General features: G+C 64.0%; 41 protein-coding genes (1 of these 41 only partly in view). 32 read left to right on the forward strand and 9 right to left on the reverse strand.

What is annotated here, in order from left to right:
* From RM463_RS07100 to RM463_RS07125, 6 genes are all read left to right on the forward strand, one after another.
* Positions 1-523 carry the 3' portion of an ABC transporter permease gene (locus RM463_RS07100; RefSeq protein ID WP_311429543.1) on the forward strand. It extends 209 nt beyond the left edge of the window, so the window shows 523 of its 732 coding nt (coding positions 210-732); its start codon lies off the left edge, out of view; it ends in the stop codon at positions 521-523.
* Positions 524-690: 167 nt separating this feature from the next.
* On the forward strand, positions 691-1914 hold the full coding sequence (locus tag RM463_RS07105; protein ID WP_311429544.1) for a thiamine pyrophosphate-dependent dehydrogenase E1 component subunit alpha: 1224 nt from the start codon (positions 691-693) through the stop codon (positions 1912-1914).
* A 1-nt stretch (position 1915) separates the two neighbouring features.
* Positions 1916-2893, forward strand: a complete 978-nt coding sequence (locus RM463_RS07110) for a transketolase C-terminal domain-containing protein (RefSeq protein WP_311429545.1) — start codon at positions 1916-1918, stop codon at positions 2891-2893.
* A 38-nt stretch (positions 2894-2931) separates the two neighbouring features.
* Entirely contained in the window at positions 2932-4611 is a 1680-nt protein-coding gene (locus tag RM463_RS07115; protein ID WP_311429546.1) for a dihydrolipoyllysine-residue acetyltransferase, read from the forward strand.
* Positions 4612-4881: 270 nt separating this feature from the next.
* Positions 4882-6729, forward strand: coding sequence for a protein kinase domain-containing protein (locus RM463_RS07120; RefSeq protein ID WP_311429547.1), 1848 nt, complete (start codon positions 4882-4884; stop codon positions 6727-6729).
* A gap of 46 nt (positions 6730-6775) precedes the next feature.
* Complete coding sequence (locus RM463_RS07125) at positions 6776-7576, forward strand: hypothetical protein (protein ID WP_311429548.1); 801 nt, start codon at positions 6776-6778, stop codon at positions 7574-7576.
* Positions 7577-7934: 358 nt separating this feature from the next.
* On the opposite strand, the gene RM463_RS07130 is transcribed toward RM463_RS07125, so the two are convergent.
* The 4 genes from RM463_RS07130 to RM463_RS07145 form a co-directional block, all read right to left on the reverse strand.
* On the reverse strand, positions 7935-8471 hold the full coding sequence (locus RM463_RS07130; RefSeq protein ID WP_311429549.1) for a winged helix DNA-binding protein: 537 nt from the start codon (positions 8469-8471) through the stop codon (positions 7935-7937).
* Between the two features lie 7 nt (positions 8472-8478).
* Positions 8479-9774 (reverse strand): TRAP transporter large permease subunit, encoded by a 1296-nt coding sequence (locus RM463_RS07135; RefSeq protein ID WP_311429550.1) that lies wholly within the window; start codon positions 9772-9774, stop codon positions 8479-8481.
* A 14-nt stretch (positions 9775-9788) separates the two neighbouring features.
* Positions 9789-10340: a TRAP transporter small permease gene (locus RM463_RS07140; protein ID WP_311429551.1), complete on the reverse strand. Its 552-nt coding sequence runs from the start codon at positions 10338-10340 to the stop codon at positions 9789-9791.
* Positions 10341-10405: 65 nt separating this feature from the next.
* On the reverse strand, positions 10406-11410 hold the full coding sequence (locus RM463_RS07145) for a TRAP transporter substrate-binding protein (protein WP_311429552.1): 1005 nt from the start codon (positions 11408-11410) through the stop codon (positions 10406-10408).
* 221 nt (positions 11411-11631) lie between these two features.
* Here RM463_RS07145 and RM463_RS07150 point away from each other — a divergent pair, with 221 nt between their 5' ends.
* Genes RM463_RS07150 through RM463_RS07160 form a run of 3 tightly spaced genes read left to right on the forward strand, consistent with a single transcriptional unit; the run spans position 11632 to position 14092 of the window.
* Positions 11632-12393 (forward strand): 5-oxoprolinase subunit PxpA, encoded by a 762-nt coding sequence (locus tag RM463_RS07150; protein WP_311429553.1) that lies wholly within the window; start codon positions 11632-11634, stop codon positions 12391-12393.
* On the forward strand, positions 12390-13151 hold the full coding sequence (locus RM463_RS07155; protein ID WP_311429554.1) for an allophanate hydrolase subunit 1: 762 nt from the start codon (positions 12390-12392) through the stop codon (positions 13149-13151). The genes RM463_RS07150 and RM463_RS07155 overlap by 4 nt, the downstream gene beginning before the upstream one ends.
* The gene (locus tag RM463_RS07160; protein WP_311429555.1) at positions 13148-14092 is read left to right on the forward strand and encodes a biotin-dependent carboxyltransferase family protein; all 945 of its coding nucleotides are present in this window, start codon (positions 13148-13150) and stop codon (positions 14090-14092) included. The genes RM463_RS07155 and RM463_RS07160 overlap by 4 nt, the downstream gene beginning before the upstream one ends.
* A 7-nt stretch (positions 14093-14099) precedes the next feature.
* On the opposite strand, the gene RM463_RS07165 is transcribed toward RM463_RS07160, so the two are convergent.
* From RM463_RS07165 to RM463_RS07175, 3 genes are all read right to left on the reverse strand, one after another.
* Positions 14100-14315, reverse strand: a complete 216-nt coding sequence (locus RM463_RS07165) for a ribbon-helix-helix protein, CopG family (RefSeq protein WP_195686926.1) — start codon at positions 14313-14315, stop codon at positions 14100-14102.
* Positions 14316-14641: 326 nt separating this feature from the next.
* Positions 14642-15328: a DNA-binding transcriptional regulator CsiR gene (gene csiR, locus RM463_RS07170; protein WP_311429556.1), complete on the reverse strand. Its 687-nt coding sequence runs from the start codon at positions 15326-15328 to the stop codon at positions 14642-14644.
* A gap of 69 nt (positions 15329-15397) precedes the next feature.
* Positions 15398-17137, reverse strand: coding sequence for a sulfate permease (locus RM463_RS07175; RefSeq protein WP_311429557.1), 1740 nt, complete (start codon positions 17135-17137; stop codon positions 15398-15400).
* A gap of 134 nt (positions 17138-17271) precedes the next feature.
* On the opposite strand from RM463_RS07175, the gene RM463_RS07180 reads away from it, so the two are divergent.
* Positions 17272-18546, forward strand: coding sequence for an aminotransferase class I/II-fold pyridoxal phosphate-dependent enzyme (locus RM463_RS07180; RefSeq protein ID WP_311429558.1), 1275 nt, complete (start codon positions 17272-17274; stop codon positions 18544-18546).
* A gap of 158 nt (positions 18547-18704) precedes the next feature.
* Here RM463_RS07180 and rarD read toward each other — a convergent pair whose 3' ends face one another.
* Positions 18705-19628: an EamA family transporter RarD gene (rarD, locus tag RM463_RS07185; protein ID WP_311429559.1), complete on the reverse strand. Its 924-nt coding sequence runs from the start codon at positions 19626-19628 to the stop codon at positions 18705-18707.
* A 218-nt stretch (positions 19629-19846) separates the two neighbouring features.
* Entirely contained in the window at positions 19847-20446 is a 600-nt protein-coding gene (locus RM463_RS07190; RefSeq protein WP_311429560.1) for an OmpW family outer membrane protein, read from the reverse strand.
* A 380-nt stretch (positions 20447-20826) separates the two neighbouring features.
* Here RM463_RS07190 and RM463_RS07195 point away from each other — a divergent pair, with 380 nt between their 5' ends.
* From RM463_RS07195 to RM463_RS07300, 22 genes are all read left to right on the forward strand, one after another.
* Positions 20827-21228 carry a DVU3141 family protein gene (locus RM463_RS07195; protein ID WP_311429561.1) on the forward strand — a complete coding sequence of 134 codons (402 nt, stop codon included), beginning with the start codon at positions 20827-20829 and terminating at the stop codon, positions 21226-21228.
* On the forward strand, positions 21228-22949 hold the full coding sequence (locus tag RM463_RS07200; RefSeq protein ID WP_311429562.1) for a polysaccharide biosynthesis/export family protein: 1722 nt from the start codon (positions 21228-21230) through the stop codon (positions 22947-22949). Before RM463_RS07195 ends, RM463_RS07200 begins: the two co-directional genes overlap by 1 nt.
* A gap of 260 nt (positions 22950-23209) precedes the next feature.
* A complete protein-coding gene (locus RM463_RS07205; protein WP_311429563.1) occupies positions 23210-24013 on the forward strand; it encodes an ABC transporter permease in 804 nt (267 codons plus the stop codon).
* A gap of 13 nt (positions 24014-24026) precedes the next feature.
* Positions 24027-24689: an ABC transporter ATP-binding protein gene (locus RM463_RS07210; protein ID WP_311429564.1), complete on the forward strand. Its 663-nt coding sequence runs from the start codon at positions 24027-24029 to the stop codon at positions 24687-24689.
* A 79-nt stretch (positions 24690-24768) separates the two neighbouring features.
* Positions 24769-25851, forward strand: a complete 1083-nt coding sequence (locus RM463_RS07215; RefSeq protein ID WP_311429565.1) for a chain-length determining protein — start codon at positions 24769-24771, stop codon at positions 25849-25851.
* Position 25852: 1 nt separating this feature from the next.
* On the forward strand, positions 25853-27043 hold the full coding sequence (rfbB, locus tag RM463_RS07220; protein ID WP_311429566.1) for a dTDP-glucose 4,6-dehydratase: 1191 nt from the start codon (positions 25853-25855) through the stop codon (positions 27041-27043).
* Positions 27040-27924: a dTDP-4-dehydrorhamnose reductase gene (gene rfbD, locus RM463_RS07225; RefSeq protein ID WP_311429567.1), complete on the forward strand. Its 885-nt coding sequence runs from the start codon at positions 27040-27042 to the stop codon at positions 27922-27924. The genes rfbB and rfbD overlap by 4 nt, the downstream gene beginning before the upstream one ends.
* Before the next feature lie 89 nt (positions 27925-28013).
* Positions 28014-28904, forward strand: a complete 891-nt coding sequence (gene rfbA / locus RM463_RS07230) for a glucose-1-phosphate thymidylyltransferase RfbA (RefSeq protein ID WP_311429568.1) — start codon at positions 28014-28016, stop codon at positions 28902-28904.
* A complete protein-coding gene (gene rfbC / locus RM463_RS07235) occupies positions 28901-29461 on the forward strand; it encodes a dTDP-4-dehydrorhamnose 3,5-epimerase (protein ID WP_311429569.1) in 561 nt (186 codons plus the stop codon). The genes rfbA and rfbC overlap by 4 nt, the downstream gene beginning before the upstream one ends.
* A 17-nt stretch (positions 29462-29478) precedes the next feature.
* Complete coding sequence (locus tag RM463_RS07240; protein WP_311429570.1) at positions 29479-31095, forward strand: class I SAM-dependent methyltransferase; 1617 nt, start codon at positions 29479-29481, stop codon at positions 31093-31095.
* The gene (locus RM463_RS07245; protein WP_311429571.1) at positions 31085-31561 is read left to right on the forward strand and encodes a hypothetical protein; all 477 of its coding nucleotides are present in this window, start codon (positions 31085-31087) and stop codon (positions 31559-31561) included. Before RM463_RS07240 ends, RM463_RS07245 begins: the two co-directional genes overlap by 11 nt.
* Positions 31562-31648: 87 nt before the next feature.
* Positions 31649-32779 carry a non-hydrolyzing UDP-N-acetylglucosamine 2-epimerase gene (wecB, locus tag RM463_RS07250; RefSeq protein ID WP_311429572.1) on the forward strand — a complete coding sequence of 377 codons (1131 nt, stop codon included), beginning with the start codon at positions 31649-31651 and terminating at the stop codon, positions 32777-32779.
* A gap of 111 nt (positions 32780-32890) precedes the next feature.
* Entirely contained in the window at positions 32891-34171 is a 1281-nt protein-coding gene (wecC, locus tag RM463_RS07255; protein WP_311429573.1) for a UDP-N-acetyl-D-mannosamine dehydrogenase, read from the forward strand.
* Between the two features lie 157 nt (positions 34172-34328).
* Positions 34329-37676, forward strand: coding sequence for a glycosyltransferase (locus tag RM463_RS07260; protein WP_311429574.1), 3348 nt, complete (start codon positions 34329-34331; stop codon positions 37674-37676).
* A 3-nt stretch (positions 37677-37679) separates the two neighbouring features.
* The gene (locus tag RM463_RS07265; protein ID WP_311429575.1) at positions 37680-39821 is read left to right on the forward strand and encodes a glycosyltransferase; all 2142 of its coding nucleotides are present in this window, start codon (positions 37680-37682) and stop codon (positions 39819-39821) included.
* Positions 39822-39912: 91 nt separating this feature from the next.
* Positions 39913-41148, forward strand: a complete 1236-nt coding sequence (locus RM463_RS07270) for a glycosyltransferase (protein ID WP_311429576.1) — start codon at positions 39913-39915, stop codon at positions 41146-41148.
* The gene (locus tag RM463_RS07275) at positions 41145-42371 is read left to right on the forward strand and encodes a polysaccharide pyruvyl transferase family protein (RefSeq protein ID WP_311429577.1); all 1227 of its coding nucleotides are present in this window, start codon (positions 41145-41147) and stop codon (positions 42369-42371) included. Before RM463_RS07270 ends, RM463_RS07275 begins: the two co-directional genes overlap by 4 nt.
* A 399-nt stretch (positions 42372-42770) precedes the next feature.
* On the forward strand, positions 42771-44672 hold the full coding sequence (gene glmS / locus RM463_RS07280; protein ID WP_311429578.1) for a glutamine--fructose-6-phosphate transaminase (isomerizing): 1902 nt from the start codon (positions 42771-42773) through the stop codon (positions 44670-44672).
* 13 nt (positions 44673-44685) lie between these two features.
* Positions 44686-47841, forward strand: a complete 3156-nt coding sequence (locus RM463_RS07285; RefSeq protein WP_311429579.1) for a glycosyltransferase — start codon at positions 44686-44688, stop codon at positions 47839-47841.
* Complete coding sequence (locus tag RM463_RS07290) at positions 47838-50147, forward strand: glycosyltransferase family 2 protein (protein ID WP_311429580.1); 2310 nt, start codon at positions 47838-47840, stop codon at positions 50145-50147. Before RM463_RS07285 ends, RM463_RS07290 begins: the two co-directional genes overlap by 4 nt.
* 176 nt (positions 50148-50323) lie before the next feature.
* Entirely contained in the window at positions 50324-52582 is a 2259-nt protein-coding gene (locus RM463_RS07295; protein ID WP_311429581.1) for a glycosyltransferase, read from the forward strand.
* A 67-nt stretch (positions 52583-52649) separates the two neighbouring features.
* Complete coding sequence (locus RM463_RS07300) at positions 52650-53681, forward strand: glycosyltransferase (RefSeq protein ID WP_311429582.1); 1032 nt, start codon at positions 52650-52652, stop codon at positions 53679-53681.
* The last annotated feature ends 379 nt before the right edge of the window (positions 53682-54060 follow it).

Raw genomic sequence — 54060 nt, forward strand, 5'->3', positions numbered from 1 at the left:
GATCGGCGTCGGGGCGGCGATCCTGGTGACCCGTCCCGCCGGGCGCGACTTCCTGCCCCTGGTGGCCCAGGTCGCCTCCATGGGCCAGACCTTTCCGCCGGTGGCGGTACTGGCCCTGGCCGTGCCGGTGCTTGGCTTCGGCACCTGGCCGATCATCGTGGCGCTGCTGCTCTACGGGCTGCTGCCGATCGTGCGCAACACCCTGGCGGGCCTGGAGGGGCTCGACCCGGGGGTCGAGGAGGCCGCACGGGGCATGGGCATGGGCGCCGCCCAGCGGCTATGGCAGGTGGAGTTGCCGCTGGCGGCGCCGGTCATCCTGGCCGGTATCCGTACCTCGGTGACCGTGAACATCGCCACCGCGGCGCTGGGGGCGACCGTCGGGGCGAGCAATCTCGGCGCACCGATCATCGCCGGCATCGTCAATGGCAATACCGCCTATATCCTTCAGGGGGCCTTGTTGATCGGTCTGTTGGCGCTGACAGTAGATAGCTTTTTTGCCCGTCTTTTGTCAGGTCGCCAGTGAAATCGTCTGGCTGTATGCGACCAAAGGTGAATCCTTTACGGCTGTCGGTTCTTGTCAGGTTACGTTAACGTCAACCTTGGGTTGCGTTGATCCCACGGGAGTGATCCTCCTGGCGAGGGTCGAGACAAGCGACAACACTACCCCCACAAGGGGTAGAGGATGCCAAGATGACAACGACACAAGAGATCCATTCGCCGACGTTTCTCACCGGCGACGAGCTTTCGATTCCCACCTTCCGTCTGCTCAAGCAGGACGGCACCCTGTATGACGGGGGCGAGGCCCCCGAGCTCTCTCGCGAGCAGGCCCTCAAGATCTACCACAGCATGGTGGCCACCCGGGTACTCGATGAGCGCATGATGGCGGCTCAACGCCAGGGACGCCTCTCATTCTATATGCAGTGCACCGGCGAGGAAGCGGCGGTGATCGGCGCCACGGCGGCCCTGGATGATGCCGACATGATCATGGCCCAGTACCGTGAGCAGGGGGCGCTGGTCTATCGCGGCTTCAGCTATGACGAGTTCATGAACCAGCTGTTCGGCAACGAGCTCGATTATGGCAAGGGTCGGCAGATGCCGATCCATTACGGCTCACGCAAGCTCCACTACATGACCATCTCCTCGCCGCTGGCCACCCAGATCCCCCAGGCGGCCGGCTACGCCTATGGCCAGAAGTTGGCCGGGGATGAGCTCTGTACGCTCTGTTTCTTCGGGGAGGGCGCCGCCTCGGAAGGGGACTTCCACGCCGCGCTCAATATGGCGGCGGTGCATGAGGCGCCGGTCATCTTCTTTTGTCGCAACAATGGCTATGCGATCTCGACGCCCTCCATCGAGCAGTTCGCCGCCGATGGCGTGGCGCCGCGGGCCTATGGCTACCGCATGCATGTGATTCGCGTCGACGGCAACGACATCCTGGCGGTGCTCGCCGCGACCCGCAAGGCGCGGCGCATCGCCGTGGAGCAGAACAAGCCGGTGCTGATCGAGGCGATGAGCTACCGCCTGGCGGCCCACTCCTCCTCGGATGACCCCTCCGGCTATCGCTCCAGGAAGGAGGAGGAGGCCTGGCGCGAGAAGGATCCGATCCTGCGCATGCAGCACTGGCTGGTCGGGCAGGGCTGGTGGAACGACGACGAGGAGAAGGCGCTCCAGGAGTCGCTGCGTCGCGAGGTGCTCGAGACGATGAAGCGTGCCGAGAAGCGGCCGCCGCCTCCGCTGGACAGCCTGGTCAGCGATGTCTACGCCGACGTCACGCCGACGCTGCAGCGTCAGCTCGACCAGCTCAAGCGCCATATCCGTCAGTATCCCGAGGCCTATCCGAAGGGGGCGCGCTCCCTGGATCCGGATGTAAAGGCGCGTGATGACGCCAGCGACGCACACGCCCAGGAGGGGGAGTGAGATGCCGACAATCAACATGCTGCAGGCGATCAACAACGCCCTCGATATCGCCATGGCGGAGGATGACAGGGTCCTCTGCTTCGGTGAGGACGTCGGCATCTTCGGTGGCGTCTTCCGTGCCACCAGCCATCTGCAGGAGAAGTACGGCCGTTCGCGCTGCTTCAATACCCCGCTGGTGGAGCAGGGCATCATCGGCTTCGCCAACGGCCTGGCGGCCCAGGGCTCGGTGCCGGTGGCGGAGATCCAGTTCGCCGATTACATCTTTCCGGCCTTCGACCAGATCGTCAACGAGACGGCCAAGTTCCGCTACCGCTCCGGTGATCTCTTCAATGTGGGCGGCCTGACCATACGTGCGCCCTACGGTGGCGGCATCTCCGGCGGGCTCTATCACTCCCAGTCCCCGGAGGCCTACTTCGCGCATACGCCAGGGCTCAAGATCGTGGTGCCGCGCAACCCCTACCAGGCCAAGGGCCTGTTGCTGGCGGCGATCCGTGACCCCGACCCGGTCCTCTTCTTCGAGCCCAAGCGCCTCTATCGCGCCTCCACCGGCGAGGTGCCCGAGGAGGACTACCAGCTGCCGATCGGCGAGGCGGAGGTGACCCGGGAGGGTAGCGACGTCACCGTGCTCGGCTGGGGGGCGCAGATGGAGGTGATCGAGCGTGCCGTGGAGCTTGCCGAGAAGGAGGGGATCTCCTGCGAGGTGATCGACCTGCGCTCCATTCTGCCCTGGGACCAGGACAGCGTGGTGGAGTCGGTGCTCAAGACCGGTCGCCTGGTGATCACCCATGAGGCCCCGCTGACCGGTGGCTTCGCCGGCGAAGTCGCCGCGACCGTGCAGGAGCGCTGTTTCCTCTACCTGGAAGCGCCCATCGCCCGGGTGACCGGCATGGATACCCCCTTCCCGCTGACCCTGGAGAAGGAGTATCTGGCGGATCACCTGAAGGTGTTCGAGGCGATCAAGGCCAGCGTGGCCTTTTGACGCCGATATCGGAAGCGACCAGTCGAGGAGACGACGAGATGAGCGATTTCATGTTGCCCGATATCGGTGAAGGTATCGTGGAGTGCGAGGTGGTGGAGTGGCGCGTGGCCGAGGGCGACGTGATCGAGGAGGACCAGCCGGTGGTCGAGGTGATGACCGACAAGGCGCTGGTCGAGATCACCGCCCCCGAGGCCGGACGCATCACCCGCCTGCATGTGCCCCAGGGGGAGATTGCCAAGGTGCATGCCCCGCTGTTCGCCTATGAGGCGGAGGGTGCCGATGCGACGGAGACGGCAGCGGCAGGTGGCGCGCCAGCAGAAGAGGCGTCGGCGCCAGCGGCGTCCACCGCGGCAGCGTCCACTGCGGCATCATCCACTCCTGACTCGGCCTCCGCGTCCCGGGGGCGGGCGACGAAGGACTTTATCCTGCCCGATATCGGCGAGGGGATCGTCGAGTGCGAGGTGGTGGAGTGGCGCATCCAGGAGGGGGAGACCATCGCCGAGGACCAGCCGGTGGTCGATGTGATGACCGACAAGGCGCTGGTCGAGATCACCGCGCCCGAGGCGGGGGTGATGAGCAGGCTGCATGTGGCCCAGGGCGAGATCGCCAGGGTCCATGCACCGCTCTACGCCTACACGCCGGAGGCGGGCGTCGGCGAGGAGGAGGAGAGCGGTGCTGCGGCCGAGCAGCCGTCAACCCCGGCGGCCACCGCCGAGCGGGCCCCGGAGCGCGAGGCGTCGTCCGGCGGCCCCGAGGGCGTGCGGGGCCAGGGCCCCTATGGACGCATTCCCGCCGCGCCGGCGGTGCGTCGCCTGCTGCGCGAGCATGACCTCTCCCTGGAGGCGGTGCCCGGCAGCGGCAAGCAGGGACGAGTGCTCAAGGAGGATGTGCTCAACTATCTTGAGCAGGGCGGGCTTGAGCAGGGCGCGGCGAGCGCCTCCGGCGAGAAGGGGACCGCGGCTTCCCGGGCGACGGCGCCCGCCTCGGCGGCGCCTTCGACACCCTCCCAGGGGGAGGTGCGGGTGGAGCCGTTGCGTGGCGTGCGTGCGGTGATGGCCCGGCGCATGGTGGAGTCGGCCAGCACCATTCCGCACTTTCAGTATGGCGAGGAGATCGACGTCACCGCGCTGCTGGCCCTGCGTGAACGCCTCAAGCCGCTGGCCCAGGCCGAGGGCGCGCGCCTGACCCTGATGCCCTTCTTCATGAAGGCGATGGCACTGGCGGTGCGCGAGGCACCGATCCTCAACGCCCGGCTCAATGACGATGTCAGCGAGATCCACTACCTGCCGTCGGTCAACGTCGGCATGGCGGTGGATAGCCGCACCGGCCTGCTGGTGCCCAACGTCAAGGGCGTGGAGCGGCGCAGCCTGCTCGAGGTGGCGGCCGAGGTGCAGCGCCTCACCGAGGCGGCCAGGTCGGGCAAGGTGGCCCAGGAGGATCTGCGTAACGGCACCATCAGCATCTCCAATATCGGCGCCCTGGGCGGGACCTATGCCGCGCCCATCATCAACGCCCCGGAGCTGGCCATCGTCGCCATCGGCAAGACCCAGTGGCTGCCACGCTTCGATGCCGAGGATCGCGTGGTCAAGCGGGCGATCATGACGGTGACCTGGGCGGGGGATCATCGGGTCATCGATGGCGGCACCATCGCGCGCTTCTGTAATGCCTGGAAGGGCTATCTGGAAGAGCCCGAGAGCATGCTGCTCCACTTGAGTTGATGCATGACCTGAAGTCGGGGCTGATCTGGCGGCAAACCTTCGAGGAGGCGCTGTGAACCCTTCCCTGGGCGCTACCGACGCCCTGCGGCGCTTTCGCGTCCCGCTCCGCTTGCAGGTCCGGTGCTGGCCATCCATGGCCAGCCCGTTCGAAGCAGTGCTTCTCACCCCTGGCGTAGGACCTCCTCTTCGGCTTGCCCCCAGCGCCCCTCGCTTCCTCAGGAGTCAGCCCCCAAGGGGCTGGCTCCATAGCCGTGATTCATAGGTACCCCCATGACCCAGGCGCCGCTGCAGCAGTTCTATATTCCCGAGGAGCAGTCGGTCTATCTGCTCAGTCAGGATGATGCCCGCAAGCTCAAGGCGTGGGTGGCGCTCTGCCAGGAGCAGCTCGAGCAGCTGGGCTACCGGGAGATCGAACTGATCGGCAAGGGGGCCTATGGCTTCGTCTTCGCCGGCATCACCGCCCTGGGTGACCAGTACGTCTTCAAGTTCACCCGGATCACACTGCCCCAGCATCTGCAGGACCGCCTCGAGGAGGAGGCCTTTATGCTCGAGCAGGTGGCCCATCCACGGGTGCCGGGGTTGATCGCCTACCAGCGAGTGCGCAACCAGTCGATCCTGGTGATGCAGCGGGCGCCGGGGTGGAACCTCGAGGAGGTCTCCCTGCGCGAGGGGCGCCTCTCACCCAGGCGGGTCGTGCGCATCGCCGACCAGCTCGCCGATATCCTGCGCAACCTGCGCCAGGAGAAGGGGCCGGCGGGCAAACCGATCGTCCACGGCGATATCAAGCCTTCCAACCTGGTGTTCGATGCCCGGGACGAGACCATCGCCCTGATCGACTGGGGCTCCTCGGTATTCGCCCAGCTCGATGCCAATCAGCAGTTCGTGGCCGCCAGTGTCATGGAGCTGATGTCGGACAACCTTCAGCAGACCAATGCCCGGCTGGGCGACGTCTACTTTATCGGCGACGAGCAGCTCAATGGTGCGCTCTCCTCGCCGCGCTTCGATGAGCAGGGGGCCGCGGGCACCCTCTATGCCCTGGCCTCGGCCCAGTCCTGCCGCTTCGGTCATCACGCCATTCCGGCCACCTCCCTGGGACTGCCGGTGGAGTTCGCGCGCATGCTCGACGGCATGCTCGACCCCGACCCTCGCCTGCGCATGAGGGCCGGCGATCACTTTATCCGCGAGATGCCTCGCATGGCACGCACGGTGATGATCGATCTGCCCGAGCCGGCGGAGCTGCCGCTGGTGCCGGTCTGGACCCGCCCCTCCGGCCGCGAGATCGACACCGTGGTCTACAGCTCGCGCAAGGCCTTCCTGCGCGAGGAGGGGGTCGCCGAGACCCTCAACGACGTCAATGATGTGCAGCTCGACCGCTACTACAAGAACTTCATGCAGGGCATGGGGGAGACCGAGAAGGCATTTCTCGCCGCGGTGAGTCGCCTCGGCCGCTATCCGGTGGTGGGCGGGCTGGCGGTACGCTGGGAGCGCGAGGGGGTCTATATCGACACCACCCTGAACCTGCATGACCCGGCGCTCAAGCCCGCCTTTATCGCCGCGGTGAACAATATGGTCAACCTGGCCCGGGCCATCTATCGCCAGGGGATCTTCAAGAGCTGCCTGTTCAACGCCCGGGACACCCTGCACCTGGAGCGGGAAGCGGCGGACCGGCCCTTCGTGCTCGAACCCACCATGCAGCTGCGCTATGAGGTCAGTGCGGTACCGGAGCTGGAGGATCGCAGCCGGCTGCATAGCTACTTCGAGGATGGCCCCGACCCGGAGGAGTTTCTGGTCCTGCCCGAGACCATCATCGTCTCGCTGGAGGCGCTCAACGATATCCACCATACCGGCATGATCATCTTCGAGGCGCTGCCTCACCACCTCAAGATCCACAGCTACTACCGGCTGCTGGACCCCTCCCGCGAGGCGGAGTTTCGTCAGCGCCTGGAGGATATTCTGGCCGCGGTGGGGTTGATCGAAGGCCTCGGAATCTCCGGCTTCATGAAGATGCCCTACAAGGACACGCGATTCTTCCCGCATGTGGAGTCCCAGCCGGAGCGCTTCTATCCGCGCAATCCGCGCCAGGTGGCCGAGCTGTCGCCTCTGCGGGAAAGCGGATAGCATCAGGCCTCATTTCTGCACCTGTCACAGGGAGGTGATGCGGCCCATGCTGCAGCCGATGTTGTTCAAGTTGCTGGCCACCGCCGGCATCGTGATCCTGGTGGCCCTGGCGGTGGCGCGGGTAGGGCCGCGTCTCGGCGGGATTCTCGCCGGCACCCCGGTGATCCTGGGGCCGGGCTACTTCTTCATCCTGCGTGAGCAGGCACCGGCCTTCGTGCAGGAGGCGGTGCTCTCGACCCTGCATGCCCTGGTGGCGACCCTGCTGTTCACCATCTGCTTCGTGATCACCGCCGAGCGGCTCTCGGCCCTCAGGAGCCTGGGGCTGTCCTGCCTGGTGTGGTTGCCGGCGGCGCTACTCGCGCTGCACCTCCCCGGGGGCCTGGCGTGGGCGCTCGGCACCTATCTGGCGGTGCTGGTGGTGGCCGAGGGGATCAATCGCTGGCTCAGGTTGGGGCAGCCGGTGGTGGTGGCGAGCTCTGGCTGGCTCGACCTGCTGCTGCGCGGCCTGTTGGCCGGCGGGGTGGTGAGTCTGGCGACCACCCTGGGGGCCCGGGCGGGGCCCGAGTTTTCCGGGGTGATCATGGGGTTCCCCGCCGGCATCCTGACGATTGCCTGGGCGCTGCATGAGCGCTACGGGGCCTCGGTCGCGCGCATGACGGTGAGCATGACCCAGCGGGGAATGCTCAGCCTGCTCGCCTTCTGCACCGTCAGCTATCTCGGGGTGGGGCAGTTACCGGGCATGCTGGTCTTCCTGTTCTCCCTGGCGGCCTCGATGCTCATCAGCGCGCTGCTCTTCATGTTCAGCCTGTGGCGAGCGCGGCGGCTCTACGCCCGCGAGGCGGCCTGAGTCATCCCTGGGCTACTCCAGAATCAATCGCAGTCGGCTCTGCCTTTGAGGTTGCTCAGGTACCGAACCAAGGGGCGCTGGGGATAAGCCGAAGAGGGGGGCCTACGTCAGGGGTGAGAAGCACTGCTTCGAACGGGCTGGCCATGGATGGCCAGCACCGGACCTGCAAGCGGAGCGGGACGCGAAAGCGCCGCAGGGCGTCGGTAGCGCCCATGGAGGGGTTCACAGCGCCCCCTCGTCGGTCCGGCGCTCCGGGGCTTGTCACCAGGTTAGCCCCGAGCTAGAGCCAGCGACCAAGCCATCTGTGATATCTCGGCGAGGTTTCTGTTAGCGATAGTCCTGGAGCACTACCAGAGGGCTACAGGGAGGCCGCCGCCCGGGCGGCCTGGTCATAGATCCCCGACATCGCCCGCAGCATGCTGGCCAGGCGACTCGTCTCCTCGGGCTCGATACCAAGCGAGGAGAGCGACTCGATCAGGCAGTCCTCGCGAATCTCGGCATAGCGCTGGCAGGTGCCGCGCCCGAGTTCGGTGGTCCGGAAGAAGGTCTCCTTGCCGTGCTTCTCGCCCTGCACCAGCTCATGCTTGGCCAGCTTCTTGAGGGCATAGGTCACGGTGTGGCTGTCCTCCACATTGAGCACCAGGCAGATGTCCGCCAGGCGCTTGGCTCGCTCGCGGTGGTTGACGCTATGCAGCACCAGTACGTCCAGCGAGCCCAGTTCCGGATAGCCGGCGGCGGTCATGCAGCGCACCATCCAGCGGGTGAAGGCGTGGGAGGCCATGATCAGGCCGAACTCGAACTCCGACTGCTCCTGAGCCCGATGAGAGAGGTGCTCCGAGGAGACGATGGGGCCGCTGACGCGGCTCCTGTGGCGGGTGGCGGTAGAGTCTGTCATGGAATGCCTACTTGTTCATGGCGGTGGGCAGATAGGTGACGATCTCGGGGAAGAGCGAGATCAGTACCACCCCCAGCAGCATCAGGAAGAAGAAGGGCAGGGCGGCCCAGGCGATGGAGAGGATGTTGCGGCCGGTCATGCCCTGGAGCACGAACAGGTTGAAGCCCACGGGCGGTGTGATCTGGGACATCTCCACCACGATCACCAGGAAGATGCCGAACCAGATCAGATCGATTCCCGCCGCCTCCACCATGGGCAGCATGATGGAGGTGGTCAATACCACCACCGAGATGCCATCGAGGAAGCAGCCCAGCAGGATAAACAGCAGCGTCAGGGCCGCCAGCAGCATCCAGGGCGACAGCTCCAGGGTACCGATCCAGGCGGCGAGATCCCGGGGCAGCCCGGTGAAGCCCATGGCGGCGGTCAGGAAGGAGGCGCCGGCCAGAATGAAGGCGATCATGGTCGAGGTGCGAACGGCACCCAGCAGGGCGTCGCTGAAGACGCGGCGAGTCATGGTGCCTTGAAAGCGCGCCAGCAGCAGCGAGAGGACCACGCCCACCGCCGCGGCCTCGGTGGGAGAGGCGAGGCCGGCGTAGATCGAGCCGATCACGCCGACGATCAGCCCCAGCAGCGGAATCAGCCGCCGTGCACGGCGCAGCTTCTCGACCAGCGGCAGGCGCTCCTCCCCGGGGGGCACCCGGTCCGGATAGCGCCACGCCCAGAGCATCAGATAGAGGGCGAACAGCGAGATCAGCATCAGGCCCGGCAGGATTCCCGCCATGAAAAGGCGTGAGATGGACTGGTCGGTGGCCACGCCGTAGACGATCAGGATGATCGAGGGGGGAATCAGCAGCCCCAGGGTGGCGGAACCCGCCAGGGTGCCGATCACGACACTCTCGTCGTAGCCGCGCTTCGTCAGCTCCGGGATGGTCATCTTGCCCATGGTGGCACAGGTGGCCGCCGAGGAGCCGGAGACGGCCGCGAAGAGCCCCGATCCCACCACATTGGTATGCAGCAGGCGGCCGGGGATGCGCTGCATCCAGGGCGAGAGCCCGCTGAACATGTCATCGGCCAGGCGCGAGCGAAACAGGATCTCGCCCATCCAGATAAACATCGGCAGGGCGGTCAGCTCCCAGCTGTAGCTGGAGCCCCAGATATCCGAGGCCATCACATCGCCGGTGGGAATCGAGGTGAACTGGGAGAGCCCCAGCCAGCCGAGGGCCATCAGCGAAAAGGCGACCCAGACGCCGCTGCCGAGCAGCAGCAGCAGGGCCCCGAAGAGGACAAGCATCATCAATAGCATGGGAATCTCCGGACCTATTCCTGGCCGCTGTCATCGATGGTGAAGGTATGGGGGCGGCGAATGGCGATGCACAGGGTCTGCAGCAGCGTCTCGACCAACACCAGGCAGAACAGGATCACCCCCGTGATCATGGCGGACTGGGGAATCCACAGGGGGATGGGCACCAGCCCATAGGAGGTCTCGTTGAAGGCGATGCTGTCGGCGAGCAGCCAGTAGAGGTTCCAGGCCAGATAGAGGCATAGCGTCAAGGCCACCCCCAGACAGAACACCTCCACCCAGGCACGCAGCGCCGGCGCCAGGCGGCCGATCAGCAGGGTGACGCGAATATGGCCGCCATGCACGAAGGTGTAGGCCAGCCCCAGGAAGCTGGCGCCGACCAGCAGGAAGCCGGAGATATCGGAGAGAGCGGGGATCGCCAGGCCGATGCGCTCGCCACCGATGGCGGTGGCGAGTCGGTCGATCAGGCGGCCGACGATCTGGGCGCTGATCAACAGGCAGATCAGCGTCAGGCAGGCGGCCGCGAGATAGCCGCCGAGGTTGTAGAGGGGTCGCAGTCGATAGGTCATGGGCGCGGTTCCGCGAAGGGTCCAGGCGCGCCCCGGCCCTTGTGGCCGGGGCGGTCGATTCGGGATTACTCCCGGGCACTCCGGTAGGCATCGAGGATCATCTGACCCTGCTCACCGGCACGCTCGACCCACTCCTCGGTCATGGTGTCGCCGACCTCCTTGAGCGTTTCGGCCAGTGCCTCGCTGGGCTCGGTGACGGTGATGCCGTTCTCCTCGAGCACGGCGATGGCGTCATCGGTCTCCTTGCGGCTCATCTCCCAGCCACGGGTCTCGGCCTCGGCGGCGGCCTCGAGCAGGGCCTGCTGGTTCGCCTCGGGAAGGCGCGAGAAGGCCTTCTCGCTGACGATGATCATGTTCTTCGGCAACCACAGCTGGGCGTGGTTGAAGTGGTTGAGGTAGTCCCAGGCCTTGGTGTCGGCGCCGGTGGCGGGCGAGGTGATCATCGCCTCGACGCGGCCGGTGCTGAAGGCGGTGGGGATATCCGGCACTTCCACCTGGGTGGGCACGGCACCGACCAGCTGGGCGATACGCTCACTGGCGGTGTTGTAGGCGCGCATGCTGAGGTTCCTGAGATCGTCGCCGCTCTCGATGGCCTGGTTGGTGTAGATGCCCTGAGGCGGCCACGGCACGGTGAAGAGCAGGCGCAGGCCCTGCTTCTGCAGCTCCTCGGCGATGATCTCGCGAGAGGCCTCCCACAGCGTCCAGGCCTCCTCGTAGCTGGCGGCCAGATAGGGTACGGAGTCCACCTCGAAGATGGGATTCTCGTTGGCCAGGCGCGACATGATCACCTCGCCCATGGGCACGATGCCTCGACGCACCGAGTTCTTGATCTCGGCATGGCCGATCAGCGAGCCGTTGGAGTGGACGGTGATATCCAGCTCGCCATCGGTCGCCTCGCGCACGTCCTCGGTGAACTCACGAATATTGACGGTATGGAAGGTGCGATCACCGTAGGGCGTGGGCATGTCCCACTCGGTGGCGGCCTGGGAGGTGCCGGGCATCGCGGTCAGGCTGACCCCGAGAGCAGCGGCGGTCGCCAGGTAGGGAAGTCGGGAGTGGCTAACAGTCATCGAGAGTTCCTCGTGATGTGTTTTTTTGGAGTGTTTTTTCTGCCGCGTTTTTTTCCGGACAGGGAATCCATGTCAGCGGCTACGCTGTGAGTGTAGTCGCTGAAAGGGTGCGAGGTTAGGCGTGAGGAGTTGGCTACGTCAACGATACCTAGACTAATAGACGATGTTTTGACAACAAAACGTTGGTAAATTCTTATCAAATTTCAGATCGGGAGACTCGCATGACGTCACGCCTCTTGCTGCTCAATGCCGATATGGGGGAGAGCTTCGGCCCCTGGGTCATGGGAATGGACCAGGAGGTGATGCCCCATGTGGACCTTGCCAACGTGGCCTGCGGCTTTCACGCCTCGGATCCCGATGTGATTCGCCAGACCGTGCGCCTGGCGGCGCGGCATGGCGTGCGGGTCGGGGCGCACCCGGCCTATCCCGACCTGGTGGGCTTCGGTCGCCGTTCACTGGCCTGTTCGGCCCAGGAGATCGAGAACCTGGTGCTCTATCAACTGGGGGCCCTGGCGGGGGTGTGTCGCGCGGAGGGCCTCGAGGTCAGCTATGTGAAACCCCACGGCGCCCTCTACAACGATATGGCCCGAGACCAGGAGATCATGAGCGCTGTGATGCGGGCGATCCTGGCCTTCGACTCCTCGCTGCCCCTGCTGACCATGGCGACCCGCGACACCTCGACGGCCGCCGACCTGGCCCGCCAGCACGGGGTCAACCTGTGGTTCGAGGCCTTCGCCGACCGCGCCTACGACGGCGCGGGGCGGCTGGTATCGCGCCGGGAGCCAGGTGCCGTCCATCACGACCCCGAGGTGATCGTCGACCAGGCCGTGCGCATCGCCAGCGGTGAGCCCCTGGTGGCAAGCGACGGCAGCGAATTGACCCTGACCGCAGACACGCTCTGTGTGCATGGCGACAACCCCGAGTCCATCGCCGCGGTGAAGGCGATCCGCGAGGCGCTCAACCGCCTGGGAGCCGGGGCATGAGTCAGGCGCCGAATTCAGGGCTGCCTACGCCGCGGATCGAGTCCGCCGGCCTCGATGGCTGGCTGGTGCGGCTCTTCTCGACCATCGACGAGGCCAACCTGGCCTGGTTGGGTGCCCTGGCACGGCGCTGCGAGACCGCCTTCGGTGAGGCCCTCGTCGATCTGGTGCCCTCCTATACCACGCTGCTGGTGGTGTTCGACCCGCTTCGCCTCTCCCCCGAGGCGGCGCGTAGACGGCTGGCCGAGCTGCTCGCCGACCTGGGCGCCGGCCCTGCCCCCGAGCAGGAAGGAGCGGCCGGCGAGGAGCATGAGCTGCTCACCTGGTATGATCCCAGCGTGGGCCCGGACCTGGAGCGGGTGACACGGCATGCCGACATGAGCCTGGAGGAGGTGATCGACTGCCATGCGGGCCAGGCGTATCGCGTCTTCGCGCTGGGCTTCGCCCCGGGTTTCGCCTTTATGGGCCTGCTCGACCGGCGCCTGGAAGTGCCGCGGTTGGATACCCCGCGCCAGCGGGTGCCGCTCAACAGCGTCGCGATCACCGGCCGCCAGACCGCCGCCTACCCCGCGGTGTCGCCGGGGGGCTGGAACCTGCTGGGCAGAACCACGGCACGGCTGTTCGATCGCGATCGGGAGGGCTTCAGCCTGCTGCGGGTCGGCGATCGGGTGCGGTTCGTCCCGGTGGACCGGGCGACCTTCGAGCGCCATGGCGGTGATGCGACGCCCATGGAGACGCGGCCGGTGGAGGCGGGTATATGAATAAATATACCGTTATCGGGCTTCGCGTCGAGCGTGCGGGGCCCCTGGCGCTGCTACAGGATGCCGGTCGGTTCGGCGTGCGGCGTCTGGGAGTGACCCAGGGCGGGCCGGCGGACCTCCACGGCTGGGCCTGGGCCAATCGCCTGGCGGGCAACGCCTGGGGCACACCGGCCCTGGAGGTCACCTTCGGGGGGCTGGCCCTGGTGGCCGAGCGCGATCTGACCATCGCGGTGGCCGGGGCCGACCTGGCCGCCACCCTGGACGGGGAGCCCCTGGCGCTCTGGCAATCGGTGCCGATCAAGGAGGGCCAGACCCTGGCCTTCGGCACGCCACGCAATGGTCTGCGGGCCTATCTGGCGGTGGCCGGCGGCTTTCGTGCCGAGCCAGTGTTGGGCAGCGTCAGCTGTGTGGTGCGCGAGGGGTTGGGCGGCTTCGACGGCCATGGCGCCAAGCTCACCGCGGGGGATCGCCTGGCGGTGACGCCGGGGGCAGGGGAGCGGGTCGGCAGAGAGGCTGCGCCAGTGCTCGAGCAGCCGGACTACACCGGGCCGGCGAGCCTGGCGCTGCTGCCGGGTGCCCAGGTGGCGGACTTCACCGGCGCCAGCCTCTATGCCGCCTTCAACCGCCCCTGGCGGGTGGACGATCGCGCCGATCGCATGGGGGTGCGCCTGACCGGGCCCCGGCTGAGCTGCCGCATCGGCTCATTGATCTCGGAGGGGATCGGGCTCGGGGCCGTGCAGGTGCCGCCGGACGGCCAGCCCATCGCGTTGCTCAATGACCGCCAGACCATCGGCGGTTATCCCCGGCTGGGTGCGCTGACGCCGCTGGCGGCGTCTCGCCTGGCGCAGTGCCTGCCGGGGCAGGAGGTGCGTCTGGTCGCCACCACCGGCGAGCGAGCGCTGGGCGACTATCGCCGCTTCCGACGCCTGTTCGAGGTGTAAGGCGAGCCTAGGCCCCCAGGCCACTCTCGCGCAGCAACTGGTCGATGCTGGTGCCGGCTCTCGCCGCCTCCGCTCCCTCCACCATCAGCTCGGCCTCGAGGGCGGCGACACCGCCCTCGAGGCAGCGCTCGATGAGTTCGGCCTTGCTCAGGCCGGTGGTCTGGGCGAGAGCGTCGAGGCGTCGATCCAGTTCACGCGAAAACCGCAGCAGATGATGGGGCATGTCACGTTCTCCATGGTAAGAGGCTTGCCGCGTCATACGACAATGGCCATCCTGGCAGGCCTGTATGTCCCTACCATGACAGATTTTCTGGAGAAAGGCATCGGAACGACTCTGCAGGGTTATCGTAGTTACCGACAAGGTGATAGCGAAAGGCGCCGGGGACAGGTCGGAGAGGGGGTCCGAGGACCAGGGATGGCCGAGGTAGCCTACAAGGACGTACTTGTAGCGCCCCCTCGAAGGCCTGTCGCCGGAATAGCCTTGAGCGGTACTGCCATCTGCGATAGCCCTGGCGACAACTGGCCTGCCTAACACGCTGCGGAGAGGGTCTAGGCCAGCCCCTGCTGACGCATCGCTTCGGTGATGATCGGCACCGGGGTCATCAGATGGTCGCGCATCATCCTGGTGGCGCGTTCGATGTCCCGCGCCAGGATGACCTCGACGAGTTCGGTATGCTCCTGATGCTTGCGCGCCAGGGCCTCCTCGGAGAGCACCGTCTCCCGAAGCCAGAGGTGGCGATAGCGCTCCACCTGGTCGAACAGGCTGTCGCGAATCTGCAGCAGATGGGGGGAGCGACAGCCGCTGACGATCGCGCTATGAAAGGCCTGGTGGCGGGTATCCCAGACCTCGAGCAGCTCCTCCGAGGAGTTGACCTTCACCACCTTGGAGAGGGTATGGGCGCGGGCCAGGATGTCGGCTTCCCAGCTGTCATCGCCGCGCTCGATGGAGAGCCTTAGCAGCAACCCCTCGATCTGGGCCCTGGCGTCATAGATATCGTTGAGCTCGGCCAGCGACATCGGCGCCACCCGGAAGCCGCGCTGGCTGATGGCCACCACCAGGCGTTCCGCCACCAGCTGGGAGAGTGCCTCGCGCAGCGGACCGACGCCCAGGTCATAGCGCTCCTTCAGACGGCTCATCAGCAGCTTTTCACCGGGCTTGTAGACATTGCGGATGATGTCGATCTTCAGGCGGTGGTAGGCGCTGACGCCGAGGTTTTCACGTGTTTTGCTATCCATGTTGTCGTCATTTTTCCGATGTGCTGACATGATAACCGAATATCGCCACGCTCGATAATGGCCGCTGGCCTACTCCATCGCCTCGCCATGGGCCGTTTCGCTCGGGCTGGGCCTGAACGCCTGCCAGGCGGCAAAGGTGCTTAGAAAGACCCGGCCGGTCAGGTCATCGAGGAAGTCGCTGCGCTTCAGGCGGTCCATGACCGGCCCCTTCACCTCGGCCAGATGCAGCGTGACCCCCGCCTCATTGAGTCGCTCATTGATGGCCTCCAGGCTCTCCAGCGCCGAGGCATCGATCAGGTTGACCGCCGAGCAGATCAGCACCACATGCTCAAGACCCGGATAACGAGCCACGATCTGCATGACCGTATCCTCGAGATACCGAGCATTGGCGAAGTAGAGGCTTTCGTCGATGCGCAGAAACGCCACATGGCCGAGGGTCTCGACCTCATGGCGCTGGGTGCTGCGGAAGTGCTCGGTCCCCGGAATGCGCCCGACCACCGCGCTGTGGGGGCGACTGGTGCGATAGAGGAACAGGCCGATGGAGAGCAATACGCCGCTGATGATGCCCGCCTCGACCCCCTCCGTCAGGGTCAGCAGGATGGTGGCGGCCATGGCGGAGAAGTCGCTGCGCGAATAGCGCCAGGTCTGCCGGATCAGCGGAATATCGACCAGGGTGAGAATGGCCACGGTGATGGTGGCGGCGAGGGTGGCGATGGGCAGGTGGTATAGCAGCGGGGTGAACAGCAGCGTGACCAGGCCGATGCCCAGCGCCGCGAAGAGGCCGGCAAGGGGGGTCCTGGCCCCCGCCTCGTCGTTGATCACGGTGCGCGAGAGGCCCCCGGTGACCGGCATGCCGGCGGTGAAGGCGGCGGCCAGGTTGGCGCCACCCAGCCCCACCAGCTCCTGATTGGGCGAGATGCGCTGACGACGCTTGGCGGCGAGCATCTGGGCCATGGAGATGGATTCGACGAAGCCCACCACGCTGATCAGCAGGGCCGGCATCAGCAGGGCGCGCCACAGGCCGAGATCCAGCTCCGGCAGCGTCAGCGCTGGCAACCCGCCGGGAATGGCGCCGACAACGGCGACGCCGCGTTCGTCGAGTCCCAGTTGCCAGCTCAGCAAGGTAGTGGCGAGAACGGCCAGCACCGGCCCGCTGCGTGCCAGCAGGCCGGCGGTGGGGGCGGCGAGTCCCAGCTTGATCAGCAGCGGCCGGCTATAGCGACGGCTGGCGACCAGGAAGAGCAGGGTGCCCAGGCCGATGGCAAGTGTCGGCCAGTGCAGCCGGTGAAGATGATCGGCGAGGCTCGCCAGCAGCGTCAGGGCGGTGTAGCCACTGGCCGAGATACCGGCCAAGTGGGCCGCCTGGCTGATGGCGATCAGCACCGCCGAGGAGGCGAGGAAGCCGGCGATCACCGGGTGACTCAGAAAGTTGGCGAAGAACCCCAGGCGCAGCAGGCCCATCGCGACAAGCATCGCCCCAGAGAGCAGCGACAGCACCAGGGCCGCCTGGAGATAGGCGACGCTGCCCGGCGTGGCGACATTGGAGAGAGCCGCACCGGTCATCAGCGCGATGATCGCCACCGGGCCGACCGCCAGGGTACGGCTGGTGCCCAGCAGGGCGTAGAGCACCGCCGGCAGCAGGCTGGCGTAGAGGCCTACCACCGCAGGTAGCCCGGCGAGCAGCGCATAGGCCAGCGACTGGGGGATCACCATGGCGGTGACGATCACGCCGGCCAGCAGGTCGGCACCCAGCAGGCGTCGGTTATAGTGGGGCAGCCAGCTCAGGACGGGTAGATAGCGCTTGAGCATGTTCTCCTTGGCCGGGCAATTGGAATAAGCCCCTATCCTAAACGATATTAGTGGTCTCGATCAGAGTTGGATAGCATCGGATAAACACGTTTTACCTTAATTGCCACACCCATCACCACACCCAAGGACATGATATGCAACGCGAGACCATTGCCCTTCACCACGCCTACACCCCCGACGACCAGCACGCGGTGGCGGTGCCGATCCACCAGACCACCTCGTTCGCCTTCGACAGCGCCCAGCATGCCGCCGACCTCTTCGACCTCAAGGTCGAGGGCAATATCTACTCGCGGATCATGAACCCCACCTACGGCGTGCTCGAGCAGCGCGTGGCGGCCCTGGAGGGCGGCATCGCCGGCCTGGCGATGGCGTCCGGCATGGCCGCGGTCACCGCTGCCATCCAGACCATTGCCGAGGCGGGGGACAATATCGTCTCCATCAGCGAGCTCTACGGCGGTACCTACAACCTCTTCGCCCATACCCTGCCGCGTCAAGGCATCGAGGTGCGTTTCGCCGACAAGGATGACCTGGCCGGCCTCGAAGGGCTGACCGATGCGCGCACCAAGGCGGTGTTCTGCGAGAGCGTCGGCAACCCCTCCGGTGGCGTGGTGGATATGGAGGCCCTGGCCGAGGTGGCGCACCGCCACGGCGTGCCGGTGATCGTCGACAACACCGTGGCCACCCCCTTCCTGTGGCGCCCCATCGAGCACGGCGCCGATATCGTGATCCACTCGGCCACCAAGTATATCGGCGGGCACGGCACCACCGTGGGTGGGGTGATCGTGGACTCCGGCAAGTTTCCCTGGGCGGAGAACGCCGAGCGCTTCCCGCTGCTCAACGAGCCGGATGCTTCCTACCATGGGATCTGCTATACCCGCGATCTGGGCGAGGCGGCCTTTATCGGCCGTGTCCGCGTGGTGCCTCTGCGTAACATGGGGGCGGCGCTCTCCGCCCAGGCCGCCTGGCAGCTGCTGCAAGGCCTCGAGACCCTGGGCCTGCGTATCGAGCGTATCTGTGCCAACGCCCAGCGCGTGGCCGAGTATCTGCAGGGCCACGATGCCGTGACCTGGGTGCAGTATGCCGGTCTCGAGAACCACAAGGATCACGCCCTGGCCAGGAAGTACATGGATGGCCATGCCTCCGGCATCCTCAGCTTCGGCATCAAGGGCGGCCGCGAAGCCGGGGCGCGCTTCTATGATGCGCTGAACCTGATGCTGCGTCTGGTCAATATCGGCGACGCCAAGACCTGTTCCTCGATCCCGGCGGCGACCACCCATCGCCAGCTCAACGACGAGGAGCTCGCCAAGGCGGGGGTAACCGCGGACATGGTGCGCCTCTCCATCGGCATCGAGCATATCGACGACATCATTGCCGACCTCGACCAGGCCCTGACGGCCAGCCAGGCCTAGCCTGGACAGTTAGCCCTGTCTCCCGGGGCTGATCTGGCGACAAGCCCCGGGACGCCGGACCGACGAGGAGGCGCTGTGAATACTTCCCTGTACGCTACCGACGCCTTCCCTGGCGTAGGACCTCCTCTTCGGCTTATCCCCAGCGCCCCTGGAGGGAGCTATTGCCTCGCCGGCTGCGGGGCCTCCCGCGGCCGGCTTTGCCATGCCGACCAGGTGTAGAGGGCGAGTCCCATCCAGATCATCACGAAGGTGGCCAGCTGCACGCCGCTCAGCGGCTCGCCGAACACCAGCAGGGCGATCAGGAACTGGATGGTGGGGTTGATATACATCAGAAAGCCCAGGGTGGCCAGGCGCAGCCGCCTGGCGGCCCCGGCGAAGGCGAGCAGTGGCAGGGCGGTGATCACCCCGCTGGCGACCAGTAGCAGTGTGACCCGGCTACCCTCCAGGAAGTGGGAGAGTTCGGCCTGGGTCAGCCAGCCCAGGGCGATCAGCCCCAGGGGCAGCAGCAGCAGGGTCTCCACGAACAGCCCCGAGAGGCCATCCAGGGGCACCTGCTTGCGCAGCAGCCCATAGGTGCCGAAGGAGAAGGCCAGGGCCAGGCTGATCCAGGGCAGTTCACCCAGCATGATCAGCTGGGTCAGAATCGCGACTGTGGCCATGGCCACGGCCACCGCCTGCGGCCGGTGCATGGTCTCGCGCAGTACCAGCATGCCCAGCGCCACGTTGACCAGCGGCGTCATGAAGTAGCCGAGACTGGCCTGCAGCACCTGGCGGGTCTCCACCGCGTAGATATAGAGTCCCCAGTTGAGCCCGATCAGCAGGGCACAGCCCAGCACTCGCCCCAGCCGCCGTGGTTGGCCGAGCGCCTTGCGGACCGGCGCCCAGCGCCCGAGCAGCGTTACCAGGCCAACCAGAAACAGGCAGAACCACAGCACCCGGTGGATCAGGATCTCATAGGCGGGCACTCCCTCGAACAGGGCGAAGAACAGCGGGAAGCAGCCCCACATGCTGTAGGCGGCCAGGCCGAACATGACGCCCCGGCGGGCCTCGCGATTGGCGGGTGTGGAGGGAGTGTCGAGCATGTGGGGTCTCAGAGGATAGCGGTGGGTTAAACTTAGCAGGCTATTGAGCGCTGTACCATGGGCTCACCTGAAGGCGTGCCGAATGAGGGTGGCGTGTCGAACCTAGGATGGGAGTATCTGGTGCGACTGAGGGCCAAACTGACGGCAAAAAGCCGGGCCCCCGGAATGGAGCCCGGCCAACTATCGATCAGCGCTAGTTGCGAAGTGACGCGCGAGCGTTAGAAGCGGTAGGTCAGGCCAGCGCCGATAGTAACTGGGTCCAGCTTGGTGGTGCCGCTGCCGCTATTAGCACCGGTATCCCAGTCGATCTCGGCATCTACATCGGCCCAGCGGGCGTAACCGGTGGCGCTCAGGTTGCTGGTCAGCGTCAGGTCAACACCCACCTGGCCCACCACGCCGTAGTCATCATCGATATCGATATCGTACGGAGCGGCTTCGTCAATGCTGGAGTAACGGGTGTAGTTGACCCCCAGGCCGACGAACGGTTGTACGCGAGCCTCCTCGATGCCGCCCAGCGGGTAGTAGTTGACCAGCAGGTTGACCGGCATGCGCTCCATGGTGCCCAGGTCATTGCCCGCCAGGCCGAAGAAGTCGTGCTCGACGCTCTCGCCCACGCCCAGCTCGACACCCATCTTGTCGTGGAACAGGTAGCCGCCCGAGAGATAAAAGGCATTCTCGTCGGAGATATTGTCGGTGGTGACCTCGGCCTTCTCGAAGCTGCCGCGGACATAAACATCGCCCGCCTGGTAAGCCATGGCCGCCTGGCTGGCAAAAACGGTAGAAGCGGCGACTGCGAGCGTCATTGTGGTCTTGCGCATGCATCCTCCTGGTGGATTGCCCAAGCTCAATGTTTGAGCGTAGTGCAGAGAGTTCCCTTTACAATGCCAGCCGCATTGTAGGAAACAGTGTTCATGATTTCCAGTCACCCACCGCGTCAGGCAAGTGCCAGGATGTTTGGCGGTAGTAGAAAAGAGCCTCAAGTCGTAGAATACGCACCGATAATTTGGCCCCATGCCGCAGGATGCTGCTTGGGGGGCGGTACAAGCTAAGTATGTGAGAAAGGGCAAGGGAAATGCCCGGACACAATCCTCGGGCGGTAGCGTGCCTGAACGCCTGTGCTTTAACCCCAATGACTCCCGAAGGATCCCGGCCCCGGCGCGGGCTCTGGCAGCTGGCCACCAGATCACAAGGACTCCCCATGTCGAACGCACTGTTATTCACCGGCGATGCCAAGCGCTGGCTGATCGCCATGAGCCTGCTGGCCGCCTTGAGCGGCTGCGCCCTGCAGCCGGGTAGTGGCCAGCTTATGGCCGGCGGCGCCGTTCATGGCAGCCAGGGCAAACCGCTCGATGCCAACCTGAGCGGCTTTCTCGAACAGGCTCCCCCCGGTGCGGTGACCGAGCTGCCACAGAGCCCCTGGGGCCCCGGTGCGGTGGTCCTGGCGGAGGCACCCTATGCCGCGGCCAGCGGACGGGTATGCCGGCAGCTGCGGGTCGAGACCTCGCGTGGTGTGGTCACCTCCCAGGTCGCCTGTGAGAGTGCCACCGGCTGGGAGGCCAAGCGCCTGGTCACCGAAGTTCGTAGCGGAGGAGCCCGCTGATGCCGTTCACGATAAATTCCCGGGCCCTGTTAGCCGGCCTGCTCCTGCTGAGCCTGCCGCTTGCCGCCAGCGCCCAGTCGATCAGCCTGCCCAGCGAGATCGTTCCCGACGCCCAGCAGCGCAGCGCTACATCGGAGTCGCTTGATGTCACCCCGCGTGCCGACTGGCGGGGTGAGGGTACCTATGGTCCTCAACTGGGCCCTGCTTCTCAGCAGCAGCTCGACGCCAATTCCGCGTCGCTGCCGCCGTTCGGCGCCAACCTCTTCGAGGGCGGCTTTCGTGGCACCATGGCCGACGGCCTGAACCCCGGCTACACCATCAAGCCCGGTGATCAGGTCACACTGCGTGCCTGGGGCGCCGTGGAGCTGGACCAGGTCGCCATGGTGGATGCCCAGGGCAATATCTTTATTCCCTCTATCGGTCCGCTCAGAGTGCAGGGCCAGAACAGCAGCCAGCTTGACGCCAGTGTGCGTTCGGCCATCGAGTCGGTCTACCCCGAGAACGTCCAGGTCTACACCAACCTGCAGGGGGTGCAGCCGGTCGGAGTGTTCGTGACCGGCTATGTGGAAAATCCCGGCCGCTATGCCGGCACCCCCAGTGACTCGCTGCTCTACTTCCTCGACCAGGCCGGTGGCATCGACAACGACCTGGGCAGCTATCGGGATATCCGCGTGATGCGTAGTAACCGCACCGTGGCCCGGGTCGATCTCTATGACTTCCTGCTCGACGGCACGCTGGCGCGCCCGCAGTTCCGCGATGGCGATACCATCGTGGTCGAGGAGCGTGGCCCGGCAGTGGCCGTGCTGGGTGATGTCAAGCGCGAATATCGCTACGAACTCACCGGCAACCAGCTCTCCGGCGCTGAGGTCACCCGCCTCGCCCGGCTGCAGAGCGGTGTCTCCCATGTGCTGCTTCGTGGCAGCCGCACCGATGGTCCCTTCGCCCACTACTACTCCCTGGCCGAGTTCGCCGACCAGAGCGTCTACAGCGGCGACGAGGTCACCTTCAGCAACGATGCACGCAGCGAAACCATCGTGGTGGAGCTCGAGGGCAGCTACTTCGGACCCTCACGCTACGCCCTGCCGCGCAACGCCCGCCTGGGTGAGCTGCTCGATGCCATCGCCGTGCCCAAGCAGATGACCGCCGTGCACAGCATCTCGCTCAAGCGTGAGAGCGTGCGCCGCCAGCAGGCTCAGTCTCTGGAGGAGAGCCTGCGCCGCCTGGAGATGACCTATTTGGGCACCCCGTCGCGTACCAGCGAAGAGGCGAGCAGTCGCGCCCAGGAGGCCAAGCTGATCCAGGACTTCGTCAAGCGCGCTCGCCGGGTCGAACCCAGCGGGCGCCTGGTGGTTGCCCATAACGACCGCATCAGCGATATCCGCCTGCAGGATGGCGACGTCGTCACTATCCCAGAGTCCAGCGACTCCATCCTGGTCAGCGGCGAGATCGTGGTGCCCCAGGCGGTGGTCTTCAAGCCGGGGCTGAGTGCCATGGACTACATCGAAGGAGCAGGGGGCTTCAGCTCCCGCGCCGACGACGACCACATCCTGCTGGTGCGCCAGAACGGCGCCGTGGTCGATGCCGACGGCACTCGCCTGCGCCCCGGCGACGAGATCCTGGTGATGCCCAAGGTCCCCACGCGCAACCTCGAGCTCGCCACCAGCATCACCCAGATCCTCTACCAGATCGCCGTCGCCACCAAGGTCGCTGTTGACCTCTAACCGGGCTGCGCCCAGAGACTCGTAGGAGCCGGATTTATCCGGCGATTGGCGCCGACAGGCGGCTTCGGACCCACCATCATCGCCGAATGAATTCGGCTCCTACAGCTCCGGCGGCCACCTACGCTGGCGTAGGAGCCCGATTTATCGGGCGATGATTCATGCAACCAGGCTCACCCGTCGTAGGAGCCCGATTTATCGGGCGATAAGGCCTCCAATCGCGCGATAAATCGCGCTCCTACGAGGCGATGAATCTCTCTAATATGCCCCAAACTTCCAATACCGCCACCCGCACCCCCTGGCAGGTCACCCGCAGCGTCTGGTACGCCATGTTCATGCGCGAGGCCATTGCTCGCACCATGGCCGACCGCCTGGGCTGGTTCTGGATGATCGCCGAACCCACGGCCTTCGTGCTGATTATGGTGGGCATCCGCAGCGTCATCAGTGGTGATCGGCTAATAGTCGGCGCCGACTTCATCCCCTGGATGATTGTCGGAATGATGGGCTTTTTCATGATCCGCGAGGGCATGATGCGCGGACTCGGTGCGGTGGACGCCAGCCGAGCACTGTTTGCCTACCGGCAGGTGCAGCCGGTCGACCCGGTGGTGGTGCGCTGCTTCTTGGAAGGTATGCTGCGCACCTTCGTCTTCCTGCTGTTCATCGCCGGCGGGCTGCTGCTCGGGCTAGACATTGCCCCGGACAACGCGGTCCGCGCCATGCTGATGTGGATCTCGCTCTGGTGCCTGGGGCTAGGTCTGGGGCTGATCGTCTCGGTGCTGGGCTCATTGGTGCCTGAGGTTGGCAAGGTAGTAAGCATGCTCAGTCTGCCGCTGCTGATTCTTTCCGGGGTGATCATGCCGCTCAATCACCTGCCCCACTACCTGCTCGAGTACCTGATGCTCAACCCCATCGTGCATGGTCTCGAGGTCCTTCGGCTGGGCTTCTTCGAGGGTTACAAGGTCGTCCACGGCACCAGCCTGATCTACTTCTGGCTGGTGACCCTGGGGCTGATCGCCCTGGGGTTGTTGCTCCATGTGCGCTTCGCCCAGCGGCTGAAAGCGAAATGAGGGGAAGGGCGGCATGATCGAGATCAAGGGCCTCTACAAACGCTACCATAACCACCACGGCAGCGACTGGGTGCTCAAGGACGTCAACCTGAGCTTTCCGCGGGGTGTCAGCGTCGGCCTGCTGGGGCGCAATGGCGCGGGCAAGTCGACCTTGTTGCGTCTGATCGCCGGAATGGACAGCCCCGGTCGGGGCGAGATCCGACGTAACTGCCGGGTCTCCTGGCCCATCGGGCTCTCCAGCGGCTTCCAGGGCTCGATGACCGGCCGGCAGAACGTCAAGTTCGTGGCCCGCATTCACGGTGGGGGGTTCAACGTGCAGCGCATCATCGACGCCGTCGAGGAGTTCGCCGAGATCGGTAAGGCGTTCGATGAGCCGATCAAGACCTACTCATCTGGCATGCGCTCACGGCTCAACTTTGGTCTCTCGCTGGCCTTTGACTTCGACGTCTATCTCTCCGACGAGGCTACCTCGGTGGGCGATCGTGCCTTCAAGGCCAAGGCCACGCAGGCCTTCAAGGACAAGGTCGGCAAAGCCAGTCTGATCATGGTGTCACACAGTGAGGGCATCCTGAAGGACCTATGCCAGGCCGGCGTCTACCTGCGCCAGGGGCAAGCGACCTGGTACGACGATATCGACGATGCCATCGCCGCCTACCACCAGGACACCTCTCGCTGACCCATCGTGCCGCGGTTCTCGCACCGCTACGCGCTGTCAGCAATGCCTCGATGACCGACAATCCGGTACACCAATTGCCATGAAACACTTCATCAAGACCCAGCCGCAGTGGGCGCTCGCCCTGGTGGCCATTTTCCTCGTTGCCCTCTACTGGTCCATATGGGCTGAAGACCGCTATGTGTCGCGCGCGACCGTGGTGTTGGAGAGCCCGCAGATCGCTCAGCCGGATATCAGCTTCTCGTCGATCCTTACCGGTGCCTCGGGGGACAGCGACCTGCTGCTGCTGCGTGAGTACCTGCTCTCGGTCGACATGCTCAAGCAGGTTCAGGACGAACTCGGTTTTCGGCGGCACTTCAGCGAGCACGGGGATGTCTTCGCCCGGCTCTGGGATCGCGAGGCGCCTATCGAGGAGCTGCACCAGTACTACCGGGATCGTATCAGCGTGGAGATGGACGAGTATGCTGGCGTGCTCAACGTCGAGGTACAGGCCTACACCCCGGAGTTCGCCCATGATTTCGCTTCTCTGCTGCTGCGAGCAGGTGAGCGGCACATGAACTCAATGGGCCAACGTCTGGCGGAGGAGCAGGTGGCCTTCCTCGAGGTACAAGTCGACCGGCTAAGCGACCGGCTGGATGAGTCGCGCGACGACCTGCTGACCTTCCAGAACGAGCAGGGGCTGGTCTCGCCGACCCACACGGTGGAGAGCCTCAACCAGGTCGTCAGTACCCTGGAGGGCGAACTGGCGAGGCTGCAGGCGCGCCGCAGCGCCCTGGGCAGCTTCTCCAGCGCACGTTCCGCCGAGGTGGTGCGGGTAGAGAGCGAGATCGCGGCGCTGCGCGAGCAGATCGACAAGGAGCGTGATCGCCTGGCCCAGGCCACGGGCGACTCCCTCAACCGCATCTCCTCCGAGTACCAGACCCTGGAGCTCAAGGCGAAGTTTGCCCAGCAAACCTACTCCAGCGCCCTGGCCGCGCTGGAGAACACCCGCATCGAGGCGGCGCGCAAGCTCAAGCAGGTCAGCGTGCTGCAGAGCCCGCTGTTCCCCGAGTACCCCACGCGTCCTGAGCGGCTCTACAACATCACGGTATTCGCCATCGTCACCATCTTCCTGGCTTTTATCATGAGCATGCTGATCATGATCATTCGTGATCACAGGGACTGATATGGCCAAGACCTTCCTGATCACCGGCGGCGCCGGTTTTATCGGCTCCGCCGTGGTGCGCGAGCTTATCGCCAATACCGAGCACCGCGTGGTCAATATCGACAAGCTGACCTATGCCGGCAATCTGGAGTCGCTGGCCGAGGTGGCCGATAGCCCGCGCTATACCTTTATCCACGCCGATATCTGCGATGTGTCGGCGGTGCAGCGTGCCTTTGCCGAGCATCAGCCCGATGTGGTGATGCACCTGGCCGCCGAGAGCCATGTGGATCGCTCCATCGACGGTCCCGCGGCCTTCGTCCAGACCAATGTGGTCGGCACCTCGGTGCTGCTGGAGGCGGCCCGCAACTACTGGAAAGGGCTGCAGGAGAGCGACCCAGCCAGGGCCGAGGGGTTTCGTTTTCACCATATCTCGACGGATGAGGTCTATGGCGACCTGGAAGGCACAGACCATCTGTTTGTTGAAACCTCCCCCTACGCCCCCAGCTCGCCATACTCCGCAAGCAAGGCGGGTGCGGACCACCTCGTACGTGCCTGGCGGCGCACCTTTGGTCTGCCCACGCTGATCACCAACTGCTCCAACAACTACGGGCCCTACCACTTCCCCGAGAAGCTGATTCCGCTGATGATCCTCAACGCCCTGGCGGGCAAGCCGCTGCCGGTGTATGGCGACGGCCAGCAGATCCGCGACTGGCTCTATGTTGACGATCACGCCCGGGCATTGATCAAGGTCGCTACCGAAGGCGAGGTGGGTGAGACCTATAATATCGGCGGCCACAACGAGAAGACCAACCTCGAGGTGGTGGAGACGATCTGCGACCTGTTGCAGGAGATAGTGCCGCCTTCTAGACAAACCCCATCGCCGACGTGTCGGACCACCGATAAATCGAGCTCCTACGATGATGCCGGTGATGCTGGTGGTGTTGTAGGAGCCCAATTTATTGGGCGATCGGCGGAGTCTGCAGGCGTAGATCATTACCGAGAGCTCATCACCTTCGTCGCCGACCGCCCTGGCCATGATCTGCGCTACGCCATCAACGCCGGCAAGATCGAGCGAGAGCTGGGCTGGGTGCCCGAGGAGACCTTCGAGACAGGCCTGCGCAAGACCGTGCAGTGGTACCTGGAGTATCCCGAGTGGTGGCAGCGGGTGCTGGACGGTAGTTACCGCGGCGAGCGACTGGGGGTGCTCGAATGAAGATTCTTGTCACCGGGGGCAATGGCCAGGTCGGCTTCGAGCTGCAGCGTCAGCTCTGCCTGCTGGGCGAAGTCTACGCACCTGATCGTGCCGAGTTGGACCTTGCGGATGCGGCGGCAGTCGATCAGTGGCTGAAAGCACACCAGCCCACGCTCATCGTCAACGCCGCGGCCTACACCGCGGTGGACAGGGCCGAAGAGGAGCCTGAGCTGGCTCGCCGTCTCAACGCCGAGTTGCCGGCTCAGCTGGCCGCCTACAGCGCCGCGCGTGGCCTGTGGCTGGTTCACTACTCCAGCGACTACGTCTACTCCGGCGATGGTGAGGCGCCCTGGCAGGAGGAGAGTGCCACCTGCCCGCTGAGTCTCTATGGCCAGACCAAACTTGCGGGTGATGAGGCGGTGCAGGCCAGTGGCTGTGCGCACCTGATCTTTCGCACCAGTTGGGTCTATGGTGCCCGCGGCAACAACTTCATGAAGACCATGCTGCGCCTGGGGCGTGAGCGCGATGCGCTCAAGGTGGTCAGTGACCAGGTCGGTGCCCCCACGCCGGCACGCTTGACCGCCCAGGTGACTACGCTGGCCATTCCGTTGCTGCTCAGGGCCGAGCTAACCAGCGGCGTCTATCATCTTGCCCCCCGTGGTGAGACAAGCTGGCATGGCTTCGCCTGCGAAATCTTTCGTCAGGCTTTGGAAAGTGGCGAAGCGTTGGCCATCACGCCCGGGAACGTTGCCCCCATTCCCACCGCGGAATACCCCACCCCCGCCCAGCGGCCGCAGAACTCGCGTCTCGCGGTCGACAAGCTTGAAAAGGCACTTGGGCTAACGCTGCCCGACTGGCATAGCCAGCTGGAGCTGACGCTGGAAGAGTACCTCTCCTTGTAGGGGCGCGATTTATCGCGCGAATGAGGCCTCTACCACTCCCGAAGCGTCGGACCACCGATAAGTCGGGCTTCTACTCATGGATGAACATCATGGCCCGAAAAGGCATCATTCTTGCCGGCGGCTCCGGCAGCCGCCTGTTTCCCCTGACCCACGGGATCTCCAAGCAGCTGCTGCCAATCTATGACAAGCCGATGATCTACTATCCGGTCTCGGTGCTGATGCTCGCCGGCATTCGCGAGATCCTGATCATCTCCACCCCGCAGGATTTACCCCTGTTCCGCCGCCTGCTGGGCGACGGCGAGGCCTTCGGCGTTCGGTTCGAGTACGCCGAGCAGCCGAGCCCCGACGGCCTGGCCCAGGCCTTCCTGATCGGCGAGCGCTTTATCGGCGACGATCCGGTGTGCCTGGTGCTCGGCGATAACATCTTCCACGGCCAGCACTTCACCGGCCAGCTCCGCGAGGCCGCGGCCATGCATCAGGGCGCCACCGTGTTCGGCTACTACGTCAAGGATCCGGAGCGCTTCGGCGTGGTCGCGTTCGACGAGCATGGCCGTGCACTCTCCATCGAGGAGAAGCCCAGCGCGCCGAAATCGTCCTACGCTGTGACCGGCCTCTATTTCTACGACAACGACGTGGTGGAGATCGCCAAGACCGTGACACCCAGCGCCCGCGGTGAGCTCGAGATCACCAGCATCAACAACGCCTACCTGCAACGGGGCGACCTGCGGGTCGAGTGTCTGGGTCGGGGCTTCGCCTGGCTCGATACCGGCACCCACGACAGCCTGCTTGAGGCCGCCCAGTACGTGCAGACCATCGAGCACCGCCAGGGCCTCAAGATCGCCTGTCTCGAGGAGATTGCCTGGCGCCAGGGCTGGATCACGACCGACGTGCTGGCGGCCCACGGTCATGCGCTGGCCAAGACCGGCTACGGTAACTATCTGCAACGGTTGGCCGAGGGCCACTTCGGAAGCACTCAATGAAGGTCATTCCCACACGCATCCCCGACCTGCTGATCCTCGAGCCCGTCGTTCACGGCGACGCACGCGGGTTCTTCATAGAGAGCTTCAACCAGCGGGTCTTTGAGGAGGCGACCGGTGTGACGGCCACCTTCGTGCAGGACAACCACTCCCGTTCCAGCCAAGGCGTATTACGCGGCTTGCATTATCAGGTAGAGCAGCCCCAAGGCAAGCTGGTTCGCGTGATTCAGGGCGAGATCCTCGACGTGGCCGTGGATATCCGCCCGAATTCGTCGACCCACGGCCAATGGGAGAGCGTGCGCCTCGATGCCGACAGCCACCGCCAGCTGTGGGTGCCACCGGGCTTCGCCCACGGCTTTCTCGTGCTTAGCGACAGCGCCGAGGTGCTCTACAAGACCACCGACTACTATGCACCCCAGCATGAGAGGGCGATCCGCTGGGACGATCCCAGCCTCGCCATCGACTGGCAGCGTGACACCTGGCGCTGGGGTGACGCCCCCAGACTCTCGGCCAAGGACGCCGCTGCCGGCCGCTATCTCGACCTGTATTCTTCATCTTGAGCTCGACAGGGCCGATCATGACGCAATCACTTCAGTTTCCATCAGCGGCCGGCAGCGACCAGCTGCCTTCCCAGACGCTGATCCCGCAGCTCTCGCTGCAATCGATGTTCTGGCGGCCCAAGTTCGTCAAGGGCTCGGTATGGAGCGTCCACCTGCCGGTGGCGTTCTGGCTGATTGAGGCTCAGCGCCCCCAGCGGGTCGTTGAGCTGGGCACCCAGGAGGGCACCTCCTGGTTCGCATTTTGCCAGGCCCTCGAGAGGCTCAACCCCTACGCCGAGTGCCTCGGCTTCACTGCCGGCCCGCCCGACGCCGAGCTCGTGGAACACACGGAGGCCCAGTACCAGGAGCTCGCGCGGGTTCGGCAGGCCTCGCAAGCCGATGCGCTGGAGCAACTGGATGAGGGCAGTGTCGACCTGCTGCACGTGGCGCCCGGCGTTGCGAAGTCGATCGGCCAGGAGTGGGCCCAGTGGCAGGCTCGACTCTCGGCGCGCGGCGTGGTGCTGATCAGCCAGGCAGGCCCGGGCCAGCCGGGCGAGGCTCTCTATCGCCAGGTGCGAGAGGGCAGAGCGTACTTTCTCTTCGAGCAGTCCCAGGGGCTGGCCATCGTCGCGGTCGGCTCGCAGCAGAGTGACACCCTGAAGCGTCTGATGGAGTTCCAGCCGGGGCAGCCCGGCATGCGCCTGATGCAGCAGGTGTTCCAGCGGCTGGGCCTGGCCTGCTGCACCACACCCCTAAGTGGGCGCCCGGCGGCCCAGGCCGATGGGCGAGGTAGTGACCAGGCGATCAGCACGGCCCGGCGCCAGGTGGAGAGCGCGCGCCGGGCCGCCGAGTTAGCGCGGGAAGAGGCCGAGGCGGTGCGGAGCAAGGCCGACAGAGCTCGCCATGAGGCCGAGTGCCGGCTTGAGGAGGAGCAGGCCACGCGCTTCGACGAGACCGCCAAGCTGACCGAGCTGCTGCAGGCGGCCGAGGCCGCTCAGGCGAAATCCCAGGCGCGCATAGAGGAGCTCGAAACCGCCAAGCGCCAGGCGCTGGAGGAGAGCGAGCGCCAGGCTCAGGCCCTTGAGGCTCTACAGCAGCGTCATCAGGCCCTCGAGCAACGGCATGAACAGCAGCAACACCGCCTCGATGCCGCCGAGCGGGCCAGCGCGGCCCTGCAGGAGGAGAACACGACCCTGCATCGCCAGCAGCAGGCTCGCTTCGACGAGCTTGCCGAGCTGACGCGGATGCTGCAAGAGAAGGAGCGGCGCCTGGCCGAGCTCAGCGAACAGCCGAAGCGCCTGGTGGATGCCTTCGCCACGCTGGGCAAGCGATCGAAAGCGCGGGGCGATCGCCGCACCAGCAAGGAGGATCTGCGCCTCGTCAGGGAGTCCGGCTTCTTCGATGAGGCCTGGTATGCCGGGCGCTATCCGGATGTCGGGCAGAGCGGCATGAACGGCCTCGAGCACTTCGTGAAATTCGGCGGCCAGGAGGGGCGTTCGCCCGGCCCGGCCTTCGACAGCCAGTGGTACCTGCTCGAATACCCCGACGTGGCCCAGGCCGGGCTCAACCCGCTGGTGCACTACCTGCGTTTCGGCAGCAAAGAGGACCGACTACCCACGCCGGTGGCGTGGCAAGGTGAAAAACATGGATCTTGAACAGCAGATCGAGATGATCAAGCACTCCTCGTGGTTCGACGCCGAGTGGTACCTCAGGGCCTATCCCGATGTGGCGAGCCTCGACATGTGTCCGGCGAGCCACTTTGCCCGCTATGGATGGCGGGTGGGGCGCAACCCTTCGGCGGCATTTCACACTCGCGGCTACCAGCAGCAGAATCGCGATGTGGCCGTGAGCGGCGTCAACCCGCTGATTCACTTCCTGCAGCACGGGGAAAAGGAGAATCGTCGAGCACCCGCGGTGCCCACCTCGGAGCATCGGGTCTCGGCCGATCGAGCAGCGCCCCCAGCCCCTAAACAGCCGCAGCCTTCGGCGGGCTCGCTCCCCGATGACATCGCGCAGCGCCAGTCGCTGCAGCTCGAGCACACCCAGCAGCTACTGGAACACTATTTTCGCCGTTGCCAGGAGCTGGAGCTTCGTCAGGGTGCGCCTGGCGATGCCCGCTGAAGACAGCGGGTTGGTTCGCCGGAGTCACACGTTCGTAAGCTTGGTAAACGACACTTTTTTTCCTTAACACACACTGCAAGGATGCTCATGAAAGTCCTGACCGTGTTCGGTACTCGCCCCGAAGCCATCAAGATGGCCCCTCTGGCCCTGCAACTCGCCGATGACGAGCGCTTCGAGGCGCGTGTTTGCGTGACGGCCCAGCACCGCGAGATGCTCGACCAGGTACTGTCGCTGTTCGAGCTTACACCGGACTACGACCTGAACCTGATGAAGCCGGGGCAGGATCTCAACGACATCACCTGCGGCATCCTGCAGGGGCTCAAGGGGGTGCTGGACGAGTTCCAGCCTGACATGGTGCTGGTGCACGGCGACACGGCGACCACCTTCGCCGCCAGCCTGGCCGCCTACTACCAGCAGATTCCGGTGGGCCACGTGGAGGCCGGCCTGCGTACCGGCAACCTCTATTCGCCGTGGCCGGAAGAGGGCAACCGCAAGCTGACCGGCGCGCTGGCCTCCAAGCACTTCGCCCCCACCGATACCTCCCGCCAGAACCTGCTGCGCGAGAACGTGGCCCCCGCCAGCGTGCACGTCACGGGCAACACCGTGGTGGATGCGCTGCTTGCAGTGGTACGCAAGCTGGAGGCCGGTCCGCTGGCGGATGAACTGCACGAGCGTTTCGATTTCCTCGATGATGACAAGCGCCTGGTACTGGTCACCGGCCATCGCCGCGAGAGCTTCGGCGATGGCTTCGAGCGGATCTGCCGGGCGCTGGCCGAGACGGCCAAGGCCCACCCGGATGTGCAGATCGTCTACCCGGTGCACCTCAACCCCAACGTGCGCGAGCCCGTGAATCGCCTGTTGGCCGATATCGACAACGTGCTGCTGATCGAGCCCCAGGACTACCTGCCCTTCGTCTACCTGATGAACCGCGCCCACCTGATCCTGACTGACTCCGGCGGCATCCAGGAGGAGGCTCCGTCGCTCGGCAAGCCGGTGCTGGTGATGCGCAACACCACCGAGCGGCCAGAGGCCGTTTCCGCCGGCACCGTCAAGCTGGTGGGCACGAGCGTGGACGTGATTACCACCGAGCTGACTCGCCTGCTCACCGACGACGACGCCTACCGCGCCATGAGCTTCGCGCACAACCCCTACGGCGATGGCAAGGCCTGTGAGCGCATCCTGGATGCGCTGGTGGTCCGGCAGAGCGAAATCGCCTAATCACGCCCCGCGCCACAACCGGCCAGCCGCCCTGGCCACCAACGCCCGATCTCGGATCGGGCGTTTTCTTTATGTCGATAGCAATATCTGGCACGAACAAGGAAGCAGAGTATGGAATTCAATACGATCTCGATGATTGGTCTTGGTTATATCGGCCTGCCCACCGCCGCCGTCTTCGCCTCGCGGCGCAAGAAGGTGATCGGCGTGGATATCGACCAGCACGCCGTTGATACCATCAACCGCGGCGAGATCCATATCATCGAGCCGGAGCTCGACATGGTGGTGCACGCCGCCGTGCATGAGGGCTACCTGCGAGCGACCACCGCGCCGGAGCCGGCCGATGCCTTCATGGTGGCGGTGCCCACCCCCTTCCATACCGACGAGAATGGCCAGAACCACAAGGCCGACCTGCGCTTCATCAAGGCCGCAAGCGAAGCGCTGGCCAAGGTGCTGGTGCCCGGCAACCTGGTGGTACTGGAGTCGACCAGCCCGGTTGGCGCCACCGAGCAGATGGCGGAGTGGTTGGCCGAGGCCCGCCCGGACCTCACTTTTCCCCAGACTCACGGCGAGGCCTCCGACATTCGCATTGCCCACTGCCCCGAGCGGGTATTGCCGGGCCACGTGGTCCGCGAGCTGGTGGAGAACGACCGGGTGATCGGCGGCATGACGCCGAAGTGTGCCGAGGCCGCCTGCGCGCTCTATGGCATCGTGGTGGAGGGGGAGTGCGTGCCGACCACCGCCCGTACCGCCGAGATGGCCAAACTGACCGAGAACAGTTTCCGGGACGTGAACATCGCCTTCGCCAACGAGCTCTCGACCATCGCCCATGAGCTGGAGATCAATGTCTGGGAGCTCATCGCCCTGGCCAACCGCCATCCGCGCGTCAATATCCTCTCGCCAGGGGCCGGCGTGGGCGGACACTGCATCGCTGTGGACCCCTGGTTCATCGTCGATGCCTGCCCGGAGCAGGCTCAGTTGATTCGCACCGCCCGTGAGGTAAACGACGCCAAACCCGAGTGGGTGCTGTCGCGGGTGAGCGAGGCGCTCGAGGGGCTGCACCGCACCCATCCCGGCGCGAGGCGCAGCGATCTCACCGTGGCCTGCCTGGGCGTGGCCTTCAAGCCGGACATCGACGACCTGCGCGAGAGCCCCGCCCTCGGCGTTACCGAGAAGATCGCCGAGCTGGGCTGCCGGGTGCAGGTGGTCGAGCCCAATATCGAGAGCCTGCCCAAGCGCCTGAACGGCGACAACGTGGCGCTGGTCAGCCTGGACGAGGCCCTGGCCCAGGCCGACGTGATCTGCGTGCTGGTCAAGCACAAGCCCTTCATGCTTAAGAGCGACGCCGTGCGCGCCAAGCCCGCCGTCGTCGATGCGGTCGGCCTGCTCGGATAACCCCTCTTCTTACGTAGGAGCGCGATTTATCGCGCGATTGGCACCGCTAATCCAGCGCCAAGCCATCGGCCCGTAGGAGCCCGATTTATCGGGCGATTGGCGTCGTAGGCCCCGCAGTTTCTATCTATAGCAACTTTACTCTGCATACCGGATATCCATGGACGATCTTCTCCACCTCGCCACTCGGCTTGCCGATCAACCCGCTACGCCCCTGATTGCTCCCATCCCGGGCCGAGTGGCTTATATGGTCAGCCATGGCCAGAGCTACGCCAGCAACGGCTACGCGATTCGCACCCAGGGCATCGCCCAGGCGCTGAACCAGCATGGCTTCGAGACGCTCTGTTTCGTGCGGCCGGGGCGGCCATGGGAGCTGAACGGCGGGGGCGTGAACGTGGCGCCGGAAACCGTCGTGAAAGGAGTGCGCTACCTCCATAGTGCCTGGCCGCAGGGCACGGCTCCCGCCGACGAGAACGCCCACCTGGAGGCCAGCGTGGCGCGCTTCGTGGAGCTGTTCCAGGTCTATCGGCCGGCAATCGTGCTCGCCGCCAGCAACTACACAGTCGGGTTACCCGCCTGGATCGCGGCAAAGCGTCTGGGCCTGCCGTTCTACAACGAGGTACGCGGTTTCTGGGAACTGTCGCGTGATGCTCGCGAACCGGGGTACGCCGGTTCACCTGCCGGCAAGCGAGAAGCCAAGCGGGATGCGTTCGTGGCCCGCCAGGCCCAGAAGGTCTTCACGCTCAATTTGCCGATGCAGGAAGAGCTGGGGCGACGCGGCGTCGACGTGGACCGGGTCGAGATCGTGCCCAACGGCATGAGCGCGCTGCCCGAGATCAAGCCGGCCGATCCGATGCTGAGAAAGCGCCTGGGAATCGGCGAGGAAGACAGGGTAGTGGGCTATGTCGGCAGCATCGCGCCCTATGAGGGACTGGATACGCTGATCGATACCTGCGCCGAACTGGTGGATCAGGGAGAAAGGCTCAAGCTGGTGATCGTCGGCGACGATCAGCCGATCACGAGCGTCGTGGGCCGGACTGACTCACAGGCCGATCACCCCTGGCTGATCCAGGTGGGGCGCGTGCCCCATGATGAGGTGGCGAGCTACTATGCGCTGATCGATACCGTGGTGATCCCGCGCAAGAAGCTGCCGGTGTGCGAGCTTGTCCCACCGATGAAGGCGACCGAAGCCCTGGCCTATGGGAAGCGTCTGGTGGTTTCTGATGTGGCACCGTTGGCTGAGTACGCCCGGAAGTATGAGGGTGTGGTGAGTTTTAATGCGGGGAGTGCCAAAAGTCTGACGACAGGCCTTCAGGGGTCACTGAAGCTGCCTGTTCCGAAGCCGACGACCGAACTGTTGTTCGCCAAGCATACCGAGCCGATGGTAAGGGCGCTGAAGGGGGAGGGGAGTGGGTTTGCTGAGCAGCCGGCGCCCGCGGCAGCTTCCAAGCCGATGACAGCGCCGCACTCGACACCTGCCAAAGCGCTCGCAACCGCTGACGCCGCCTCTGCCAAGCCGTCATCGTCCCAGCACAGCCTCGGCGTCTTTAGCCGCCCGGAAACCGTCGAGCTGCCCTCCAAGGACCCCCTTTGGCACAGCGTGCCGGTCAAGGCCGGCCAGGCACTGATCATCGAAGCCGCTTCCGAGTACCGCAATATCAAGGGCGCCCAGAATCGCAAGGCAGTTTTGCTGATCAACGCCTTCGATGCCGACGGCAAGCCGGTGGATACCCCTTGCGGCAAGATGGCCAAGTCAGGCCACCTCAAGGCCTACTTCAAGTATCTTCCCTGTACCCAGAACCAGATCCAGGAGCTGCACAGCTTCAGCGTACCCGAAGGCGTCAGCGAGATCCGCATAGGCGTGTGTGGCTTCAACAAGAAGGATGACGAGCAGGTGATGCTGCGTGAGCTGCGCATGCAGCCCAAGCCGTACAAGTCCCAGTCCATCCAGTTCGTGCCCCCCAGCGCCCAGGCCGCCGAGATCAGTATTCTTGGCTGGCCGGAGCAGCCGCCCAATAGCAAGCCCTATGTGATCGGCGTCATGGACGAGTTCACCACCGGTTGCTTCGAGCAGGATGTGAACCTGATTCAACCGCGCCCGGATAACTGGTATGCCCTGGCCGAGAAGTACCAGCCTGAATTCTTCTTTATCGAGAGCGCCTGGAAGGGCAACTACGCCAGCTGGCAGTACCGGGTAGCGGACTACGCCAACAAGCCCGGTCAGGAAATCGCCCATATCTGCCAGTACGCCCGGGAGAAGGGCATACCTACGCTGTTCTGGAACAAGGAGGACCCGGTTCATCACCAGAAGTTCATGTGCAGCGCCAAGCTGGTGGACCACATCTTCACCACCGACGCCAACATGAAGGACTCCTACCAGGCCAAGACCGGTAACCCCAACGTCCATGCGATGCCGTTTGCCGCCCAGCCGGCGCTGCACAAGCCGGCGCCGCTGGCGGGCCGCAAGCCCCGCGCCTGCTTCGCGGGCAGCTGGTACGGCAACCGCCACGCCGAGCGCGGCGAAGCCATGCGCTGGCTGCTGCAGGCGGCCAACCGCCACGGCCTGGATATCTTTGATCGCAACCATGGCACCGGCATCTTCCCCTTCCCCGAGGAGTACCAGGCCGGGATCAAGGGCAGCCTGCCCTACAAGGAACTCTGCGGCGAGTACAGCCGCTACCGGGTATTCCTCAACGTCAACTCGGTGACCGACTCCCCCACCATGTTCTCGCGTCGGGTGTTCGAGCTGATGGCCTGCGGTACCCCCGTGGTCAGCACTTATGCCAAGGGCATCGACAACCTCTTCGACTCCGATGCCGTGTGGCTGGTCCATAGTCAGGAAGAGGCCGACGCGGCCCTGCACACCCTGATGACCGACGACGCCGAGTGGCGCCGCCGTAGCCTGGCGGGCATCCGCGAGGTGTTCGCCAAGCACACCTACGCCCACCGCCTGAACGATATCTTCGACCGCCTGGGCATCGAAACCCGCCTGCCCACCGATCCGGCCATGGCACTGGTGGCCGAGGCGCATAGCCAGGCCGATCTTGAGATGCTGAACCAGTTCGCCCGCAAGCAGAGCTACCGCCACTTCCAGCTGGGCATCGCCTGTGCGCCGGGACTGGCGCAGCTGGCCGGTTCGCTCTCGGAGAACATCACTCTGCTGCAGCGGGGGCAGAAGGCGCCCTGGTTGGCGGAGCAGCACGCCGAGTCTCCCCTGGCAGGTTGGTTGAGCCCCCAGGCCCTCTACGGCGAGCACTACCTGCGTGACCTGGCCAATGCCAGCCTTTACGAGCCAGAGGCGGGCGGCTGGGCCAAGGCGCCGGAGCAGGATCGTTTCGCCTATGGCGCGCCGGCCAGCCTGGGCGGCGCGCTCTGGAAGCACACTGAGTTTCTCAAGCAACCCATCAAGGCCCACCCGGAGGCGCGCATCACGCGCCCGGATCTCTACCTCGCCGATTGTGACCAGTTCCAGCTCCTCGGCGCGGCCCAGCAAGCGGTGGGAGGTTAAACCATGACCAAGCGTGTACTGATCTGCGGCAATCCCGACCTCAACTACATCGACGGCTCCTCCATCTGGGCCCAGACCATCGCTCTGGCCGCCGCGGCGACCGGTGAAGCGGAGGTCGAGTTCCTGGCCAGAAGCACCCCGGAGCGCGACGAGCTGTATGGCCCCCTGAAGGCCGCCGGCAATCTCAACATTATCGATGGCAGCGACCGCCAGCACTGGCAAGGTAGGGGCTTTGCCCGCATTACCCCTGCGATGATGGGAGAGCTGGCCATTCGCCTGGACCGCACCCAGCCCTATGACGTCACCATTGTGCGCGGGCTGGAGATCGCCACCCAGCTGCTGGACGCGCCGGACGTGCTGGCCAAGTGCTGGATGTACCTGACCGACATTCCCCAGGCGGTGAGTGATTACACCCCTGACCAGCGTCTGCTGATGCAGCGCATTGCCCAGGGCTGCCAGCGGCTGCTTTGTCAGACGGAGGGCTTCAAGGCACTTTGGCAGGCCTTAGTGCCTGATCTGGGTGACAACAAGGTGAGGCTTTATACTCCGGTGATACCGGATCTTCCCGAGCATCTGTCACCTATTAGTGAGCGTCCCCTGCAGGCGATCTATGCCGGCAAGTTTAAGGGCGACTGGATGACGCTGGAAATGACCGAGGCCTGGCCCGCCATCCACCGCGATCTTTCCGGTAGTGAGCTGGTGATGATCGGAGACAAGATCCACGACGAGCCAGGGTGCCCAGGCTACAAGCACCAGATGCAACAAGCACTGGAAAGCACCGCCGGGCTGCAGTGGCTAGGAGCACAATCCCGTGAAGCAGTGCAGCGGCAGCTTCAGCAGGCTCGAGTTGGGCTCTCCTGGCGTGACGAGGGCATGAACGACACCGTGGAGTACTCCACCAAGATCCTGGAGTATGGCGGGGCCGGCTGTGCGGCGATCCTCAACCGCAACCCCCTCCACGAGCAGCTGCTGGGCCAGGACTACCCGCTGTTTGCCAACAGCGAAGATGAGTTTCGGTGTCAGCTGACCCGAGCGCTCAACGAGCCTCAAGTGGCCCAGCAGGCCGCCGATGCCTTGAAGCGGCTGGCCGAGCGCCACACCTTCTCGACGCGGGTAGGGGAGATCCGTCAGTGGCTGGCGGAGGCCCCCAAGGCGCCCGAGCCGAAGGCCAAGACCAAGGTGCTGGTAGCCGGACACGACCTCAAGTTCTTTACCCTGCTACAGAAGAAGCTGGAAGCCACCGGGCAGTTTGAGTTCCTCACCGACCAGTGGCAGGGCCACAACAAGCATGACGAAGCGAAGAGTCGCGCCCTGCTGGAGCAGGCCGATGTGATTTTTTGCGAGTGGTGTCTGGGTAACCTCAAGTGGTACTCCCACCACAAAAAGCCTCATCAGCGCCTGGTGGCACGCTTTCACGCTCAGGAAAGCCGCACGCCCTACATGGGCGAGGCCAACTGGAACAACATCGACCACATCAGCTTCGTCAGTGAGCATACCCGTCGACAGGCGTTGGAAGTGTTCGCTGGTTTCCCTTTCGACAAGACCTCGGTGATTCCCAATTACCTGGACGATACCAAGTTCACACCCAAGAAGAAAACCGGGGAAGCGCGTTTTACGCTGGGCATGGTAGGAGTCGCGCCCAAGAGCAAGCGTCTCGACCGCGCCGTGGACCTGCTGGCAGCCTTGCTGGAAGAGGACGATCGCTACTGCTTGCGAGTGAAAGGCAAGCACCCGCTAGACTACGGCTGGTTGCTCAAGCGCGAGGACGAACTGGTTTACTATCGCAACGTCTTTGAGCGCATCAATAGCAATCCCCGGTTGCGGCATAAGGTGATCTTTGACCCCCCCGGTGACGACGTAAACGACTGGTTTACCATGGTGGGATTTATACTCTCGCCATCAGATTTTGAATCTTTTCATATGGCTGTTGGTGAAGGTGCTTTAACAGGAGCTGTTCCAATTGTTTGGGATTGGGATGGTGCGATTGAAACCTGGGGGAAGAGTGCGGTGGTTTGTAACCTTGAAGCTGCGAAAAACACTTTATTGAATAGTAAGCTATCAGAGCCTATTGCGGATATTTCTATAAAGCGTTATTTTGCAAAAGAGGTTGTGGAGATTTGGGAGAGGATGCTGGTCGTTTGTTGATATTTTTTTGGTCGAGTGGCTGGTCGTGAGTTTTACCGAAATGCAGAAAACTCCTTTTGTTAATTTTTGATTCATTTATTGAGAGCTTTACATGAGCGATGAAAAAGTTTTTTATTATGGCGTAACAAGATTTAGTGTGTATTTTCCTAGGAGTACGGCTTGGAAGATCTCGTCTCAATTGACTGAGCATGATTATATATCTCAGCTTTATTCGGATGAAAGGTTGGGGCCGAGGTTTGATATATTTTTAGACAGGGCACTTCCTATATACGAGAGCTATACAGAGAGATATAATTATAAGCACATCATCCAGTATTCAGAAGAGTTGCCACAGAAGTGGAAGGATAAGTTGTTTGAGGCGAAGGAAAAATACCCGTTTTTGTTGTTATACAAAGTTAGAGGGGAGGTCGATTACAAGAATATAATTGAGGAGGGGGTTTCATTTTCCTCTTCAGGAGATGCTGTGGTTGTGGTTTTTAGAGTAGATGATGATGACTTGCTGAGTCATGATTATCTTGATCAGCTTTCTCATTATGCGGCCTTCGGTTTTTTTGGCATGTCTGTTTCGTTCAGCTTGGGAGTTGTAGCTAAGTATCAATGTGGGGAATATCGTGACTTTAGGGTGTTAAGGAAGCATCTGATGTCCCAAGGTCAAGCAACTATTGGTAAGTTTGTTAAAGAAGAAGAGAGGTTTTATCTTCCGTCATCAGTTAGTCATATGGAAACAGATCTGCATAGGCCTGTCATAATTGATTCTCGTAAGCCTGCGTTTCTTCAAACGTTACATGCATCTCAAGATACAAGAGCTTCTGTTGGCGAAAAGGGCAATATTTCTGTAATTGATCAAGAGCTTTCTAATAACAAATCAATAGATGACTTCGAAAGTTTTATTAGTCCCTTTCCGACGATAATAGATGATTTTGTAAAGTGCAAAGAGTCTAGGGTGATTTTGCTTGAGTACACCAGTAGTGATGGCAAGGGCTTTAATCCATCATTTGAGGTGGATATTTCACAGGCCGGGAATTACAGGGTCTCTTATGAGCTAAAATTTGAAGGTGAGGTTTTGAGTAATAAGAAGGGGCTTTTGCTATGCATGGGGGTGGCGTCCCAAGATATTGCAGAGGTCTCTGGAATGTCCTTGTCGAAAAGGCCTGAGATTGGTTGGTTCAAGTATATTCCGGTCGCGGGGGGGGCTGTAAAAAGTTCCTTTGAGTTCTCTGTCTCAGAATGCTCAAGTGTCGATAATATTTTTTTAAAAGAGTGGGCATATAAAGGAGAATTTGAGGTTATCATGCTTGTTGTTGAGAGGCTGGGGGGTGTGGTGTGATTAGCTCTGAGATTTTAGCATACTGGTGGAGGCCGTCTGGCGGAGGAGGAAATGCCGGTGATGAAGTAACTCCTTTCCTGCTCAGAGAGTACTTTGGTGTTGAGTATAAGTACTCGCCAATTTCAGCATGCAACTTACTGTCTACGGGTAGTATTTTAGGCTGGCTTTCCAATAGCCAGGGGTTATCTCAATGCAATAGTGATGTGCATGTGATCGGTTCTGGTTTCATGGATCCATCTCAGGCTGTTGGTTCGTTAAGTGATAACGTTAAAGTGAACTCCGTAAGAGGGCACCTTTCTAGGCTTTTGTTGCCAAAGAAGTTGCACAAATCAGTTTCAGTCGGAGATCCAGGTCTCCTTGTGGCAAAGGTTTACGGCGAAATTTCCGATCGAAACCCAAATTATAAGTTTGGTGTGATTCCACATATTACCTTTAGAGGTAGGGAGTCTTTTTGTAAAGCATACCGTGACCTTCCTGGTGTAAAGTTTATTGATATCGCTACAACAGATATTCTTGGTCTTCTGAAGGATATGCTTGACTGCGAGGTTATAATATCTCAGTCTTTACATGGTTTGATTTTTGCTGACTCCTTAGGGGTGCCAAATGTATGGGTTGAGCATGGGGCATTAGGAAGATCTAAGGGTGATTTTAAATTCTATGATTACTTTTCCTCTATTGGAAGACCCTTTAATAAAAAGATTGAGGTTGTTAGGCCGCTAAGTGAAGGCTGTATCTATGAGTCGATGTACAACCCTGATATGGGTTGCATAGGCGAAGTGATCAATGATGTTGAAGAAAGCTTTAAGAAGGGGTTGGGTTTAGCTGAGAAAAGTAACCGTGAAGAAGCTAAAGTTCAGGGTAAAGATCTTGGTCAGGGTAAGGAGCTTATTGCCAAAGGAGAGTTTGTAGCATCGGTAAGTATTAAGATTAACCTGTTATGTTCTGATGGCGTGGTTGATGGTGGTGCTCTCTTATCATTTAGTTTCGAGGGTGAGGATGGAGAAGTAGATAGTCTCATTCTTGGGGATTTGTTAGGCGTTTCATCTTCGAAGAACAAGAATGTAGGACTGTTTAAATACCTTCCTTTGGTACCAGGTGAAGAGGTTTATGAAGTATCTTTGAATGTTCCGCGAGGTGTAGTTTTGAAAAAAATTTATCTGATGAAGTGGAAGAGCAAGAAGAGCGAAATCCGTTTGGTTGGTGGTGTTGTTTCAAGTCACTAGCTGCTTGCTTTGGCTCGCAGGATAATGCCTGTCTGCGTGTTTTTCGAAGTGGTGAAGCCTTGGTTTTTGCGGAAGGTTTTATAGGTTTTGTTACTAATGGTGCTTATGCCGTATCTCTCTCTTATTGAAGTTCGTTAATCTTGGGTGTGGTTGAAGATCCTATTTTTGTTTCAGAAAATCCGCCCGTGGCTCTTGCTATCCATAAGTTATCAAATCGCCTTCAAAAATTATGTTAGCCAGCTGTAGCTCTGTTTTTTAAAAAAACTATGTTTTTCATTGGGTTAAGAAGGTGGTGTTGCGTTTTTTGATGTTTGTTTTTCTACGTTGAGGTGCCGATTTTAAGCCAAATGACAAGCTGGCGGTCGTCCCAATTTTGTGTTAGGAGTTTTTGGATCTGTTATGTGCGGAATCGTTGGCGCTATCGGCGCAATGGAATGTACCGCCTTCCTGCTGGAAGGTCTCAAGACGTTGGAATACCGCGGCTACGACTCGGCCGGCCTGGCACTGCTGGCTCCTGAGGGGGAGGGCGGCCTGCAGCGCGCCCGCGCCAAGGGCCGGGTGTCGGAGCTCGAGTCCCGCGTGGCGGAGCTGGGCCTGAGCGGCCGGGTCGGTATCGCCCACACGCGCTGGGCCACCCACGGGGTGCCGGCGGAGCGCAATGCGCATCCGCACGTGTCCGAGGGGCTCGCGGTGGTGCACAACGGCATCATCGAGAACCATGAGCCGCTGCGCCAGCAGCTCGAGGGGCTCGGCTACGTCTTCACCTCGGATACCGATACCGAGACCATCGCGCACCTGGTGCAGGCCTGCCTGGCGGGAGGCAATGCCTTCGCCCAGGCGCCGGCGCCGGACCTGTTTACGGCGGTGCGCCTGGCGGTGACGCATCTGGTCGGTGCCTATGCGCTGGCGGTGATTCGCGGGGCGGAACCAGGCAGCAACCAAGAGCCGTGCCTGGTGGTCGCCCGCGAAGGCTCGCCACTGATGCTGGGCGTGGGCGAAGAGGGTCACTATGCCGCCTCGGACGCCTCCGCACTGCTCTCGGTCACGCGACGCATGATCTACCTCGAGAACGGGGACGTGGGGCGCCTGACCGCCGAGGCCATCGAGCTGGTCGATGGAGAAGGGCGTCCGGTAACCCGCGAGGAGGTGATCTCCCAGCTCAACGCCGATGCCGTGGAGCTGGGCGACTATCGCCACTTCATGCAGAAGGAGATCTTCGAGCAGCCCCAGGCCCTGGCCAATACCCTGGAGATGATTGGTGGGGCGAGCCGCCTGTCGGCCGGCATCCTCGGTGCCGATGCGGAAGGCATCCTCGAGCGGGTCGACGCGGTGCTGATCCTCGCCTGCGGCACCTCCAGCTACGCCGGCATGACGGCCCGCTACTGGATCGAGGCCGTGGCTGGCGTGCCCTGCAACGTCGAGCTGGCCAGCGAGTACCGCTACCGCGCATCAATCGCCAATCCCGACCAGCTGGTGGTGGTGATCTCCCAGTCCGGCGAGACCGCCGACACCCTGGCCGCCCTGCAGCATGCCAAGGCGTTGGGCCATCGCCATACCCTGGCGATCTGCAACGTGCCGGAGTCGACCATCGTGCGCGAGACCGCGCTGCGCTTCATCACCCGGGCCGGCCCGGAGATCGGCGTGGCCTCCACCAAGGCCTTCACCACCCAGCTCTCGGCGCTGTTCCTGCTGACCCTGCTGCTGGCCAAGCGCCGCGGATATGGCGCCAGGTTCGATGAGGCGCGCGAGCAGGCGTATCTCTCCGAACTTCGCCACCTGCCGACGGCGGTGGCGAAAGTGCTTGCCCTGGAGCCGTCGATTCGCGACTGGGCCCAGCGCTTCGCAGACAAGCGCCATGCGCTCTTCCTGGGCCGCGGCCATCACTACCCAATCGCCCTGGAAGGCGCCCTCAAGCTGAAGGAGATCTCCTACATCCACGCCGAGGCCTATCCCGCCGGGGAACTCAAGCACGGCCCCCTGGCGCTGGTCGATGGCGAGATGCCGGTGGTCGTGGTGGCGCCCAATGACGAGCTGCTCGACAAGCTCAAGGCCAACATGCAGGAGGTCAGCGCCCGGGGCGGCGAGCTCTACGTCTTCGCCGACGGCTGCTGTCACATGACACCGAGCGAGGGCGTGCATATTCTCCGCCTGCCCGAACGGGAGGGCGTCGAGGTCGGGGGCCTGCTCTCGCCGGTGCTGCACGTGGTCGCCCAGCAGCTGCTGGCTTACCACGTGGCCCTGGTGAAGGGCACCGATGTTGACAAGCCGCGCAACCTGGCCAAGAGCGTGACGGTCGAGTGACGAGGAGCGAGCCATGAAGGGGCCGAGGGGCATATTCGGCGCCTGGCGGCGCCGGCGGCAGAAAGCCTACGGCCGGGGCGGCGACGAGGCACACCGGCTGATCGCGCAGTCGACGCTGTTCGATGCCGATTGGTACCGCCGCCAGCCCGGGGTATCCGACGACGCCCAGGCCGCCCGCGATCCGGTCGGCCACTACCTGACACGAGGGGCGGCCGCCGGCCTCGCACCCGGGCCGGGCTTCGACGGCGCCTGGTACCTGGCCCGCTATCCCGACGTGGCCGAAGCCGGGCTCAACCCGCTGGTGCACTATCTGCGCCATGGGCAGTACGAGGGACGGCTGCCCCGGGATAATCGCGCGCTCGCCTGGGAGCACCATCTGTGGCGCGGGGCCGAGGCGGTGATGGTGCCGAGGCTCGAGAGGTTGCGCGGCGACGAGGAGGCGGATGTCGAGGAGCGCCAGCACGCGGCCTGGGCCTTGGCGCGCTGGTGGGCCTGGCGGGGTGAGTGGACGCGAGTGCGTGCCTGCCTGCTGCCCGAGGGGCGGCTGATCACACATCCCGCGCATATCGGGCCGGCCCTGCTGGCGGTGGAGGCGCTCTGTTCGCCTTCGCTCGGGCCGGATTCGAACAGTGAAAAAACCGCGCACCTGCCCAGGGTGCTGGCCGAGCTGGATCGTCGGTTCCCGGAGCAGGCGAATACGGCCCTGGCCCATGCCAATGCCCTGGGCGATGAGACTGAGCGGCTGGCCTGGATTAATCGGATCTGGCGGGCGCAGGGGCTATCGCACATCACGCGTCGGGTGCCTGGTCAGCCATTGACTCTCGATAATCTGGCGGCCGATACGCCTCAGTGCTCGCCGCCTACTCTTCACTCCTCACAACTCACCCCTCACTCCCCACCTCTGGTCAGCGTGATCGTGCCGGTCTACAACGCGGCGAGCAGCATCGCCACGGCCCTGCACAGCCTGTTTGCCCAGCGTGGCGTGGCCCTGGAGTTGCTGGTGGTGGACGATGCCAGCAGCGACGACACCTGGGGGGTGCTGCAAGCACTTGTGGCGGAGTGCCCAGGCCACGTGCGGCTGCGCCTGCTACGCCACGGCGTCAACGCCGGGGCCTACGCGGCCCGCAACACAGGCCTCATGGCGGCGAGCGGGACGCTGATCACCACCCATGACAGCGATGACTGGTCGCATCCTGAGAAGCTAGCCCTCCAGGTTGCGGCCCTTGAGGCCGCGCCTGAGGCCATGGCCAGTCTCTCGCACTGGGTGCGGGCCACTCCGGCACTGCACTTTCATCGCTGGCGTGTGGAGGAAGAGGGCTGGGTCTATCGCAATATCTCCTCGCTGATGGTTCGCCGCGCGGCGGTCGACGCGCTCGGTGGCTGGGACGCGGTGAGCGTCAATGCCGACAGCGAGTATCATGAGCGCCTGATCGCGGCGTTCGGCGAGGCGTCGGTGGTCGATGCACTGCCCGGGGTGCCGCTGGCCTTCGGCCGGGCGGACGCCGGTTCGCTCAGCCAGAGCGGGGCCACCCATTTGAGCACCCAGTTCGTCGGCGTGCGCCAGGCCTACATGGACGCGGCCCGGCGCTGGCATGCAGCGGCCGAGTCTCCATCGGACCTGTACCTCCCCCTGCGGCCTGCCTGGCGACCCTACGCCGCTCCCTCGTCCATTTGCCGCCAGGCGCTGCCGGTGCGCTCGGCCCACCCGCTGGACACGCTGCAGGCCTCGGAGTTGTTCGATGCCGGCTGGTACCTGCGTACCCACCTCGACCTTCAGGACACGATCATCGAGCCACTGGCCCACTACTGGCAGGCCGGCAGCGTCGAGGGGCGCGATCCGGGCCCGCACTTCAGCGTCTCCGGCTATCGCTATGCCTATCCTGACGTCGACGAGCAGGGTCAGGAGGCGCTTCACCACTATCTGACCCGAGGGCGTCACGAGGGGCGGGCCGCCTGGCCGATCCTGCCCGGCGATGCCGAGTACCGCCCAGGTGAGCGCAGCGTGCTGCTGTGCGGTCATCAGGCCGGCCACGCCCTCTACGGCGCCGAACGCAGCCTGCTCGATGTGCTGAAGGCGATGCGCCGGTTGGGCTGGAACGTGGTCGTCTGTCTGCCCTCGGCCGTCAACGAGGCATACGTGGAGGCGCTGCGCGCGCACGCTCGGGCGGTGGCGGTTCTGCCCTATGGCTGGTGGCAGCGGGGACGGGCGCCCGAGCCCGCCACCCTGCGCCACTTCCGCGAACTGATTCGACGCTTCGGGATCGAGGCGGTGCACGCCAACACCCTGGTGCTGGAAGAGCCGCTGGTCGCGGCCCGAGAGGCGGGCGTGCCCGCCGTGGTCCATGTGCGCGAGCTGCCCGCCCACGACGCCGCGCTCTGTCGCACCCTCAATGCCGATGCTGCCACGCTGATGCGAAGGGTGCAGGAGGGGGCGGACCTGGTGATCGCCAACTCCCGAGCCACCGCAACCGCTTGCGAGGCGCCGCAGCACGATGCGTCCCCTTTGCCAGCTCCGCCGGTGCGGGTGGTGCCCAATACGGTTGAAATGGCGCCGCTGCTCGCGCTGCCGATGCGGTCGGCGGTGCCGCTCGCGGTGGGCATGCTGAGCAGCAACCTGCCGAAGAAGGGGCTCGAGGACCTGGAGGCCATGGCCCGCCACTTAACGCGCCTGGCTCCTGACCTTCGGGTGGTGCTCTTCGGGCCGCGGACGCCTGCCCTGGAGTCGCTGTTGGCCCGCCGGGCCCGGGGACTGGCTCCCAAAAGCCTGGTCTACGGAGGCTACGTCGACTTGCCGGTCGAGGCGCTGACCGAGCTGGATATCGTGGTCAGTCTGTCGCGCTTCCAGGAGTCCTTCGGGCGCACCGCGCTGGAGGCGATGGCCGCGGCGCGGCCGGTGGTCGGCTACGCCTGGGGGGCGTTGCCGGAATTGGTGGAGGAGGGGGAGACCGGTCATCTGGTACGGCTCGGAGATGCTCAGGGCGCTGCGCGCCTTGTTGCCGCGTTGGCCCGCGATCCCGAGCGCCGTGCCCGGCTGGGGGCGGCGGGACGCCGCCGCGCCCGTGAGCGATTCGGCGATTCGGCGATGGCGACGGCGCTGCATCAGGCCTACGCGGCGCTGTCGATCCCGACACGTCCGGGCCACGACGATAATTCAAGGAGTCCTGTGTGAAGCTTGCCGTGGCCGCGATCGTCAAGAACGAGAAGGACTGTCTGCCCGAATGGCTGGCTTATCATCGACTGGTGGGGGCCTGCCATTTTCTGATCGCCGATAACGGGAGCAGCGACGGGACACGCGAGCTACTCGCCGCGCGGGACGATGTCACCCTGCTCGACGTGCCGACGGAGGGCAAGGTGCCTCCGCAGCTCGAGGCCTACGAGCGCCTGCTGGCGGTCTGTCCGTCGTGGATCGAGGTGCTGGCCTTCATCGATGCCGATGAGTTCCTGGTGCCGATGGACGCAGCCGAGCCGGTGGCAGTGGGGACGCAGCGCGTGCCCTCTTTGCTGCCCTGGCTAGAGCGACGTTTCGCCGACGAGAGCGTTGGTGCCGTGGTGCTGAACTGGGCCTGCTTCGGCTCTTCGGGCGAGGTCTTTCGCGAACCTGGACTGGTGATCGAGCGCTTCACCCGTCGTGCCGCCCAGGCCTTCGGCCCCAATCGCCACTACAAGAGCCTGGTGCGCCCGCAGTGGGTGTCGGGCTTCGACAATCCGCACCATGTGCGGCTCAGCCGCGGGCGACACGTTGACGCGCGGGGCGAGCCCCTGCAGTTGCGCACCGATCGCGAGGGTCTAGAACGGTCCGGCCTTAGCGAGGAGGTGGTGTGGGAGGGCGCGCGCATCAATCACTACATCGTCAAGTCGGTGGAGGAGTTCCTGGCCGGAAAGGCGAGGCGTGGCAGCGCCTCACGGGCGGAGTATGTAAAGGGACGTTCGTACTTCGAGCGTCATGACCGCAACGACGAATGCTGCGAGCGGGCGGCCGCGCTGGCTCCACGTCTCGAAGCGGCCTTGGCGGCCCCGTCGATCGACGTGTCGGTCCAAGCCCGCAGCGAGGCGGCCATCGAGTGGCCTTTTAGCCTCGTGCGACGGCTGGGACGTCGGGTGCTTGATACGATGGGTTCGTCCCACGACGCGCCTCCCTTCCGCTGGGCCCTCGACTATCCCTCGGAGCAGCGCGCGCCCTGGTACCTGCCCTCCGGGCGCGTGGTCCAGGGCTGGGTGCTGTTGCCCTCTGAGCTCGCCCCGTCGGCTTCTCGTGCGCGGGTGGTGGCGCGCTGGCTGCCTGAGCATGAGCTCTGCCACCCCCTGGAGATCGCTCGCCCGGATGTGATCGAGGCGGTGCTCGGCGTGAACCCCGACGCTCATCCCCAGCGTCGCTGTGGCTTTCGCTTCACCGTGCCGCCGCGGCTGGCCCACTTTCATCTGGAACTGGTGCTGGACGAGCGGCGCTGGCCGCTGCAGGAAGTTCGGTGCCAGCCCCCCGAGGCGGACGACGCCGGGCCCCTGAAGGTCGTCGAGGGGCACGAGGGCTGGCTGTTTCTAGACAACGATACCAACGCCAGCGTCGATCAGTATCGCGGGCGCGTAAGACTCACCGATCGCGGGCTGGCCGGCTGGCAGGCCTACCTGAGCGGCCTGGCGCGATTGGCCTCCGAGATCGAGACTCCCTGGTCGATGCTGGTTGCCCCGGCCAAGGAGACGGTGATGGGTCCTCGCTATCACCCCGAGACGCAGGGGGCCTGTCAGCCGATCGATCAGCTGCTGGCGCTGCCGGAGTCGCTGGGCATCGTACACCCGGTGTCGGCTTTACAGGCACTCGGCGATGACGCTTTCATCCGGACCGATACCCACTGGACGCAGCGCGGCGCCATGACCGCGACCGTCGAGCTGGCGGCCTCACTGGGGCTCAACCGAGATGCGGTCATGCAGGCCTTTGCCGATGATCGCTATGTCAGCCGCGCCATGGGCGGCGATCTTGGCAACAAGCTGACGCCCCGCCAGACCTGCGACGTTGAGATGCTGCGGTCGTTCAGCTACATCCGGTATCGGGTCTATGACAACGGCCTGCCCAATTTCGGGCGCCTGCTGGTGATCGCCTATCCCGAGGCGCTAATTGAGGGTACCTGTTTGGTCTTCGGCTCCTCCTCGACCAACTCGATGTTTCACTTCCTGAGCCGCCTGTTCCGCCGGGTGATCTTCATTCACAGCGCCGGCAACCTCGATCGCGAGGTGGTGGCGGCGACTGGGCCTGATTACCTGGTCGTACAGACCAATGCGCGCTTTCTGGTGCAGGTGCCTGTTCTCGAGCAATCACTCGCGGGAATGATCGAAAACAAGATCGCCAGGCTCGACGATGCCGAGCTTTCGAGGATCGAGGAGCGTGCCATCGACGCCGCGGCGTCGGACCTCGAGGCCTGGGGACTGGCACGTTGGCAGCGCCTGGCCTCGGAGCGCCTGGTGGCTCGTCGCAAGGCCTGAATAGCGACTAGCTTTTGGCTGGAAATTTCCGCTGGGAAATGCCGACGCGCTGCTAGGCTGCCGCTCCTTCCACTCCATCGATTGCCCGCTACCGGGTAAACGATCTCCTTTTAAATGCATGCTTGTATTGAGTCGTCATGTTCCAGAGCTTCAGTCTGCCCCTTTGCGATAAACCATTGCAGTTGCATTGCCGTCATCCTGTCTCGCTGGTGCCGCAACATCAGCTCGAGCCGGGCGAGGACGGCGAGTGGCGCGTCACGGGCAGCGAGGCCGCGTTTGTTTGGCAGGGGCCCCGGCCGCTGCCCGGCTGGAACATGATAGAACTGGCGGGCGAACGCTCGGTCACCGGCGTGGCGGCGAGCCTGACCTTCGAGACCCGCCAAGGCGTCATCACGGTCGACATGCCCCTGCGCGCGGGCAAGGTCACCAAGCGGCTGGTGCGCGTGCCCTTCGGTACGCGGCGCATCGTCTTCTGTCCGATGAACGCCCGGGGGAGTATCCGTCTGACGCACCTGCGTTGCGTGTGGCTCACGCCCTGGTTCGCTCGGGATCGCCTGCTGCAGCGTCTGGTTACCTCCCATCAGCGCTATCGAGGACGATCGAAGCCCGAGGTCCGGCGCGAGATAGCCTCACGGGCGCGGGAGGCGAAGCGTGGCTGGTTCGCCCAGGCGATGGACGACTACGAAACGACCTTCATCAGCCTCTGCTCCAAGCACAATTACCGCCAGTGGATCGAGCAGATCGAGAGCGGGCGGCGGCGGGGATCTCGTGCAAGGGTCGAGGCCGGCCCCCGGGCGACCCTGCTGCTGCCCCTTGACAACGAGACGGGCGATGTGGCGGCGGCGATCGGCGATCTCGAGGCTCGCCTGGCCTGCCTCGGCCGCCAGGCGCATGACGATCGAGAGGCCCTGGTCCTGCTGTCGGCGAGGGCGAGCGGGGCGCTGCGCGACGCCGCACAGCAGGCCGTGGCGTCGCTATCGGAAGGCCGGCTTCTCGAGGCGCCGGAAGACGACGGCGCGGCGCGGCTCAACGCGGCGCTGGAGAGCGCTAGCGGTGAGCTGATCCTGCTGCTGGCGCCGGGCGCCCGCCTCGCCGACGAGGCACTGGCGCACCTGGCCGATGCCTTCGAGCAGCAGCCGGCCCCCTGGCTGCTCTACGCCGACGAGGATCGTCTCGATGCCGACGGCCAGCGCCATGCGCCGAACTTCAAGCCCGACTGGAGTCCCGATCTGCTGCTCTCCCAGCCCTATCTGGGGCAGATGCTCGCTTTCTCCCGGCGTGCCCTGGAGGCCATGGGGGGCTATGTGTCCGGAGGGGAGAGCGCCCGCTGGCAGGCCACCCTGCAGGCGACGGCCCTGCGCCTGCTGGCGACCCACGGCGAGGAGGCCGGGCGTCGGGTGAGGCATGTGCCTTTCGTGTTGATGCACCGCGGCGACGCGCCGGGCCTCCCCGCTCACGACGCTGTCGCCGGTGAGGACGGCGGGGCCGTGGCGCGTACCCAGCGCTGCCTGGACGAGATCGCGCGTCGCACGGGTCGGCCCGCCGCGCGTGCCGTGGCCGGCCTGCTGCCCGACAGCGTGAGAGTGTGCTGGCCGGTGCCCGAGCCGGCGCCGCTGGTTACTCTGCTGGTGCCGACCCGCGACGGGGTGGCGATCCTGCGCCCTTGCGTGGATGCCATCCTGGAGCGCACCGACTACCGACACTTTGAGTTGCTGATTCTTGATAATGAGAGTACATGCACGGAAACGCTGGCCTATATGGACGAGGTGGAGCGGCGAGACGCCCGAGTGCGGGTGCTGCGTTGGAACCATCCTTTCAACTACTCGGCCATCAACAACTTCGGCGCGCGTCAGGCGCGGGGCGAGATCATCGGCCTGGTGAACAACGACATCGAGCCGATCGGCGCGCACTGGCTGACCGAGATGGTGGCGCAGGCCTGCCGACCGGAGATAGGTTGCGTGGGGGCCAAGCTTTATTATCCCAACAACACCGTGCAGCATGGCGGCGTGATCTTGGGCCTTGGCAGCATCGCTGGTCACGGTCATCGCTTCTTCCAGCGAGACGAGGAGGGCTTCCAGGGTCGTCTCAAGGTGACCCAGAACCTCTCGGCGGTCACGGCGGCGTGCCTGCTGCTGCGACGTTCGGTCTTCGAGGCCGTGGGTGGACTGAACGAGGCGGACCTGGCGGTGGCCTACAATGACGTCGATCTATGCCTGAAGGTCCGCGAAGCGGGCTATCGGAATCTCTGGACACCCCATGCCGAGCTCTATCATCACGAGTCAGTCTCCCGAGGCGCCGACGACACGCTGAAGAAGCGTGCTCGTTGGCTGGCGGAGTGCGACTACATGCGCCGGACCTGGGGCCATCAGCTCGATCATGACCCGGCGTACAACCCGAACTTGACCCTGGTGCACGAAGACTTTTCGCTGCGATGAACCCGGCTGCACCGGGAAATTGTAGGAGCGCGATTTATCGCGCGATTGAGCCGATGACGGAGAGATCATGCAGCATGAGCGCTGGCTGGTGCTGAGCGACGGGGCACGGCCGACCGAGGATATCTACTTTCTCGAGTCGGTTGCGCCCCGTTTGCGTTCCGAGGGCCACGACATAGGTCGGCTTGATGTGCGGGGCTGGCGCTGGCGGCTGGCGCGCTGGGTGTTGAGCCGTCAGCCAGGGGCAAACCTGGTGCTGTGCCGCACCCTGCCTGAGCCAGTACTGCGTTGGCTCGAGCGCGAACGTGGCGCCTTCGGGCGCATCCTATATCTGATCGATGATGATCTGGGCGCGGCGGCGGAGGACAAGGCTCTGCCTGGCGCCTATCGCGAGCGTATGTTCCGGGCAGCTGCCCAGCAGCCGCGGTTGTTGGCCTTGGCCGACGAGGTGGTGGCGTGTAGTTCGTTGCTGGCCGAGTTGCTGCGAGAAGATCATGACAATGTAGGGCTGATGACGCCGCCGATGATTGCACCGCTACCGGATCTGGCCCATTTCGATGCGGGGCCCTCGGGGGAGAGGCCCTGGCGGATCGGTTTTTATGGTACTCGCGCGCATCTGTCTGACCTCGAACATATTGCTCCGGCCCTTTACTCCGTGCAGCGCGAGCGCGGTGATACAGAACTGGAGCTGATGCTGGGCCAGCATGCGCCGAGCGATCTGGCCGCGTTGCCCCGCACGCTCTGCCCGGCGCCGCTGCCTTGGAAGAAGTTTCGTGACTACCAGGCGCGTCGGAGGGTACATATCGGCCTGGCACCATTGATGGATACGTCGTTCAACCGCGGCAAGTCCTTCATCAAGTTCCTGGATATCGCTGCCATGGGTGGGGTAGGGATCTACTCGGATCGTGCTCCCTACACCGAAATCGTCGAGCATGGCGTCAACGGCCTACTCTCCAATGATGATCCGGCGGAGTGGCGGCGCTGCCTGATGTCACTGTTGGCCAACCCCATGAAGACCCACAGGATGGCGGTAGAGGCCGCGAAAACGGCACAAAAGCACGAGTTGTATGCGTTACCAGGCTTAACGAATGTCGATGCTTGAGCAATGTATTCTGGCGTTATTATGGAAACATGTGAAATAGGTAATCGCGCGATAAATCGCGCTCCTACGATGTTGTCGCCGTAGTGCCGTTCCAGGAGCCGGATTTATCCGGCGATGATGTTGGTGGCGGTGCCATATCGATCGCGCGATAAATCGCGCTCCTACGATGTTGCCGCCGTAGTGCCGTTGTAGGAGCCGGATTTATCCGGCGATGGTGTTTGGCGGTGCCATATCAATCGCGCGATAAATCGTGCTCCTACGATGTTGCCGCCGTAGTGCCGTTGTAGGAGCCGGATTTATCCGGCGATGGTGTTTGGCGGTGCCATATCAATCGCGCGATAAATCGTGCTCCTACGATGTTGCCGCCGTAGTGCCGTTG

The sequence above is a fragment of the Halomonas sp. LES1 genome (genome assembly GCF_031846005.1).
In the GTDB taxonomy this organism is placed as follows: Bacteria; Pseudomonadota; Gammaproteobacteria; order Pseudomonadales; family Halomonadaceae; genus Halomonas.

Coding starts and splice junctions, on each gene's coding strand:
- RM463_RS07105 (WP_311429544.1), top strand. CDS start 691: ATGACAACGACACAAGAGATCCATTCGCCGACGTTTCTCACCGGCGAC.
- RM463_RS07110 (WP_311429545.1), top strand. CDS start 1,916: ATGCCGACAATCAACATGCTGCAGGCGATCAACAACGCCCTCGATATC.
- RM463_RS07115 (WP_311429546.1), top strand. CDS start 2,932: ATGAGCGATTTCATGTTGCCCGATATCGGTGAAGGTATCGTGGAGTGC.
- RM463_RS07120 (WP_311429547.1), top strand. CDS start 4,882: ATGACCCAGGCGCCGCTGCAGCAGTTCTATATTCCCGAGGAGCAGTCG.
- RM463_RS07125 (WP_311429548.1), top strand. CDS start 6,776: ATGCTGCAGCCGATGTTGTTCAAGTTGCTGGCCACCGCCGGCATCGTG.
- RM463_RS07130 (WP_311429549.1), bottom strand. CDS start 8,471: ATGACAGACTCTACCGCCACCCGCCACAGGAGCCGCGTCAGCGGCCCC.
- RM463_RS07135 (WP_311429550.1), bottom strand. CDS start 9,774: ATGCTATTGATGATGCTTGTCCTCTTCGGGGCCCTGCTGCTGCTGCTC.
- RM463_RS07140 (WP_311429551.1), bottom strand. CDS start 10,340: ATGACCTATCGACTGCGACCCCTCTACAACCTCGGCGGCTATCTCGCG.
- RM463_RS07145 (WP_311429552.1), bottom strand. CDS start 11,410: ATGACTGTTAGCCACTCCCGACTTCCCTACCTGGCGACCGCCGCTGCT.
- RM463_RS07150 (WP_311429553.1), top strand. CDS start 11,632: ATGACGTCACGCCTCTTGCTGCTCAATGCCGATATGGGGGAGAGCTTC.
- RM463_RS07155 (WP_311429554.1), top strand. CDS start 12,390: ATGAGTCAGGCGCCGAATTCAGGGCTGCCTACGCCGCGGATCGAGTCC.
- RM463_RS07160 (WP_311429555.1), top strand. CDS start 13,148: ATGAATAAATATACCGTTATCGGGCTTCGCGTCGAGCGTGCGGGGCCC.
- RM463_RS07165 (WP_195686926.1), bottom strand. CDS start 14,315: ATGCCCCATCATCTGCTGCGGTTTTCGCGTGAACTGGATCGACGCCTC.
- csiR (WP_311429556.1), bottom strand. CDS start 15,328: ATGGATAGCAAAACACGTGAAAACCTCGGCGTCAGCGCCTACCACCGC.
- RM463_RS07175 (WP_311429557.1), bottom strand. CDS start 17,137: ATGCTCAAGCGCTATCTACCCGTCCTGAGCTGGCTGCCCCACTATAAC.
- RM463_RS07180 (WP_311429558.1), top strand. CDS start 17,272: ATGCAACGCGAGACCATTGCCCTTCACCACGCCTACACCCCCGACGAC.
- rarD (WP_311429559.1), bottom strand. CDS start 19,628: ATGCTCGACACTCCCTCCACACCCGCCAATCGCGAGGCCCGCCGGGGC.
- RM463_RS07190 (WP_311429560.1), bottom strand. CDS start 20,446: ATGCGCAAGACCACAATGACGCTCGCAGTCGCCGCTTCTACCGTTTTT.
- RM463_RS07195 (WP_311429561.1), top strand. CDS start 20,827: ATGTCGAACGCACTGTTATTCACCGGCGATGCCAAGCGCTGGCTGATC.
- RM463_RS07200 (WP_311429562.1), top strand. CDS start 21,228: ATGCCGTTCACGATAAATTCCCGGGCCCTGTTAGCCGGCCTGCTCCTG.
- RM463_RS07205 (WP_311429563.1), top strand. CDS start 23,210: ATGCCCCAAACTTCCAATACCGCCACCCGCACCCCCTGGCAGGTCACC.
- RM463_RS07210 (WP_311429564.1), top strand. CDS start 24,027: ATGATCGAGATCAAGGGCCTCTACAAACGCTACCATAACCACCACGGC.
- RM463_RS07215 (WP_311429565.1), top strand. CDS start 24,769: ATGAAACACTTCATCAAGACCCAGCCGCAGTGGGCGCTCGCCCTGGTG.
- rfbB (WP_311429566.1), top strand. CDS start 25,853: ATGGCCAAGACCTTCCTGATCACCGGCGGCGCCGGTTTTATCGGCTCC.
- rfbD (WP_311429567.1), top strand. CDS start 27,040: ATGAAGATTCTTGTCACCGGGGGCAATGGCCAGGTCGGCTTCGAGCTG.
- rfbA (WP_311429568.1), top strand. CDS start 28,014: ATGGCCCGAAAAGGCATCATTCTTGCCGGCGGCTCCGGCAGCCGCCTG.
- rfbC (WP_311429569.1), top strand. CDS start 28,901: ATGAAGGTCATTCCCACACGCATCCCCGACCTGCTGATCCTCGAGCCC.
- RM463_RS07240 (WP_311429570.1), top strand. CDS start 29,479: ATGACGCAATCACTTCAGTTTCCATCAGCGGCCGGCAGCGACCAGCTG.
- RM463_RS07245 (WP_311429571.1), top strand. CDS start 31,085: ATGGATCTTGAACAGCAGATCGAGATGATCAAGCACTCCTCGTGGTTC.
- wecB (WP_311429572.1), top strand. CDS start 31,649: ATGAAAGTCCTGACCGTGTTCGGTACTCGCCCCGAAGCCATCAAGATG.
- wecC (WP_311429573.1), top strand. CDS start 32,891: ATGGAATTCAATACGATCTCGATGATTGGTCTTGGTTATATCGGCCTG.
- RM463_RS07260 (WP_311429574.1), top strand. CDS start 34,329: ATGGACGATCTTCTCCACCTCGCCACTCGGCTTGCCGATCAACCCGCT.
- RM463_RS07265 (WP_311429575.1), top strand. CDS start 37,680: ATGACCAAGCGTGTACTGATCTGCGGCAATCCCGACCTCAACTACATC.
- RM463_RS07270 (WP_311429576.1), top strand. CDS start 39,913: ATGAGCGATGAAAAAGTTTTTTATTATGGCGTAACAAGATTTAGTGTG.
- glmS (WP_311429578.1), top strand. CDS start 42,771: ATGTGCGGAATCGTTGGCGCTATCGGCGCAATGGAATGTACCGCCTTC.
- RM463_RS07285 (WP_311429579.1), top strand. CDS start 44,686: ATGAAGGGGCCGAGGGGCATATTCGGCGCCTGGCGGCGCCGGCGGCAG.
- RM463_RS07300 (WP_311429582.1), top strand. CDS start 52,650: ATGCAGCATGAGCGCTGGCTGGTGCTGAGCGACGGGGCACGGCCGACC.